Genomic DNA, 41,763 nt, shown 5'->3' with positions numbered 1-41,763 from the left:
CAGTACAGCAGCTCAGACTGGCGAAGCTTCTTGAAAGCTAACAACCTGGTAGCCAGCATGAGTCGTCGAGGTAACTGCCACGACAACGCTGTAGCGGAGAGCTTTTTCCAGCTGCTAAAGCGGGAGCGGATCAAGCGTAAAATCTACACTACACGCCAGGATGCTCGGGATGATGTGTTCGATTACATCGAGATGTTTTACAACCCAAAACGACGCCACAGTTTCAACAATCAGCTGTCACCGGTAGAGTTTGAAAAGCGTTACGCAGCGAGCCTGGAGAGTGTCTAGGAAACCTGGGGCGATTCAAGGTGTCGGTGAAGTGATATTCGCGCCCATAGAAGTAACGGAACTGCCCCAATGTAGGCAGTTCGAAGGTCGGCAGCTCCGTCAGAACAGCACGGAGCAGATTCAGCCCGGCGGCGTAGGCATCAGGAATGGACGGATGTTTTTCCTTGAGCAAACGTTCCTCGATGACCCGGCGAAAAATGCGCTCGATGTCCGGCGTGACATTGCTCCCTTTCCCCTCCATCACCACTCTGGGCCTGCCCAGCTTGGCCTGGTTCGGCTTTCTGCGCTTGCCACGGGCGCCCGAGTTGACATAGTCCGGCAAGAGGGCATTCCTGCACATGCCTCGCTGCCAGTAGCGCCTCAGTAACCTATACACCGTCTGATTGGTGACACCATGGCGCTCCATGATGCCTCTGACAATGAGCCCTCTGGGGCGCCGCACGAAAAGCTGGGGGTCGTGCACAAAATCCGCCAGCATTCCCCAAGCTTCATCACGCTTCTGCTGATCAAGGGAACCTTCCTCAACCTCCCGTAGGACTGTTTCCTCGAAGGGATCGGCAATGCTCTCCAGCTCCCGCTCCATGATCAGACGCTCCAGCTCTACAATCGATATCGGTTCGGGCAACGCCGTGTCCGAATCGATATCGATCCAGATTGCCTGCTCGGTACCGGACCAAAGCAGGCGCTTTCGCAGTTCCCCCATCCGGAACACCTGATTAACGGGCAACACTGCTCAGCTCCTGATGCATTTGATGAGAGTTGGCAACCAGGTCTTTCGGCTTCAGCTCCCGGTAAGGAGTGTCAAGATCGAAAAGGAAACAGTGCCGGGCCAGCAACTGGCGTAGCCAATAGAGCGCCTGACCGGCCTCCAGCTGGCCGGAGGTATCCAGTCCTTGGGCAATAGCGGTCAGCTTCCGGTCTGGGTGACGCTGAAACTCGAGCAGAAACAGCTGCTGGTAATGGGCGAGATCGTCCTGAGCGATGTCGCCTTCAGCATGGGCAGGATAGAGCCATTGGATATTGGCAAATGCCACCTTGGATACCTCGCGCTCAGTGACGATGACCCAGGGAATACCTTTTTCCTGCCAGTAGCGCCTTTCAAGTTCAAGCCTCTCGATAACTTCAGGCTTCTGCAGGTCGGTACTGTACTTGGCCTGAATCGCGATGCTCGGGCGCTGAGGATCTTCGAAATCCACCAGAAAGTCGCTGGTCAGTACCTGCGGGGTACCCTTGTAACAACCGTGGGGCAGGCCAAGCTCCTCGGCGATGCGCACCGTATCTTCGACCCGCATCGGAAACTGTTCACGGATATCGGTGACATGGGGAGACCGATCCAAGGTCAGGAAGATGGCCAGTTCAAGATCGGATAGAAGATGGTGTAAACGCCGGGTCTTGCTGCCAGGCAGGCGGTGGGAGCGACCCAGCGAGGACACGTCCCTGGTGTAGATGAACGGCTTGTAGTCTGATCCCTGGCCTTGGCCACGCCCGTCCTTGAGCCTTCTATCGATCTGGGCCTGGGTCAGCCCCTTGAATGTTCCAGACATGAGAAAGCCTGCCCCCGCTGTGTCGATGACCTCAACATAGCGGATGCAGGCTCAGAATGAAACTTTATTTATACGGATGATACTTTATTTATACGGATGAACCTTTATTTGCATCCCACAGCGGCACGCTGCAAACCTGCCACAAGCAGCCGGGACGAGCCTGTTCCCAGTGAGCGCAAGGGCACTCCGCTCTCATCATGCAAGGCGATTGCACCGTCTGCGATGGAGACCGAGTGCGCATCCAGCAGGGCTTGGGCCTGTGCTCCGACGGGAACCCCCAGCTCATTTGCCTTCTGGGTGACGATTTGCAGCGTTTCAGCCAGTTGGATGCCCGCCTGGTTGCCGAAGCTGACCCGAGCCTCGCGGGCAGCATGCGCCAGTTCAGCCCCTAGGTTGGGGCGCTCTTCGGAAAGCCGATTGAGTACAGACCCGCGCGTCCATGACAGGTTGGAGCTGGAGTATGTCCCCAGTCGTGCAGGCGCAAGGGAGAGCCGGTCCTTCCAGGCGATATTGCGCTCCAGGCCCAGCGCGTGGGCACGCTCGGAAACGAGCGACCAGGCCGGTTCCAGTTCGCTGTCCACAGTCAGGCGCAACGTGAGTACGGTTTCGATTCCTTGTCGAGGCTCTTCCTCGACCAAGCCGGTCTCCCTGTTGAATGCCTGCAGAAAATGCCCATAGGTATCCAGGTCCTTCAACGGGTCAGGCAATGCACCTACGGTTATCGTGATGCGGATAGGCTGGGTGACATCCAGACCGAAGAAGTCGGTATCCCCGAACGCGACATTGCGCCGAGCCCCTAGACAAAGGTCGATGGCATCGAGGATGGTAGTCTTGCCGCTGTCTCCTGGACCAATCAAGCAGTTCAGACCCGACGACGGCCGCCAGGAAAGGGATCGAATAGATCTGAAATTCTGGATCTCGATTTTGCAAATTCGCACCACACAACTGCTCCTCTGGTTTCATTTACTGCCAGCCAATGTGGCGCCGGTGATGTGATAGTCCGCCACAACATCGGACAACGGTACTACAGCGCGTCCTTCAAGTAGTCCGGCAGATTGACGTTAGCTTTAAGTGCATCACGGAATGCCGCATCATCGACCGCTGTGATGGGCGCCATGGGCAGCGGCCTGAGTATTGGTACGGCTTTTCGTACCTCGTCCTGCACGACCCTGAAGTCTTCGCCCTCATCGAGGTCAAAGTCGATGCTGAGCACCTGATCCTCAATCAAACTGAACGCCATTGTCATGGGGGCCGGTGCCTCGGCGGCCAACTTAGGCAAGTTGGCCAGGCCATAGGTGAGTTTGGCTATCGCGGTCCCGAGCGAGAGTCCGGCCAAAGGGTCGTCACCTTGTTCGGCCAGGTCAAGAGCGTAGTCCTTGCCGCCAATCACGAATCGCTCCTGCTGGCTGGTATCAAAATCGAGAAAGCCCATGCGTCCGTGGCGAGGCCGGCCGTCAATCACAACCGCAATGACATGATCTTCGCGCGCCGTGATCAGTTGCTCGTAGGGGTCTTGGTAGCTTCCCTCAAGTATCAGGATATCCGCCTTCTTGCCGCGTTCAATACTGCCGACCAGTCCTTGCCAACCAAGCATCCTGGCCGGCGTGGACGTCACCATGCGGACAAGCTCTTCGTCAGTGAACAGGCTGTTGTGATGCTGGCTGACCAGCCTGGCGATCTTGAGCTCACCCAGAAGGTTCTTGCTGCCGCTGGGTGACCAGTCCGAGCCGAGCGCGATTTTGACCCCTGCTGATTTTGCTGCGGCGACATTCGCCGTTTCTCCATAGAGAAGCAAATTCGACAGCGGTGACCACACCATGCCGGCGGCAGCCTCTAGTCGAGGAAAATGCTCCGCCTTCAGCGCTGTGCAGTGGATCGTGATGAGGTCGCGGTCGATGGCCCAAGTGTTGGGCGCGTACTCAAGGTCGAGGAAGCGCTGACGGGCATCGTCATCGGTGCCTTCACTGAGGTGATAAAAGAAAGGGCGATCCTTCTGCAGAGCAGGTGCCAGGTCCGTGGCGATTTCAGCGGGCAGATAGTCCAGCGTGTGGCCGCCCGCGGCCGGGAAAAGAGGGTCATATGGCGCTTCAACGTTCCGGGTCAGCCCTCGGTACCATTTCTTGCCGCCCGTACCGCCGGAGCTGAGGCCCTGTGTCGTGGTGGTGCCTCCCAACAACGAACGACATTCGACAAACCGGGCGATACTGCGCGCATAGTCCTGATCTACATTCGAGCCGAGGACCTTGGCTGGTAGAGCAATAGAGGTGTCGTAGTCCGGTTCTTGCGTGCGCCATTGGTTACGATTGGTGTAGCGTTTGGGCACCGACCACAAGGGCAGGAAGTTGTAGCTCAGGTGATTGTGCAGTTCGATGAGACCTGGATAGAGGGTGCCTTGCGTCTGGACCGCAGTCACATCGGCGAAGCTCGCCGGAATGTGAGCTGGATCTGATACTACAGCAGAGATCCGATCGCCCTCGATACATAGCGCACCGCGTTCATGCACAGTACCGCCATCATCCATGGTGACAATTCGGCCGAGCAAGACCTGCTTGTCGCCCTCCATTGATGCCCGAAAATGCGCCATCCCCCGCCTCCATTCTATTGGCTAAATGCAACACCGAAACGTCCAGGCAGCAATTTAATGGAGTTCAACGTTTTAGTGAGCACATCCAGTAAAGATAGCTCGAGGACCGAATTCGGCCACCCGAAATACGATAGAGCCCCTGTCATTTGCAACTTTGTTGAGTTTGCATAGGCACACTGCCAGACAGTTGTCGCAGTATGCCGCTGAGCATGATCTGGACTTGGGAACTGCTACTCGTATGAGGCAGCTGCCTGAATATCAAGCAGATGCTGACAATCAATGACGTGATAACGCCCGCCCAGGCCCGTCCGCCAGTCCCCCGAAAACCCACTGAAACATGTCTACGATCCCACTCAGGACCGAAAAGCCGTAGATCCGCCCTCACTCACTTACAAGTGAGGCTCTCTTGGCGACCTCGTCAGTTTCATGAGTCTTTGATGGCGCCTCATCTTGCCGAATCAAGGGGGAGATACGATTTGACAGAACCAGCTGTCGCGATTTCGGGTACGCATCCAGATATGAATCTCTGCGCTATCAGGAAATTGCGGCTCAGCGTCAACCGCAATGACGCAAGCACGGCATCGATAGCTTTAACCATCAGGTTCCTGCGCTTGATCAGCCCTATGCTCCCATCATCAGGAAGTTCATAGCACTCATCGACACGAACCTCAGCCGCTGGAACCATGTGATATCCATTGGCTCTACCGGAATCTGAGCGAATGCCCGGATCACCTCACCAGCAACAGAGAGCTCCGCGCTACCTATAGCCATCGCCCGAAGCTTGCCTCGCGGACTTTCGAGATCGGCAACCCCATTGACGAACGTCTTCGCTTCTTCAGGTTCCTGCACTGGTACGGGCTGCCCAGGAACACGAGACTCGAACACAACTACGCCTCTCAGATGACATAGCTACCGAGATCCAAGATATCCGTGGGAGTAAATGTGGGAGTAATTTTCCGAGCATGAAAAAGCCGAACTGGTAAGAGTTCGGCCAAGTCATTGAAAAATATGGTCGGGACGGAGTGATTCGAACACTCGACCCCTAGCACCCCATGCAAGCGGACACCTCTGGAGCCCGCTAACTACAAGGCTTCGCGCCTGGCGCTCGCTGCAACGATGCCCAACAGTGCGCAACCGTATTTTACAAAGTCACTCGTAAAGTCACTGAGCCTTTTCGGCCCCCTCCCCCGGCGTCCTGCCGACCGAATACTAACTCCTATAGTCGTAGTGAAATATCCGAAAGTCGCTGGTAATCTCCCAGCCACGTTCGTCAGCCATTAAGGGATGGAGGCGAAAATAGAAGCCCTGGAGTCGCGCACTCCGGGGCTTTGCTTTTCAGCGATTCATCCGTGCAATTGGCTTTCATCAAATCATTTGCTACCGTGCGCTCACGCTCACCGACATTGAGGGATGGTGGTGGGAATAGAAGCTCCGAAGGTGTGGCGAATCCGGGGCTTTGCTTTTCTACTTGGCCGCTACGTAAATGATAAGCGCGATGGCAACCATCCAGGCGACGACCAGCAGCACTCCCAGCCCTACAAAATCCTGACCCATAGCCTTTCCTTGTGCGCGATTCAATCCATTCGGTCTAGCTTAACGCAACACAGCCCTGACATAAGCCTGGCACGCCCGCAGCGCGATCAGTCCTTGGTCGCCGGCGTCGGTGATGGCGATAATTCGTTGAGCATGCGCTGGGTCAAGTTGGGCTCGCGCGGCTCCATGAACCACGCCGACGGCGCCGGGGGTGGAAGGCACGTTGCAGCCACTGGCTGAATCCGCGGCGTCGAGAAGGACTGACAGCCGCAGATCAGCAGTAGCCAGGCGATCACGCAGCCTTGAAATATTTTTCTGTGCATCACTAAATTCCTTGAAATGCGCTTCGTCTATAGATTGAAGACGGCCTTCTAGGCCCAGCCGCTTGTCCTGCTCTTCGCGGGCCTGGGCGGCGGCGGCATTGCCGATTGTCGTTAGATCTGCCTGGTGCAGGCCGGCCTGCTCGGCGAGCTTCTTGCCCATCCTCCAGTCCTGAACCTGCCAGGTGCCGGCGGCGCTGGTGACCACGGCCAGCAGGATCGTGACCAGGATCTGCACCGGCGTCATGCCAGCACCTTCAGCGCCTTGTCGTACAGCGCCTGGCGGTCGGCCTGACCATTGAGCCCACCGTTGATGCGCTGAGTGATCTTTCTCAGGTCGCCGGCATCGGCCAGGGTGTTCAAGCCATTCACCGACCAGAACCATGCGGCCGACAGGGCGGCGTATTGAGTCTGCTCCAGCAACTCCGGCCGATTGAGCAAGTCCAGGCCCAGGGCATCGCCACACGCTGCATAGTTCGTCTTGCCGGTCACCTGGAACAAACCACGACCGCGATATTTCCAGCCATCACCCGGCTCGGTGTTGCCCATGCGACCGGCATACACGATGTTGGCGATCTGCTCGGGCTTGCGGGCTGCTGCCGTTGCTCGAACCAGGTCGAACCGGCTTGGCCAAGTCTTCATCAGGCCTTCAGCGCTGTAGTTCAGGTTTTCCACCAGGCGCGTCAGCTGGCCAGACTCATGGCCGACCTGGGCAATGAAGGCGGCAATGCGCAAGCGAGTGACAATTCCGTATTTGCCCATGGCCGTGTTCAGCACAGGAACAAAAACGCCGGCTTGGCGGCCGGCGTTCGGGAGGATCTGCAGCAGCTGCTGCTCGGTGATGGGCATGGCTTTCTCCAGGCGAAAAAATACCCGCACTTGACGGGCTGGATGGCTGAATCTTGTAGTCGATAGAACTGAAGGACTAATCGTGACTATTATTTGTTAGCCTGCTATCTTGTTTTTACATTCCGCCATGTTGAGATGCTTGAAGGAATGAGAAGCCCTGGTGATTACAGCTCGCCGGGGCTTCGTCTTTTCAATCTCCAGACGAAGAAAACCCCGAACTTGTCGGGGTCTTGTATTGCTTGGCACCGCCTAAACGGACACCTGCATACATCAGCCAAGCTCGCCAACGCGCCACACCCTCAGCGCGCAGCGCACGGTACAGCACCGCGTCCGCCTCTTTGCGCGTCAGCGATCCATGCTCATAAAGCCAGTCATGCACGGTCGCCGCGTAGTTGCCGTATCCCGACACCAGCGCGAACAACACGAATAGGAGCGCGTTGTGCAGCACCTCGATGCTCGCGAAGTCGGTTGTGTAACCCGCGGGGACAGTGATCACGCGCTCGTCACCGTCGGCCAGCACCAGGTCAGCGAGCAGCTTGTAGGTACGCCGGTCGAGCTGCTCGGTTTTCAGGGTGGTGGTGAAGCGACTCATGCGCTTTCTCCGGGCGTAAAAAAACCTGCACTCGGCAGGCTCTTAAGATTAGGTAATCATATTTTGGCTACCAGACGGCATCCTTGGCTTCAGCAATCAACTTTGATATTGCCTTTTTCTCATCAGCAGTTAGCGGAAGGACCTGCCCACACCAATTCAATGTTATAGCCTCGCTGCTCGTTAGCCTCTTGAAATCTTTCTCACCAAAGTCGACAAGGTAAATAACAATTCCCGATAGCCGCGTCATTTTGCCGTGGGTAGGGATGGTCTTGTTTCCAGCTTTCCAGACCGGCCTTTCACACGAAGGCGCTGTGATTGTTGAGAATATGTCTTTGGAGGCATAGGAGGCTGACGCACCATAAATTACGCCACCTTTATACGGGTGGACGCTATAACTTACCGTCACCTTGTAGGCGTCACCCCACGGCCCATCTATCACCCTGTCTGCCCCAGAGAACACTGGTGCTTGCAGTCCCTGCCAATCAGCCGCCGCCGCGCAGGATGCCATGATGGCGAGAGCGAATACCGCTAGGCTCAATTTCCCTTTCAATTGCTTATCCTGCATTTCAGTCTGATCGTGGGATGGTACAGCAAACTCAAAAGTAGTAACTCAGCTGTCTGAAACTCATTCCGGCCAACCCTCCTCCAGCATCTCAGCAGTGATCGAGCCGTCAGCGACTGCGCCCAGCAGTTCAGCCTCTCGGTTGAAGCAGGCCTGCACAAAAGCCCGCACCTGTGAGGCAATGCCCATAACCTGCTCGCCCGTCAGATCGACAAAGCCCGTCTCCGCCTTCCATTTGATCCGGTAGTCAGGATCGATGGAGGCGGCAAAGGCTGCGCCCGTCAGCAGTGACTGGCTGTCGCGCTCGGTGTTGAGCTTTACGCCCGCCACGGTGACGCCCCCGGTCTCGACTTCGAAACGGCGCGCGGCGATTTGGGCGGTCCACTGCGCGGCGATCAACTCGTCTCGCGCCGCTTTCTCGGCCGCCGTCATGGCGACCTGCTTACGCTTCACCAGCACGACCTGGCGCTCTGCATCCAGTGTCAGCACCTCGACGCCCCACTTCTTGTTGACGCCCAGTTCACCGGACGTATCTTCCTCTGGCCACCAGGCAGCGTCCTGAACGCCCAGCGTTGGGTCGGTCCACGACAGGTCCAGCAGCGACGCCAAGGCTTCGGGGGTGTCTTTCTGATCGAGGAAGTCGGGAATTGGCTCGCGAGTTGCGATGTTGTTTTGGACTTTGATCATGTTCACCATAGTTCGATCCTCATCATGCCGCTCCCGCCATTGCCAGGTATGACGGAGCTGCTCCCGCCTCCGCCTCCGCCCCCGCCTTTACCTCCGTCTCCAGCCTTCCCCACTGAGCCATTTTGTCCGCTGGCCGCCGTAGTCCGGTACGAGACACCGGCATTATTGCCAACGCCCGCCTCAATCCCGCCATACTCTACTGTCGATGCTCCGCCCTCGTTCCCCGTAACGCCGCCGCTAGCTTTCAGCCCTCCACGGCCTCCACCGTAGCCAGCCCCTCCACCCCCTCGTCCATCCGAGTAATTCCCGCCGCTCCCTGGGCCGTTGAGGTTCGTCTTACCGGCGTCGCCACTTGATACCCCGGTAAGCCCAGCTATGTTGGTGTCGCCGCCAGAAGCGGTGGCTGCGATAAAGCTATTGTAAGGGGCGCCCCCTGCCACCAAACTAAAATCCCCGCCTGAAACCGTTGTATCTCCGCCCGCCACGCCTGGAATGCCACCGGCACCGATGAAATAGCTCAGCCGCAACGCTTTGCCGTCTAGCACGCCAGATTTGATGGACACTGCACCCGAACCACCGGAATATACCGGCCCCCCAGAAGCTCCGGCGCCAACTGCGACAACTCGGTATCCCGAGTAGCCCTTGGGTATGACAAAGGTTCCACTGCCTGAGTAGATGCTGGCGACAATGACATCCGCGAATTTCTCATTAGCTGCGCTCGCCGTTCGCTCCAATCCCAGCGGATTACCGAGCGGATTACCTAAAGGGTTGCCAATCATAGGTCGGCCTGCTCTGCGTAGAAGACGATCCCGGCAGCGAGTGCGACTTGTGAGCCGACGTAGAGCATGTCGCCCGCTTCAAGGCGCATTGGCGTATTCGGGCTGATATTGCCGAATGCCGTCTCGGGGATGGCGGTCGTCGCGGCCAGCGTGTAACCAGCCATCAGTTCGGAGTCGATCAAGTTGTAGACGGTCGGGGCGCTCGCCTTCACCAGAAACAGAACCAGTGATGCGGCCGTTACAGTGGCGCGCGGAATTGCGGTGATCTTCGTCACCAGCGCGCCATTGGTGCCAGCAGTCGCCAGCAGGATCGCGCCAGTTACGGTCGAAGTGCCGATCCCGGTCAGCGCCGCAGTAACGACGGCAGTACCGGTCTTGTAAGTCTGGGCAAACGGCGCAGTGAATGTCTTGGCCATGGTGATTCCTTAGAAAGAGAGTGCAACGGCGTGCAGCAGGGCGAGATTGCCGATAGATCCGGGGGCCGACTCGGCGGCAGTGGCAGACGCGGCGGCGTTATTGGCAGCAGTCTGCGCAGCCGCAACCTGCTCGCTGACGTTGGTGTCCACGGCTTCGGCGCGGTCGGCGGCTTGACCCGCGAACAACGCATCAGCAGCGACTTGCGATGCAGTGGAATTCATCCAGGCGCCCAAGGCGTTTTCCGCAGTCACCATCGGCTGGAGCGCACCCATCATGGCGTCAGCTTTCGGGGTGAAGTCTTCCGGGCCATCGCTTCGCGTTGGAGCAGGCGGCAGGTTGGGAATGACAGGTGGATTGGCCATTAGATAACCCCTTCAACAGTAATTGAACAATCTGAAACAGTCGGGCCCGAGAACACGATCTGAAAGTCTTTGTAGAAGCCGAAAAGAATGGTGGCCTCATACGATTCCTCGCCGATCCACACCACTGGCGTAGCACGCAACTCGGCCAAAAGCCGTCGCACCCGCGTAACCTCGGAAGTGTCGAGAATGACGTCGAATTCAGCTCGATTGGAGAAAGAGCGCTGGATGACAATCGTGTTTCCGAATTCATCCGTGGATTTTCTGCTGTAGTCATTGATGCCGACTGATGTTCCATAGAGCGCGGTGCCGATCCGCTTCACTGCACCGATGACTGTGTGCCCTATTGCAGCGACCTCTGCACCAGCATCGATTATCAGCACGATGTCAGCGGACCCGTATGGCGGCATATCCAGCACCACAACATCGGTGCGCTTGCCAATAGGCTCGAAAAACCAGTCGTACCAATTCGTCACGCCGGCATCTACCAGGCTGAGAGTCTTGCGGTAAACCTCGCCCTCGACCGGATCGATCATCGTGATGGTCACCGACTTGCCCTGAAGATTGAACAGGGCCATCGAGTTGATCACTGCGCCTGGCCTGATCCTTACTTCAATCGTGCCGGGGTTGGCGGTCAGGGACTCAACCTTGTCGTCGAACATGCGCCAGCGGTTATCCATTCCGCGATCTTGCCACTTGGCTGGATGGTCTTTGTCGACCACCTCAGCCCCAGGCTTGACCCCAGCCGCCACAATAGCCAGAGCTTCGTAGATGTGGTGATCGAGCAGCACCCGGTCACCAATGGCATACGTCGCACTCACCGACCACGCCGGATAATCCGTCTCCGGTACGTTGCTGCTGATCAGCTTGGCCGGTGTTATTTCAACCGGCTTGATGAGTCTCATAGGGCGTAGTCCCTTTCTTTTGGCGTGCCTTCGGCATCCCACTTCTGAAGCATCGAGGCGACTTGCTGATTGGTCTTGGCGATCTGGAAGCGTTGCGATTTGTTCTCTTCGCGCATCTGTTTGAGTTCAGACACAAGTGCACCCATATCGCTGCCGCCTTTAAGCATCGACGCCGTCTGGTTCGCGTTGAAGATGCGGCTCGGGCCTGTAACTTCCAGTTCCGGACCGTTCTCGCCAACCAGGCGCAAGCCGCCCAAGTGATCACCGCCAGAGGCATACGCCGGGACTTTGCCCATAGCCGCCATAGCCGCCTTGTCCGCCGCACTCGCGTACTGCGTCATGTTGGCCACAATCTCGGCATAAGGAAGATTCCCGGAGCCGAGACGATCCGCCCAGTACTTGTTCTCGCCAGCGTCAGCGGTGCGACCGAAGAGCTGCTGATAGAGCGTGTCGACCACCGTGGCGTTGTTCGCCGCGGTATTCGCCATCGCGCTACCGGCACCCGTTGCAGGCTTGGCAGCCAGAGAGGCGATCAGCGATCCGTTCAGCGCCTTGATGGCCGCCTCTACGCTCTTGACCGAGGTGTCGATGCCGTTGAAGGCGTCCATCTGGGCCTGAGCGAATTCAAGCTGCTGGTCGAACTGAGCCATCTGAGCGTCATACGCCGCTTTAGCCACGCCGATCTGATCCTCGATGCTCTTCTGCAGCTTCTCGGCGGCGGTGAGCTGTTTGCCGTTGATGGCATTCAGCTCAGCCACAACGTTGGCAGTACGACCCTGGTCGCGCGCGAAGTCCTCCATGGATCCGTACAGGTCGGTGTTGTTGTTGCTGACCGTGTCCAGCGCATCCTCAAGACCGGTGAAGCTGGCCAACGAACCGCCAGCCCGCGCCGTCGCCAGTGCCGATTGCAGCGTCGCCTGAGCCTGGGCACGCAAAGTCTTCACGGCATCGTCAGACGTGCCGCGCAAGGATTTGAGCGCAGACTCAAGCGAGTTACTGACCGAGGATAGGTCGGTAACGCTCTTCACCGCCGTTGCGGACATGTCGCTGAGCGAGGTGTTGGTCGCGTTGTAGGCAGCCGTTGCGGCCTTCTGTTGGGCAGAGATCGAGCGCTGGAACAGCGAGAAGCTGTCTGTGACGCCTTGGTTCAGGCGCCGCTCCAGCTCGTCGAACACCGTGCTTGCAGCACCTGCCGCATTCATCAAGGTGTCGTACATCGCTTTGCCGGTGTCGGTCGTCGACTTGGCGGCCTCTTCGACCATCTTCCGGTACTCGGATCGACTGGCCGGAAGGATGACACCCAGCGCCTTCAGCTCGGTCGTGGTGTTCTTGATGGCCAGGGCAGTGTTTTCCGCCTCGCTGAAGAAAGCCTTCCGGTAAGCGGATTCGCGCTGCTCCAGGATCGTGTACATAGCAGCGGCTTGTTCAGAGTTCGCCGTGAGCGAACCGAACAAGATTCGGCCGGCCTCTGTGGCGGTATCGAGCCCTTTCACCACGTCAGCGAAGCCTTGTCGCGTCTCTGGCAAAACTACCTGCATAGCGGCGAATTGCGCTCGCACACCATCAAGGGTGCTGGCAGATTTCTGTAGATCTGTCGTGAATCCGTCGTAAAAGGTAGTGATGTTTTTATTTAGGTTTTCGATACCTCCGGCAAGTGCAACGAGATGCTCAACGGCGCGCCCACCAATGATATTGAAATCCACCGTTTTAGCGCCGATCATTTCGAGGCTGCCAGCAACGCTGTAAAGATTGTTAACGAAAGTCGTCAGATATTCAAAGTTCAGCTCTTTGCCGAATCCGGTATCTGTAACCTTGTTGATCTCACTAGCTGCGGCGTCGGCCAGGCCGCCAAACCACTTGGCCAGTTCTGCCTGAATGGCCTCTGCCGTTTTACCTTTGGTGCTGATTTTAGTGGCTGAGACGCTCAGTCCGTCGAGAACGCCATCGCTTAACTCGACGTTCAGACTGTCAAATAATCCAATGACAGTGCCGAGCGTTGAAGCGTAGGTGTTATCTAGAGCTGCTTGCATGTCAGGATCTAGAGCAGATAGCCGAGTGCGCTTTTTATTCGAGGAGAACAGCCCGCCCTTCTTTTTTTGGTATTCGAAGTTGTAGGAATTTAGCTCGCCATTATTAACGCCAAGCTGAAAGCCTTGATCTTTCGTTACCCAATCGCCACCGAACAATGAGGAGCCGAACATGCCACCCAAAACTGCACCGATTGCAGCGCCGATTGCGGTACCGATGATTGGAACTGCTGAACCAATCGCAGCACCTGCGTAAGCGCCCGCTACGGCCCCACCTGCACCCGCCACAGCACCTTTAACGCCGGCCTTCAGGTAGCCCTGAATCGCACCGCCGATGCCGTACATTACGGCGCTCGTGGCCGAAAGCCCTGCGCTAGCCGCCGTGGTTGTTGCTGCACTGGCGCTGCCCGTCACGGCACCTGAACTGTTAGTAACGGTGTTTGAAATAAGATCTACCGTTGCAACGCCGCCGCTAGAACCCAACTGGTAAACACCGTTAACCATGGCGCCGCTCGAACCGGCAGCGCTGCCAAACAGGCTGCCGATGCTCGAACTCAAATAACCGGAACCGGCCTTGAATGCGCCCTGCACACCACCCAAGAAACCTTCGCCAGCGGTCCATCCCGCGCTAACCGCATCACCAAATGCTGAAGTCGCAACGCTGTACGCTTTGGAAGCGGTCTCGAACATGCCCTGCGCATTCATTCCGCCGCCTGAGCCGCCGCCTAGAATGCTGGACAACCCGCCAGAGGAAGCACCTCCAACTCCGAGCGATGAGGCAATCTGGACAATGATCGGCTTAGTAATAGCCATGTGCAGCATCTCGGCCAGAAACTGCCGAAAGCTGTTCTTGAGCGTATCCATGAAGTCGCCGGACTTGCTCAGCACCGACTTCCACATATCAGCAAAAGCGTCGTCGATACGATCAACGGCCGCCTCGGTCATCTGACCCCAGAGCGTGGCCTTGCTGCGGTTGACCTCGTACTCGTTGCCAAGCTTGGCCAGGGCGTCTTGGTAAAGTGCAACATTACCGGAGTCGCGGATCATCGCCGCATTGAGCGCATCACGCTCGGCGGTGTAATCCTTCAGTAGCTTGATCTGTGGGCTCAGGCGATCAACGATCCCTTCGACCTTGCTGGCCTGCTCCAGAGCCTTGTTGGCGTCAAGCTGTGCTTTGGTCTGGTCCAGCAGCAGTTGGTATTCCTTGCTGCCAACCTCAATGTTTCTCCCGGCCAGCGCAACCGTCATCGACTTCTGAATGTTGAACGCTTCGAGAGCATCCTTGCCCTGCAGTGTGGCAGTGGCCTGAGCCAGGGTCTGCGTGGTTTCCGTGCGCATGCTCGCGATGGACTGTGTAATGTCCAGGCGATCCTTGGCATCGGCCTCCTTGCGAACTGCGGCGGCTACTGCATCGTGAGCATCAGCACCCAATTTCAGCGTTTCTTGCTCGATTTTCTGCTGGATGCTCAACTCGCGGACGTTATCAGCCCCGGCGAGATATGCGTCCGACATGGCGGTCATTGAGGTGGTTGAGATGGCGGACGTTGCAAGAAAAGACGTCAGCGCCTTTTCTTGCTGGGCGGCGAGAGCGGCGGCCGCTTTTGCCGCCTTATCCACAGCTGAAGAAGATGACGCGCTAGAGCCGTCACCCTTTGTTTTGTACTGCGCTAGACGATCGGCGGTTAAGGCTTTGGCAGCCTTTTGCTGGAGGTCGTATTCGTGGCGAAGCCCCTTAGATGACTCGATCTTTTCGTTTACCGCATTAATCGTCGCGTCTTTTTCTTGTGAGATGTCGTCAATCATGTCCTGACGGACTTGGTTCGACACGCTCACCGTCGCGTCATACTTTTTGCGTGCATCATCCAGCGTGGTGTTATCGAAGATTGCGGCTATGGCGTCTTTCGCGTACACGCCCTGAGCAACTAGGCGATCAACAAAAGAAATGGCCTCTACAGCGGCTTCTTGGAAATAGGCGCGGATCTCTGCGGGGAACTCCTTGAATCCAAGGTACATACCCTTCGAGGCGTCTTTTGCGCCATCACCCCACTCGATCCAGGCATCATCAAGGAAATCACTGATCAGCCGAACAGATTCGGTGATGTCGGAGGCCCATCCAGACCATGCGATAGACGAGGCCTCTAGGTAGCCCTCCATCTCCCCGGATGCGAGCATGTTATTGAGCTCGCCAAGAGCTTCTGCAGCGTCATTGACGGACTCTCTCATGACATCGCCGAGTCCAGCGTCATTGACAAGTCGAAACGTGTTTTCCCATGTGTCGCCAAGGTTTGATATAGCGCCGTCTAGGGTCGCCATCCGCAGCGACATGGCGTCGCCGAACTTTGTCTCTCCCAGGTTAATGAGGAAGCTTTCGATCTCCTTGGCGTTATTACCGACCTTCGTCGTAACGCCTTGGAATATTAGCGACACCTGATCGCCATTCGCCTTTGCCTTGATGCCGAACTCTTTCAGTCGCTCAAATTCGCCAGTGGCAGCATCGGCGACCGCTTCAATCATTTGATTGAGGTCCTTGCCCATGGCTGATGCGGTGTTTCCGTATGACATCAAAGCCTTTTCGGACGGGGTTAGGCCAAGGTTCACCAGTTGCGTGAAGCCTTTTACCGCCTGATTCAGGTCATACGGTGTTTTTTGAGCAAACTCTTGCAGAGCCTTAAAGGCGCTGGCTGCCTTCTCGCTGCTCCCGGTGGCCGTGATAAGGCCGGCATTAAGCACGTCAAACTGTCGCTGAACGTCGGACGCCTTGTTCAGCGCGGCCATAGCAGTGGCGACTGAAACCAGCGGGGCAATCATCTTGCTAAGGCCGGAGGTGAGAGTCGACGCGCCGCGCTCAAGCGCCCCAAGGTCTTTGTTCGCGCCGCGAGCCTGGGAGCTGTCGACAGAAATCGTCAGTCGGGCGGTTTCACTCATGGCGCGCACTCTCTACAAAAATTGATTCGCTGACTTTCTCGATCTGGCGGCGCAATCGTGGGGCGCTGACGAGGAGTCGGGTTTTTTCTTGCTCCGAGCAGTCGCAATCAAATGACCAGTCAGCGATCAAGGACGCGACGAGCCGGGCCTTACGGTTGCGCCTTAGCGTCTTGGTCATCAGCACTATTGCCGCCTTGTCTCCGGCGCTTGCGATCTGCATCACCTCGCCCAGCGCGGCACGACTAATCTGCTTGAATGCTTCTTCGTAATGGCTTGAGAGAACAGACCTAACAACCATCCAGTGACCGCTAGGTGTACCGTCTGGATTCGATAGATCGACGCGCCGCCCCTCCTCCGCTCTCTGTATCACATAGAAATCCTGGGGCCGCATACTTTCCTCCGGTCGAAAAAAAGCCCCGCACTTGGCGAGGCTTGTTGGGTTTGTTCGGCGTTATCTGCTGCCGACTCGCAGTTCTGGCTTTCCGCTAACAGGGAAGACACATGTAGCCCGCTGCGGTATTAAATTGCCCAGTTCATTCTTCGACTCAAAGTCCATATAGACCGATGTTCCGCCCGTTGTTTTGTTTGTCTCGGCGACCGTGCCGAAGGCGCTAAAATTCACGGACGATGGAAATTTTGCAGCGGCCCTCACTGAGTCGCGACAAATTGAAATTGCCGATTCTTTATTCAAGGCGCGCTCAGCCTCTGACTTCAGCGGAGAGCCAAGATCATTTGGCCCGATATAGAACCGTTGGCCGTTTTCACAATCTACGAAAACCACAATGTTCGATGGCGGGCTGCTCCGCTGCTCGGACAGGCCAACTATTGAAACCGCGTCACACCTGCCAGACGTTGCTATCAGGTCTGCAGCAAGCTTCTGGTGGGCTTCAATTTTCTTTGCTCCTTCGGCACCCCATTTTGCATATATTTTGGGGTGCGTAGCTTTCGTGTAACTGTCGAGTGCGCCGCTTCTAATCGGCGCTGGGCCAGAACTCAGCTCTGGCATTGACTGACTTGCAGTCACGCCTTCCGCGACATCCATCGGAGTGCTTTTTTGTGCGGTGGTGTGCGCAGGCTCTCCGCTGAAGACACCTTTCAGGACCACAAAAACGATCAATGCAAGCGCTACCCAAGCCAACACCTTCGCTTTCCGTGACGGTTTTGCTCCGCAGACCGGGCAGGCGCCTGCCTTCGTCCAAACCTGAGCGCCGCACCCCTTGCATTTAACTGCCGCCATCCGGTATCCCTCCGATTAAAGCGGCAATCTACCACTATCCGAGGGAACGGCCAAAACCCCGCATGTGCGGGGCTGCCTCTAAAGGTCTAGGCGTAGCTGAATAATTAGGCTGCGGCAGATCGAGTCGCCTTCCCATTCCGCAGGCCAAGGCGATTTGCCGCAACATCCATGTCGGCCGAGCGCTTTTTTAGCCCACCTATAGCCATCATCGCATCGCTGAAGTGGTCGGTAATTTCTGCCGGGATTGGCGAACCCAACATTCTTAACGCGCTACCAACACCCCATCGCTCATAAATTCCTTTCACCGCCAAGAAGTGGTGAATGAGGAAGCCAACATCGTACAGTTCCTTGTCGGTCAATTCGTGGGTGTTCAAGCTGGCGCGGCCAATCCACTCGCCTTCCAAGGAGTAAGCCGCCACGAAGTTGCAGGCGTCGTTCAGGTACTCCGCCGGAATCAAGGCAGTGCGCGGAACGTTAAAGCGCGAGCGAAGCCGGCTCTTCATGGTGTGCTTGAAACTGCGCTGGAGCGAATGAGGTACTGGCGAAGCCTTCTGCTCGATCACTCGATCAAGGACGTGCTCGCCACTGGTGCCGATTACGGAGCCGACCAAATCGCCCATTGAGCCTTGATGGTCCGTGTAGCCACCAGTCTTGCGAATAGATGGAAGCACGTCCCCTGCCAGCCACATTTGAAACGGTAGGGCCTTGGGCTTATCGGAGCGGCCAAGCACGAAGTACAGCCCTTGCTCCGAAATCATCATGATCTGCTGTGTGCCGCCAAGGGTGTGCAACCGTTGCACACCCTTCCATTGAGATGGGACGTGCGATACAGCACGAGAAGGCTTGTATGTATCGGCATACTCAAGGGCGTCGAGTACATCTTGGGCGGCGAACCATGGCTGATCATCAATCATCAGCGTGCGCACCTGCTGCCTGCCGAAGCTGAAAGGAATGACATTCGATACCGCTGTGCTATTATTCATGTCGTGATTTCCGTCGAAAGTTTTCACATCCGAAGCCCTGGCCTGCAAGCCGGGGTTTCTTCGTTTTAGGCTACTGCCTGATTCTTCTGCGCTTCCCGCCACTTGAAACCCTCCTCAATTAACAGCTCAAGCTCCGCATTAAGGCTGCGCCGGTTCGCGTGCGCCTCATCCCTCGCCCTGGCCTTCAGCTGCTCAGAAATCCGCAGGCTGTATGGGGATACCTTGTGTGCATCTTTCATTTTCCGCTCCTTGCTGGGTGTGGAGTCATAGTAACTCAAACGCGGAATGAGTCAAGTTAACTCATTGAGTCTTTTTGATTCATTTCGCATACTGAGCACAACACAAAGCGCGAGCCCGCCATGAATGATCGACACGCCATCTCCCCGTACCCAATTCGAATGCCTGTCGAGCTAAGGCGGCGCCTCGAAGAAAGCGCCAAGGCGGGTTCAAGATCGTTGCACGCAGAGATAATTTCGCGCCTAGAGGAAAGCCTCGACCCACAAGAATCCGCAGTCGAACGCGAATACCGGCTGAGCCAGATTCGGGAGAAGGCCTCTCAGCCTATTTCAAATATCGTTGCCGACTTCGCCCTGCAAATGGAGCAAGAGATAGAGCGGCGCGCCAGGCAGCTAGCCGAGGCTCGGGGTGGAGCGGTGCATGAGGCGGCGGAAGCGCTTCGCAACAAGAAGAAGTAGCCCGTCACTATCTACCACTATTGAAGGGAGGGGCCAACCCCCCCCCCCAGCTGCCAAGGTAAGCGACCATTGCAGAGAGTACTACCCGAGCAGACTAGTCGCCACGGACGCAGCAGCAGCCTTGATAGTATCGAATGACAGATCCAGCCCCTTTTCCCGCAAGAGACCCACAGTCTTATTCCAAACCGTCTGAGATCTGATCTTGTCCAGGAACTCATGTCCTGCCCATGTCAGCTCATTGGCCCAGCAATCGCGAGGGCCGCTCAGCGACTTGCCGCACTTCCCATCAATCAGCCCTGCCTCAATCAGCATGTGGATATGGTAGGCAGAAAAATCAGAGTCATAGCCGTCGATAGCGCTGGAGCGAAGCATCTGCCTGCTTGATTCAAGCGCCTCGACCTCCAGTAGGACTTTGCGAACCAGTTCCCAGTCGCGTTTCATGCTATCTCCAAATTTATCAATGCTGAGATTCTATGCTGAATCACAGGGAACGACCAAAACCCCGCCGAGGCGAACTGGAACGGCTACCCCAGCGACACAGCACTTTTCCACCGCAGTACTATATTCTCAGTGACGACTCTTCCGTGGAGGTCGGTGTCGTCACCTGAAGCCCCGGCCGTAAGCTGGGGCTTCTTTGTGGTGCGTCACCTACGTTACTTGAGTCCGTAATTGATCGAAGTTTGGCTCACACCTGATCGGGAAGAGATTCGCGCATAACTACAACCCTCTTCTTCCCGCACCGAGAACTCAGAAGGCAACTTAAATGAAGCACACCTACCTTTTTATCCTTGGAGAAGACCAGCAGGTCGCCAGCATTGAGTCGGACGGCCCGCTGCCCCATCTAAATATCGGCGTGCATCTTGACCTCGATTCAGACGACTATCGAGGTACGCCAGGTACGCACCTAGAGATTGAAGATATCTCTGTCGTCCTTCACCAGATGAGCGGACAGGTAGTCAGGAATGACATTCTGGTTCACTGCGTTGAGATGCCAGGCCTGGCGCACTAACGCCAACCGATGCCAACAAACAAGGAACGTTGAATGCCCCTGCAGTCGAATATAGATAAGGCAAATCTTCTGAGGTCACTCTCAGTACCGGTCGGATCTAGAGAAGCCCAGACGCGTAATCTGAGGACCAAGTTAATGGTGCAGCTTAGCTCGACAAAGATTAATGGTCAGCACGCTGTAGACACGTGCGCCCCGACTGGTGAGCCCATTCTCCAGCGCCATATTGATCTGCTGGCCATACTGACTGAGTACATTGAGTTCTCGAGCCAGAAAGACCTTAGCGATGTAGCAGATGACTGGGGGATTCAGAGCTACGGGAAAATAAAATCTTGATCGGCATCTACATCGACAACAACGTTTGGGACTTCCTATTTGAGCGGGGTATGGACCTCGCTCACGAACTACCAGCCCCAGAATTCTGCCTCGCAATCACAAGGGAGGCAGAGTTTGAAATCCCGCCCATCCCAGAAGAGAAGGCGGATCTAAAGGCATTCATCCAGAGAACGGTGAAGGCAGTCGTCAAAACGGATTATTTATTCGGCTTCGGCAACCCGGCGCATCCTCCTAACGAGCAGCGCGTAGGCGGCTTTGACCTTGGTCGCTTTGCCGATGAATCCTTGCTCGACTTCATACGCCAGCAGAAAACCCCTCTTTCTGATCGGCTCAATGAAAAGACTCGCCTTCGTAAAAATGAAGCCGATCTTTCCATCGCGGCTAGGTCATTCACTAGCGTAGTCATAACTCTCGATGCCAAGACCAAGGGGCCGATCAACGCAGCCTACAAAGCAGGCGGAAAGATCGTATACCTCACTGACTTCGACAAAAGCGGAATGTCACTGCGGGAATTCATTGTCGCCGAGCTTGCTGCTCGGGATGCCAAGACCTAAATGCAGAAAACCCAGCGCGAGGGCTGGGTTTCAGGTCGGCTGATCGTCCGGTGAAGGCTTACGCCCTCTCTCAGCTCCAAGCTCTCGGAAGAAGGCAGCATGCTCCCTTGCCACTCTGTCCAAGACTTCTTGGCTGAGTAGCGGCGGGCGATTCCTTGAATACTTTCTCTCAAGCGCAGTCATCTGCGAATGGTCACGGGGCTTATCATCAGTGCTCATTAGTCAGTTCTCACTTCGAAACTCACGACCCAGGCGGCCGAGCCACGTCATAAGCTCGTTGTTGTTCGCCTGCTCATGCGCATCAGGCATCAAAATCCCGATAATGCAGAACCGATGATTTTCGAAGAGACCTCTCGCATAGACGAGCGCGACATCATTCTCCGGCTCGCCCTTCCGGCATTTGCGCTGCCCCTGCTTCTGGCGCTTGGGAAAATTCCGAGGCGGAATGCACAGGTGAATATGCTCGATGCAGCCCGCTATTGCGGGGGGCGAGCCATATTCCGCATCAAACCCGAAGTAGTCTGGCAAGTCATCGCGCATAGACTGCTGATAACGACAGAAATCCACTAGGAGCTGGTCTAGGAACCCGGGATTGGATGATTCGAGAGGTCTGAAAAACCTATCGTACGTGTCCGGGTGAAATGAAACCTCGACAGGATCCATCAATCAGGAGTTGTACGACGCAGCGGCTTCTCGGCTGAGCTTGGCAAGGGCTACCAAGCCTTTGCGATCAATAGAGCTGACGTAAGGTTTCGGCTCTACCAGCATCTGGCGGATCAGATTCGCGTTGCGATCAGCCTTGTGGCGAGACTCTGCCAAAAGGGTAATCAGCTTGTCTCCGTATGGCCCCAGATCCCCAGTGCCTTTCAAGTCCTTGACCTCAGCAAGGGCTCGACTAAATATCTCGCCAACCGTTGCGAAGGGATGCTTGACGAGGTGGCTTGCCGGCACTCGACCAGCAAGGATATCCGCATAGACGCGATCAAAGAACGCATTGACCTTGTTGCCCATATCAATCAGCCCAGGTATTAGGGCCAGAGCTTCGGCATCGCTGGTGTTCGCGGCAATGGACTGGCTACCCAGCTGGTAGGTGTCCTTTTGCTCTTTCGGCATATCATCACCAGCAAATACGCTCGCAGCCATAGCTAGCGCGCAGACTATCGCTAGTTTTTGGGACACGGGGCTCTGCTTTTTAGGTGTGACTGCCATGAGATTCTCGCAACGGTATTGCAGGGTGTGCAAAAACTATACAACATTCGCACGGTATAATGATATTAAACCGTGTATACGGCAGCAAAACCTACAGCCGAACCAGCCCCTGCGGTGACCTCACCCCTCATTCATCACCCGGCAGTGAATGCCGTCCATTTTCATCAACACCCGGGCCTCTTCCGGCTCGATCTGCCGATCCATCATCCGTGTCCAGGCGTCCATTTCTTGCCAGGTCAGCGGATCGCTGGTGCGCTTGAGCTCCCAGTACAAACCCGCCAGATAGCCCATACCCTCGGGCATGGCTGGAATATCCAGCTCCCGAGGCTTGTGGCCGGTCATATTCCAGACCCGCGTCAGGTGATCGCGGGTGGTGGCAGTCGATCCTTTGACCGGCTTATTGAGCTTAGCCTCGCCTTCCCAGTGGGTTAGGAGGCTTTCAACTCTGGCGCGAAAAAACGGGCGCGGTCGCTCGCCAGTCGCTCGACATCATTCGCCAGGCCGGGGTTGTTGAGCAGCAGCTCGGCTACGGCTTCTTTGCTGTATGGCACCGGCAGCGACCAGTCGAAGGCCAGCGCGGAACGGTACAGCAGGTTGGCACGCTGAGAGATGGCGGCCTCTTCTTCTACCGACATGCCTTCCTTTCCCTCATCGCGCAGGATTCGAGTTGCTTCCAGCAGGGCTTTACGGGCAGCAGGCGCATCGGCACCCAGCACCATCAGGTGATATTCGGTTTCAGTGCCATCAGGCAGGGTCAACGGCAGTTTCTTGCCTTTCTCCAGAGCGCCCAGGGTGAAGAAGTCGGACAGAGCGAATGGCTTGATAGCGGTGGTGGCTTTTTCAGATTTAGCAGACATGCGGTGAATCTCCAAAATGAAAAGGCCCGCTCAGTGGCGGGCCTGTAGAAAGGATTCGATTACGCGCCAGTGCGCGTGATCATCATGGTGGTGGCCAGCACGTCGTCGTAACCGGCGCTGACGGTGTATTGCGGGATGATTGCGCCCGGGCCGCTGGTTTGCTTCTGGCCCTGGGTGTAACGGACCTTCGGCAATTCCAGCGTGTAGCTGTCGGCGCCTTCGGTGAACTCGATCACATGAGAAGTGGCGGTCTCATTCAGCACCTTGTCCCACAGCACCGCATCGACCAGATAGGCCGACATCGATCCGGTGACCTTGGCGACACCGTTGGAGATGTCGAAGGCTTCACGGCTGCCCAGCGCAAACAGGGCTTCCATACCGTTGTCGAGGCTGACGCTCCATTCGGTCGCATAAGCCACGGACACCCCGCCCTCGGTCAACGCCAGGTTGGTGGTGATCATGATGTCGGTCGCGGTCGCCGGCAGGTACGTCGAGCCAACCGGCACGGTGTACTTCTCGGCCTTGGTGCCCATCATGCTGAAGGTGACGCCAACCGGGGCATTCAGCGGGGAGCTGATCGCCATCGTACTGACGCGACAGCCGTGATAGACGTAATCGACGCCGATGTCGGTGTGGCGCTCCAGGATGGCGAACGAGCGCTCGACCTTGCCGATCTTCAGGACGTTCGCGGTCCAGGTGCCCTGCATGGCAGCCTGGATCAGGTCGTCGAAGCTGGAGAAAGACAGCTCGACCGCGATATCGCCGGCCACGCTGTAGGTGCCGCCGCGGCTCGCCTGCTGTTGGCGGTATTGATTCATTTCCGCCGTATCGATCTGGTTGATGTTCGGCGTCAGGCCGGCGCTGACGAAGCGGATCGGCTTCCAGGCGGGAGTTGCAGGAATAGCGCCTGCCACCTCTTCGACGTAATACGTTTGTACGGCAGAGCCGTTAGCTAAGCCCATTTAGGGATCTCCTGAAACAAAGAAACCCGCTGATGGGCGGGTGTGGGTGGTTGCTCGGGGAATGAATCAGGCGGTCGGATAAACCCATGCCGTGTAAAAAACGAAGATGCTGACGCCGGTCCAGACAGCCTCCGGTGTGATCTTCGAGCGCTCAGCCTTGCGGATATGTACCCGCTGGCCTTGGTATTCGAGTCTCAGGCCTGGCTTGTAGAAGCTCAGCGCCTTGTCGGCATCGGCGAGAATCAGCGCCGCTCCTGTGTTGTTCGGGTGGTAAATGTCGATCTGTAGGTAACCGGTGCGCTCGACCGGGTTCACAGCACCGAATGCGGCTGGCTCGCGGCCGGTCGGCATATCGGTAAGTCGCGCCCAAGCCCGGCCGATTACTGGAACGAAAACCTTGCCTTCGACATGGGTTCGGCTTACCGGGTAGAGATTGCTTGCCAGATAGGCGGCAACCAGCGCTCCGTTGATCTTGGTTTCAGACATGGCTCAAACCCTGTTCTTTTCGATGGCAGCGGCGACGATCTTGGAGACTCGATCCATGTTGATGGTGACCATGCCTGCCGGGGCCTGCGTGGAACTGCCGTTCTCAAGCCGCTCGATGTAAGGCAGGTTGTTCGCCAGATACGTCTCCTGGCCTGCGCCTGGAGGTGTGATTGCAACCACCTCGGCAATGGATGCGGCCTCCCCAAGTCGATCAGGCGCATCATTTGTAGGCGAGCCCACAGATGTTGCCCACGCACCTTTGGCTCGGCCCGTATCAACTGGCGTCGACTTGATCACGCCGCTGAACAGTTCGATAGTCGCGGCCCGGACAATCTTGTTGTGTGCTGCCTCGGTCTTCACGCTGAAGCGCCGGATATCATCTGCAAAGCTCATCGTCACACCCGCAACTGAATGGTGAATGTCGCCATGGCCGGGTCTTCCGACACGTTCAGAACTCGCTTTCCACTGTTGATGTCGCCTATCGCAGGCGCGGCAATTTCTGCCGTCTGCGCGCCATCCAGCAGGACGAACAACTCGTTTTGCAGGACCAGCAGCTTTTCGTCAGTCGTCTGAATCAGGCTTCCGTCAATCTCGCGTGCCAAGTAGCTGCTAAAGACGCCGCGCCCGCTGTAATTCAGCGTCGAGCCTCCAGTATCCGAGCCAGTTATCGGGTCGTATTCGCCAGCAACGACGCGAGCGCCAGATACTGCACGCACTGCATCGGCCAGATCAGTGTCGAATGCCTCGGCCAGATCGGCCTGGATCTCTTCGCGAAGGCCCATGGTCAGCCCCTCACCATCGGAATCGAGTTGGTTCCGGTGACCCATGCATAGATCAAGGCAAGGGCGAGATTCTCGCCCTGCGACAAGTCAGTAGAGCCTTCGGCATAAGTCTTGCTGACGGATGTCCCGGAAGTGGCCGACACGGTCTTGCTCAGAACTTCCTTTTGCGTTGCCTTGTACAGGCCTCCCGTCGAGGCGACTTTTGCAACTTGGGCGCCGGCCTGTTTAATCTCGGCCGGTACTTCGGCGGGGACAGGACGCTTAATCTTGCTGGTCAGCCAGGCGTTGGCCTGCATCACAGACAGAGCCGGATCACCGGCACCCGCCCAGTCCGACCCCAGCAATGCGTCAACGTCTGCAACAGTGATGAAGTCGGTCATGGGTTATTCCTGAGCTGCCTTGTCGAGCAGTTCGGCGAGTGCAGGCCGTTCGGCCCCCGCATCGAACTGGATGCCTTTCTCGGTCAGCTTCGCCTTGATTTCGTCGACCTTCAGACCCTTGGACGGCTTGTCGCTGCGAACTTTGATAGGTTCGGGATGCTCGTAGCCTTCCGGCGCGAACTGGGCGTCGATGATCTTGTAGCCTTTCTGGCGCAGTTCGGCCTTGCGCTCAGCGGTGACTGGGTGTTTCTCGTAAACGATTTTCTCGTCCATGGTGGACTCCTGGCAGGTGGGTCAGGCGACCCGCAGGCCGCCGTCTCGATTACTTCGTAGCGTCACCGATGGTGATAACGCCAGCCGAGGCCTTGATGCTGTTCGCAACCAGATCCCAGTTCGTCCCGGTGGCCAGCTCAGCGCTGGTTGGCGACTTGCCGCCGTTGGCCGTATCCCAGGTGTAGCCCTTGAGGCCCATGCCGAAGGTGTAGTCGGCCTGCATAGTGGTCTCGATGCGCTCCTTGCCGTTGGAGGTCTGGATGTTGGTGATCAGGTCGGAACCATCCATCACCATCGCAGCGCCATCAGCCAAGCTCAGCACCTTTTGCTTGTTCGGGGTGCCGGCCTCGTACAGCGCGGCGGCGTCGGTGATGATCACGGCCTTGCCCAGGATGTCGACAACCTGAACACCGCTGAAGGTGAACAGTTTCTCGGCGTTGACCAGGTTCTTGCCGATCAGCTTGTGGTACATGGCGCCGGTCATTACCTGGGCAATGAGACGCTGCGAGGCGTCACCGAACAGCGCGTGAGCGTTGTTAATGGCGATGTAGTCCACGCCAGCAGTGGCGGACACGTCGTTGGTGGCGGTTGGCTGGTTGCCAATGGCGGCGACCAGAGCGGCGATGGCGGTGTTCAACTGGTCCGACATGATGGCTTCGGACAGGTTGCGACTGATCACTTCCAGGGCTTCTTCCGGGTTTTTCTGAACCCACGACAGCTGCGAAGGCTCCCACAGGATCGGGCCGAAGCCGCCGGCGATCTTCACCGAGTCGTACTGCTTCTGGGTCAGCGGGGTTGCAGCCTGCGCACCGTTGGCGGCATAGCGGTCAACGCGGCGCTGAGCGCTGTGCAGGCCCGCCCAGAACGACTCTTGCAGGAAGTCTCCGTCAATACCTTGAGTGGTCAGACGGATGGAGCCAGCGGAGGCGGCGTTGAACTTCTCAACGTCCTGCGCCAGGGTTTCGATGGTGGTTTTCTTGAGGTACTCGTTGAATACCTTCATGTTCGACAGGGACATAGTTGCTCCTTAGCTTGTTGCGGTCATGGCCTTAATGGCCGCTACGCGATCTGCTTTGCTGCCGCCAAAGTTGCCCTTGGCGCCGTTGGGGTTGCCACTATCCCGTGCGCCGCCGCCAGTGGCATCGGAGCTCTTAAGGATGTGGTCGCGGTGCGGGTACTGCGAAACAAGCGTCTCAATGGCTTCGTCGAAGTCGGCCAGTTCACCCGGGCGGGATCGGCTGAAAATCTTCTGGCCCTGGGCGTCATAAGCGACGACTTTGCCTTCCTCGACCTTCAGGTTCTGGCCGAAAGTGGCCTGAACCATGTCTACTGGCACAGCCAGCTTGTCGGCGATGTACTTGGAGCGGGAGAAACTGCCACCGATCTTCTCGGCATACAGCTGCTGCTCCAGGGTCTGCGACTTGCCGTTGGCCTCGTCAAGCTGAGCCTGATAGCCCTTGCTGATTTCGGCCTTCACGCGCTCGATCTCACCGGCATCCACCAGTTTTTTAGCATCGAGATTGGCGACAGTTTCCAGCGCCTTGCGGGCTGCAGCCGGGTCGTCGATACCAGAGAACGCGGCTACAGCCGTTTCTGCGGCCTCGGCGCGGGTGCGGTGCGATTTGGCTTCAGCGTTCAGCCGAGTGATGGTGTCGCGGGTGCCAACAGCATCGAAAGCGATGTCTTTTCCGTCGTCACCGATAAATACCGGCTTCCCATCCAGGACTTCCGCGTATTGCTTGCCATCCACTTCAACAGTCTTGAGTTTCATCTTGTCTCCTGCGAGCCATCCGACTCAGTGCGCCCCGTCCATCCGAACAGCAGGCATAAAAAAGCCCCAGCGGATGCCAAGGCTTGAATTTTGGGTAATAAAAAACCCGCACTTGGCGGGTTTCAGGTGTTTAGTTTGTTCAGCAGAGCACTACGCGCTCGCCGCCTCTATGGCAACTCGCGCACAGTATCTGCGGGGTGCCGCCAATGGCCTTGCCGTTCTTCAGCAGCATCCCGATCTTGGTCACCATGACCTCCCGGCTGCCGCAGCGATGACACTGAATCATCGAGGCCGGCTTAGGCATTGCGCGAACACGCTTGCGCGCCTGCTCGACCGGAGTCTCAGGGGCGGGCGTACCTTGTATAACGTGGAGCTTCGGCTTATCAGTCATATAGCCATCATAGCCCAGCCTTAGCGAAAGATGCAGCATCCCGCTCGCGCAACTGGTCGAGCGTCAGAGTGCGGCCTTGGTCGTTGTAAAACTTGTCAAGGGGCAGTCCGCCTTCACGCATCAGCTTTCCGCGAGCAGGCCCGAGAACATCGTCCTGGCGTTTTGCGCTCTGACCCTTGATCCATTCACCGTAAGTGGTTGAATCGGGCACCTGGCCGTCCATGCTCGCCCGTGTGCCTGGCGGAATGTCTTGTTTCGACAGTCCCAGCTCTTCCCATGCCTTAATGACAGGGGTCGAGCTGCTGCGACAGCGCCAGTGGATGCGGCCGGGGCCAGACAGCCATGGGACTTTATGCCCGACAGGCTCGTGCGTATCGGTGGTGTAATGCAGCCCGTCGCGCAACCGGCATGGAGCAGATGTGCGTCCGTCCAGCGTGCTAAGCCATACCACCTCTGATATCAGGTCGCCATTGGCTTGGTAGAACGCATCGCGTGCGCCCTGTGCGGTGTGGCTTATCGCCGTCCGCACCATCGCGTCGATGTCGTTACGACTGCGATTGAGCAGCCCATCGGCATAACCCTCGGACTTGATGCCCATGATGCCGCGAACGATCTGGTCAGTGGTTTGGCCGCTGACCATGCCGATGCGGATGGCGTCACGGATGCGAGCGGCGCGGCCCACCTCAAGATCAGCCATCCATTCGCCGAGCAACTTGCCCTGAAATGGGCGGCTTGATGCAATCTTCTGCACCTGAGCCAGGTCGATCCTCGCCAGCGGAACGGCGACAAGCACCTGAGCCGGTAGCGTGGCAGTGAACAGCGCCTGTTGATAGCCAATCTCGTAGGCGGCTAGTTCATCGACCGCCTCTTTCAGCGCCTCGCCGGCTTGCGTGTAAACCTGCTTGTTAAGCTCGCGAACCGACTCCAGCACCGTGTTCATGTAGGTGACAGTGAAGCGATTCGGCCCCATGCGCTCTACAGCAGCGAGCAGTCTGGCACGCAGATCCTCGTCAGCCCTATTAAGCAGCGCCATGATCTTGCGCACCTCGGCATTGCTGAGGTGTTGCAGGTCAACCGCGTGACCGATCGATGCCGACTGAAGCTGCTCGTTGACCGTTGCCATATCAGATCGCCCCTAGTGCTGGTCCCTGTTCCTCAATGCGCGCCTTTTCGTCTTCCCAATCCAGTTCGTCGCTGATGACGCCGCGGCGTTGCATTTCGGAGTAGAGCGTTTCGTCGCTGAGCTTGCCGGAGTTGGCCATGCTGATCAGGTTTGGCAAGCTGACTTCAGGTGCAAAATCCGAGTCAAAATTGCCGCGCATCTCGACGCGGCCACCGTCACCCAGGCTGCCGTAATCGGCCAGGATTTGGAGCAGCTGCGCGATGCAGTCGGCGAACTGACCAGCCAGGCGAGCCAGCGGGGACAACTCCTGCGCCGCTTCCTCGTTGGCCTGTGCCGCCGTCTTCACGGCCTGCTTGTCCTTCTGGAGCAGCTTGGCCCCGGCCATACGCATGTCATCGACCAGATCGTTCAGCGAGTCGCGCCCGGCGGTGATTGCCGCCCCGGTGTGCTCGACGTACTTGGCGTTTCCGTCCTTCGGCATGCGGGTTGCGCTGGCCGAGCTGATGGTCAGCTTGAATTCTTCGTTGTCGGTGAACACGAACAGCAGCGGGACGCGGGCAACGTGCAGCAAGTTGTCCTGGTCGCTCTGTGACTGCCAGTGCTTGACGTTCAGGTGGGCCAGTTCGAGCAGTGGCGGCTTAGCCGTCATCGGCCCTGTGCGGCCCGTGTAGAACGTCACCCATGGAATGTATGTGAGGTTGGTCGAGCCACTAGCCTCCTCTACCCACGCGCCGCCTTTCTCAGGCTTGCGATAGGTGCGCCAGCTGCCAGGCTCCAGCACGCGGACCTGATCCACGCACTTGACGCCGAAGTCACCGTCTGCGACCTCGACCGACTCCATGTAGCGAACCTGCATCAGCTTGCCGCCGTCGAAGCGCCAGCCGAGCACCTGGCCCGGCTTGATGATAACTGCGTAAGGGCGAACCCCTGCGGCCTCTTCCTCGGCGACGGTCTTGTACAGCTTGTTGCCCTCAGCATCGAGGGTCGGCTGATGCTCGATCATCGCGTGGCACAGGCCTTTAGCCAGCGCCTCGCGGAACCACTCGACCGACCACGAATTGAGGTCATTGCCGCCAAGGTCGATGTCATCACAGAACAGTTTTACCGGCTCGGGAATGTCTTCTCCCAACTGAAGAGGTTCGGCGAATACGCGAGAAGTGCTGCTGGCCACCGTCTCGGCGTAGGCCGGGAGCAGCGTGGACAGGGATAGGCGATCCTTGTAGGTGTCGTCGGCTTCGGCTGGGTATTGCGGTAGCAGTTTGGTGCCAGCCGCGCGCATTGCCTGGGTTCCACCCATCAGCGGGTCAACAATGGCCCAGTGCTCGCGCATGCGCTCAACCGCCGGCAGGGCGATGCTTGGGTCGTCGTTGCTCATAGTCAGATTCTCAGGGATGTGGTGGTGACTGGTGCTGGTTTGATGATCGGGTAGTCGTGATGGATGAAGTAGCCGCCAGCGTCGTTCGCGTGGTCGACGCCGGACTTCTTGTCAGGCTCGCCGTTGGCCGCCCACACCTGCTGCTCGATGCCGTCCGCATAGGTCGGGCAGCGCAGAGGGTTGATCAGGTATCGGCGTTCGCCGTTGGCGTTGCAGAACATCGCGTTCATGGCGTTAATGCGGTCCTTCACCGGCGGGTTGGCATTCGGCGCTATCACTTTGAATCCGGCCTGACGAAGGATCGCGATATCGGTCTCGCTGGCATTCACTGACTTGCGTGATCCGCCCGAGGCGTCCGGGTAGATCCGGATTTCGCAGGTTTTCTCGTAGTCCTTGCCGTTGTGCCGCCAGTAGCGCTCTTTGATACGCCGGATCATGTCCGGAGTATCAAAGCCATCGATCAGCTCATCCACCGCCCGGGGCCTGCCATCGGCGCGCTTGACGTGCGTGATTGCCGCCATCTTGCCGACGTTGAAGTCCATGCCGATATACAGCGGCTCGCCGGGCTCTATGGTGTCGAAACAAGCGTTCAGCTTTCTGTCGTAGGCGTGGTAGATCGAGCCGGCATTCAGGTTGACGAACTGACCGTTCAGATAGGCCAGGATCAGCTGCTCGGGGTAGGACTCCATCAGCGACGGAATGTAGTCGGCCGGCAGGTTCAGCTCGTTGTCGAACGTGCTGGCTTGGACAAGGCCATACATACCCTGAAGCGCCGGCTTCTCGCGCAACTGCTTCACGAACTGCTGATAGACGAACTTGAACCCCTCGGGGGTCGTCGTCACGTCTACGCCGTTTTTCAACCCCTGCTCGTTGTAGCGCATGCGGGCAATGATCTTGCGCCAGGCGTGCTCTGCCTTGAGTGCCGGCAGAACATCAAGCTCATCCACCAGCGCATGCCCGATCTTGAAACCCACAATCGTCTGCGGCTTCTCCATCGAGCGGCAGATGGTGGTGCTGCGATACTGTCCGCCGCTGTAGAACTCAACCTCTTTGTCGCTTTCCTTCGTCTTGACCTTCAGGCCCCAGTCGAAAGCGACCTCCTCGATCGTTGGGAAGAAGATGTCGCGGATCTGCGGGTAAGTCGGAGCGAAGTAGCCGGAGTTGATCCGGGGCCATTCCCACACGTGCTTGCACAGTGCCGCGCAGCCTACCCAAGTCTTGCCTGAACCGAAGCCAGCTACAAAGCCGCGGAACTTAGTATCCATGCGCAGGAAGCTGGCCTGAGGCACGTTAAGGCTCGGCATCAGTCTTCCTCGCGTCCACCACGTCGACCTGCACCCGGACAGGTGCCAGATTATCGTGGGGGTTTTCATTCTTGGTCTGGCGATTCACGTACACATCGCCGACCTCTTTGGCGGCCTGCTCAAGCAACTGGGCAGTCAGCGCCATGTTCTTCATGTTCTCGGCTTTCTCAGCCATACGGCCAAGAGCCCGGAGTCGATACGCTCGGTTGGCGATCGGGATCTCTGCCGTCTCTTCGCGGAAGCGCTTGCGAGTATCTTCGAACAGGGTGCGCCACTTGGCTGCCAGATTGGCGCCGGCGCGCTTTGTTGGATCGTGCTGCTCCACCTGCTGGCGGGTCACATCGATGTCGAATTCTTGCTTAACGTTTTGTGAGACGAGCGTGGGAGTGTCGAAACACGCCAAAGCCTGAACGATGAAGGCTTTCACATCGTTTTTCAGGGCTGCCATAGATTGGATTCCGTCTCATGCCTGTCTCACATTCAGGCCAGCTTAAGCAGACAGGTTCCGCAGGCCCTCGATATGTTCAATTTCCCCACCTCGGCAGGATTGTTTGCAGCGTCCACCAGCTCTTGCACTTGAGGGCTTGCCCCATACCGACGCACCACACCGACGAACTCTTCGACGTCGTGGCCCCGCATCTCAAGCTTGGGCAATCCTTCCTGGGTGAACTTGGGTGCGCCGTACTGATCCGTCGCCTGAGCAATGTGGTACAGCTCATGCTCAACCAGAGCGCAGAAGTCGGCGTCGGAACAGTCGGCGCAGTAATCGGCAGCCAGGGTGATGATGTAGGTCGGCACGCAGCCGAACCAATCGAACATCTGCTGTTCCATCCGAGCTTTCTGCCAGCCGCCGGCGCGGAACGCTACCTGCTCGGCTTGACCAACTACCGTGCGACCCTTCTTGCTGAAGGCAGCAGATGCCCACATCACGCGAATGTCCGCATCGATCAGATGGGCATGGTCTTCGTTGTGAATGCTGCCAGTGTCGGCAAGGATCTCACTCTGAAGCCAGCCCCAAACTTCCGGGGCTGGGGTCAGCCGTATATCGAAGCCGGAGAGTTCAGACAGTTCCAGTAGTGACGCTGGAGGTATTGGCCTGCTCACAGACAACCTCCGAACTTGTAATAAAGTATGGATGACTGCAAATATGACGCTCAACCGACTAAGGAGTAGTAGATGGTAATGTCCTGCAAGGATCCGCGAGCGCTCATCCAGCACCTTGGTAATAAGTACCCGGAGGCGACTCAATCAACCCCAAATGCTATTGGCGCTCTGCAGTTTGTATTCCCAGATGGGCTTGTAATGAATATCTACCCGAAGGGCACCATTCACTTCCAAGGCCCAGCCAGTAGCATCAGGGCTGAAGTGGAAGCTCTTGTTTTAATTATGAACAAGAGGTAGCGGACTATCCCTGCTGCGCCAACCCTACGGCGCACCTCAATCATCTGTATCCAGCAAGACATCGATCAGCTTCTGCTCACCCAGGCGCATCGAGCCCGAACACCGTGACCTCCCCCTTAGGGCCGATCAGAGTTAAGGCGCCAACAGTGCATTCCGGGTGCTCGCCGGCATCGAGGTCGTCGGCAATCTTGCGCAAGGTCTTAGCAGCGTCTCGCCAGTCCTCGCGTCTGAACTCCAATACCTTGACGGTCATTCAGTTCACCATGATTCCGGTTTGATGGTGCGCATGCCCATGGAGCAGCGACACAATGAGGCCTTGAGGCAGGCCGGCAGCCTTTGCGTCCTTGATGGCTTGCACCAGGGCGTCGTCCAGCTTACCTGTCGCGGCACCTACTTCAGCAGGTAGCGGCAGGGCGTGGCGGATGTTCGTGACATTTCTCATACAGGCATCACTCCACAGTGCAGGCCGGCCATATCGACCGGGCGAACGCCAATGCGTCGTCATGGCTCAGCGCTCGATCAAGGGTCAGCATTGGGAAGGGCTTGTAACCCTTCACCGATACCGACCAGTTGCGCTTGGTCATTGGCGGCTGGAGGTCAGCTCGGTGAACGACACGTCACCTACCTGCGGACATTCGATGCGGACCGGCTCACTCAATTGTTTGAGCTGCAATGCCAGCAACTTATCGAGGTGATCGCCGAACCGCTTGAGCGTGCCGCCAGTTAGCGTGGTCAGCAACAATCCGACCGCCCGATCCCGCTCATCGCGCATGACCCGAGCAGTTGATTCGATTGCCGACTCCAGATGATCGATGGCGTAGCCAGTGGTGAAGCCTTGCAGCTCCTCGACACTGCCACTGGCGATCCGACTGCGCCAGTAATCCTTGCCAAGCGCCTCGATCTTTTCCAGGGCCGAATCAATCGCGGAGGTGTCGACCTCGACCTTCAGGCTGCCTGAGGACTTATCACCTACGGAGGCCGTGCACCGCTCCCGCAGATTGAAGATAGTCTCGGACACACGGGGCTTTTCGCCCGGATTGCCGAGGCCGCGCTCCAACGAAAGATCATGAGAGGCGATTTGCACGTGGTGGCCGTACTCGGTGCGCAGCGCCTTGTCGATCAGCTCCAGTACATGCGACTTACCGGAACCGGTACCGCCGATAACAACGATCTCAATAACTTTGGTCATGCGGAAATACCTCGCGCCACGATTTGGCGCATTCGAAAACGTGGCGCGGATTAATCGACCTTGCGACCGGGCAGCTTGAAGTCAGTCACCCGGTCAGCAATGGACCGGATCTTCTCCACACCCAGAAAACCAACCCAGCCACCTGCGAAGGTGGCCATGCTCTGGGGCAGACCGAAGAAGTCCAGGCCGCTGATGATGGTCAACGTCAGGCCGCCACAGATCGCGCCCTCCACCAGCATCTGGCGCCGAGTGCCGCCGCCATAGGTGATACGTAGGACGGCCATGACGCAGGACAGCGCAGCCGCATAGAGGATTGGCAAATGCTGGCTCAACCACGCAAGCGCAATCGCCCAGGTGTCTGGTTTGTCTGGCATGTGCGGCATCTCGATGTCCTCCCCATAGGGAGCTGAGGAATAAAAAAGCCCGTTACGAGCGGGCAATGGATGTCGATCCGAAAAATAAAAGCCTTGGCTGGCTAAATGCCATATCACTGCTACCGCTCAAGCCCCTACAGCCGTAAACGGATACGCAACATGCCAACTAAAACCAGAACCCAGGAAACAGCACGCTTCCACGCAATCGCGGATGATGGAGAAGTATTCACCATCGTAGAGATTACCCAGCAAACAGGTATTGACGCCCTGGGCTCAAGGGAGACGCAGTGGCGCAACGGCGGGAGGGAATACCAAGCCGTCGGCGCTGGCCCTGTTGATCCCCGCAGTGAATCTGAGTTTGAAATTGTACGGCTTGGCAAGGCAGTCAAGCGGGCCTGACGATCCGGGCGGCAGGCTTACTGCTTGTCGCCTTCGACGGCTTCTGGGAAATAGCGAATGCCGTATTTCTCAACCTCGCCGTTTTCGGCCTTTCGATATGCAGTTGCAGGTACTTCCTGAATCCCCAGCACCAGCAGATGACCGCCATGATTCTCGCGGATGAATTGAAGCTGCTCGATTGTCTCGTCGATAGTTCTTGGCATGAAATTCACCAGGTCAGTCGCTAATAAGGCCCTCGCTGAACTTGCAGGCAGAGGTTCCGAGGGATTTGAATCAGCTCCGGCAGCACTCCCAGCTCGGAGCAATGGGTGTGGCGGAGCCGAAACTGTTGGGTCGTGTTGCAGTGACCCCAATTAGGTACATCCGGGAAAGCATCCACTTGGGTAGCGGCTTTCCTCGGAGGTACAAAAAAGCCCGGAGCGTATGTCCGGGCTTTTTCTGTTGCTTCCAGGCGTATTCAGCAGGGGGTCAGGCCGACGCCATCAGGGGCATGCTTGCCCGAGGCCATCACGAAGTGGTTGCTGGATACGCGCAGATTGGAGGCCAAACTTTCATCAGTGGTCTTGCTACCCGTTCGCCACATGGCGAGGGTCAGTTCCAGCCGCTTCACAACGACGCTTGGCAGATCGGCCAGCATCACGACGGAGCGGTAGGCATAAGCCACGGGCTCGGCGAATGCCGACATGGAGATACAGGACAGGCAGGCGGCAAGCGCCAGGCCCAGGTAAGCGGACATTCGCTTCATCATTCGGCATTCCTTTCGGTGGGTTTCTTTGGGCAATAAAAAACCCGGCGCAGTGGCCGGGTTTGTTTGTCGCTTGCATCACCTACATGCGCAAGTACGACAGGATGGGCATATAATCGGCGAACCGGCAGGCCCTGTCAAGGCCCTCTAAGCTGCATCCTGGTCATCGAAGAAGACTCCCTCCTTGGTCAGGATCTCGCCAGCTTCGAGAAGCGCCTCATTGACCAGCTTATCCAGGCCCTTGAAGATCTTCCTGCGCCAGTCACGACGCGTGCGCTCGGGCGTGCCGTCCAGATCCCAGGTGTTCATGTCGTAGTTATGGGCCGGCAAGATGATCACCCCTTCGCACGGAGCCTCCTGGCGCTGCTTCAGCCTGGCGTTGATCGCCTTCTGAGCCTTCGCCACCGCCGCCCTTCTCCAGGCGGGAGCATCATCATCAATCTCTAGCGACACCTTCCCGGCGGGCGCGCGCTCGGCGCCGCCCAACTGCGGATAGGCCCAAGCCGTGACTGCCTTGGTAAGGAACAGGTGCGGCGCCGGTGACGACACATGCGAAACGATCCGGCCAATGGCCCCCACCTTCGATGCCATGTGCGTCGAGTAGCAGGCGTTCAAGGCCATCCAGTGTTTCGGCGCGAGGCAAGAGTGAAGCCGACCAAACACCCAGCAATCAGTGAGGAAGGCCGCCTCCTTGCCCACGATCTCGCCCTTCAGCTTGTTGGCCTGGACCTTTGGCGTGTAGTCGCAACCGCCGGCGCTGTTGATCGTCTCGGACGCCAACGCACGGATCACTGCGGAAATAACGTCTCGATAGATCATGCTGCCTGCCCCTTTTTTAGTTCGCGGGTCTTGGCCCGGTATTCGGCCTTAATGGCCTTGATCTCATCCACGGTGTACTTGCGCACGCTCTGGTCGGATTCCAGGGCATCGACGGCCTCCTGGCCAATGCGAGCTATCAGGCCGATCCGGTAGTCCACGGCGTTGCCGGAGAGGAATCGGTTGTCCTGCTTGCTCTGGGCATGACAGTTACGCTCATCGAAGCGCAGGTGCGGCGCGGAGCCGACGCTGCGGTAATGCCCTGCATCTACTGCGTTTCCGCTCCAGTCCAAAGGCTTGCCGCTGGAAATGCAGGGATGCCCGGCCAGTTGATCCCGCCAGCGGATGAATTCGTTGAATGCCTGTTGGGCTTCGCGCATGTGATCGCTGCGGGTCTTCAACTTCTCCTTGCGGACCTTGATCTCCCGGCGCTCGACCTGGGCCAGCTCCACGCGCTTCTTCTCCTGCTTGGCTCGGGCGAGCACGACGCCGCAGTCCGGTGAGCACCAGGACTGGAAGGATTGGCGCGGGACGAAGGAGGCCCTGCAGGTCTTCACGCTGCATTTCTTCGGGCGGGGCTGTTTGGATGTAAGGCTCATGCGTAGCTCCCGATCTGGTCGGCAGCGCTCAGAGCCGCCTCTTCCGACTCAAAGTGGGCAGACAGGACCAAGCGCCAGCAGGCGTTGAACACGTCGCGGTAAAGTGGCTGGAAGGCCGTGTCATCCATGGAGGCCCAGCTAATTGACTTGGCCTCCTTGCGCACGCCGTCGGGAGTTCGCACCAGGTGGAAGTGACCGGCCTCGATCGTCACCCACTCGCGGAATGCTTCGCGGGACTTGTCCACAGCCGGGAATCGTTCAGCGCGGGAGATTTCGAGGCTTTCAATGTAAGCGGCGACAGCGGCCGACAATTGGCCCGGCTTGCCGCTCTGCGCTTCGAAGAACTTGGCCAGCCCTTCTATTCCGCGCATTTCCTGCCGCGGTACCAGACCGCCGCGTGGCTCCCAGTAATCCCACGACAGATCCAGCATGGCGAAGAATTTGCCGTGAAAGCGCGGGTTTCGCATCTTGGCGAACTTGCCGCGAATGACCGACCCAGCCTTGTACTTCTGGATCAACTCCTGATCGGCGGCAGTCGCGCCCATCAGGCCATTGGCGGTTTTGACGAGGGCGAGGTCAGCCATTGGAGGCCTCCTTGCTCGCGCGATTGGAGATGTAGTGCAGCAACAGCGGACCACAGGTGAGAACCACCAGAAGCAGCATCGGGCGCAAGCCGCCACCCACGAACAGGCCAGTCAGCGCGTAGATCGAGCAGACAGCGATGGCAATCTGAGTACGAGTCATTGGCCCGATTCCTTACTCACAGCGGCTTGGCGGACCTTCAGCACCGTCCCTGCGAGGTCGTGCTTCTGCTGGAAGTAGTCCGAGGCGTAAGAACCCCAAGACTCGACCTCGTCGGCGGCATGGGTAAGTGATTCGCGCAGCCCTTTGCACTCAGCCTTGAGCCGTGCAGCCTCGGCGCGCGCATCATTCAGGGCGAATGCCAGTTGCTTCTTGTCTGCCATGTAGAGGTCGCGGGCCTCAACCGCCAGATCAAGATGAGCGATCAGCCCCAGCACTACCGCTGGATTGGCGGCGGCGATGAACTGGGCATCTGGACATTCCCCGTCGTCTTCGAACGTCTCGCACACCGTCTCGCAGTCATGGCTTAGCACCTGCATGATTCCGCCATGCTGATACCAAGGGCCTGGGGTTGCAGCCTCGGCCACCCGCTTCAGTTCGCTGTAATCGCTCATCGCCCTACTCCCCGCTCAATATGGTTCGCACGCATAACGCTGCCGTCAGCCCGCACAAGTCGCTTGTCTGCGCCCTTGGTCATACGAACGATGTCCTTGGCCTGGAGGACGATCTGGAAGCCTTCGGCCTGTAGGTCGGTTACGGTTTTGCGTTGGATAGGGGTCATTGGGCAAGCTCCCTTGCTGAGCGGTACTGCCAGTCGAATGGAATGACCGGCTTGCCCTTCTCGTCCTTTTCAGCAGCGTCACGAAGCCTTCTACCGCCGACCATCAAGGTCTCTGCGCCGCTTCGAATGAGCTTTTCGCAGTAATCTTCGTCGCCGGATTCGATTACCTCTGTCGGCACCATGAACAGGCGAGCAGCCCAGAAGACGCTGAACAGCGCCAGATCGCGCTCATCGCGGAAGGACTCATCAATCGCAGTGGTGGCCGTCTCCAGCCTTGAAAACCAGTCCTCGAACTTCTTCAGGCGCTCGATTTCTGCAATCATCGCCAGCACATGGACCGGCTCGGCCTGCTCGCGGAATGCCATGTTGCAGAGCGTCAGCCAAGTCATGTGCTCGTCCGCACTGGCGCAGTCCGAAGCCTTCAGGGCAATCAGGCGCTCAGCTGCGTTTTTCAGATCGGTGTAGTCAGTCATCACGAAACCCTCCGCTTGCTGCGCTCAGACGCGCCTTCGAATACCAGGCCAATGCCGCGACCCTCGCGGAGCCGGTCAACCGAACGATCACCCAGCACCGCGCCAAGCTCCTTGGCGTCGATGTTGGAAATCACGATGGTGGGCAGTTGCGCCTCATACCTGCCGTTGATCACGGCGAACAGCGTTGCCAGTTCAAATTCGGTCGGCTTGGTGGCGCCCACCTCATCGATGATCAGCAGTGACGGCTCTACCAGACTTGCGAACGCCTCCGTCTCGGTGTACTCGGCACGGTCGCCGTAGCTGCCCTTGATGAACTGGAGCAGGCCGCCGACGGTGCGGTACACGGCTGTGGCGTTGTGATTGACGATCACGAATCCAGCGATGGCAGCAGCCAGATGCGTCTTGCCGGTACCGGGCGTGCCGGTCATCACGATGCAGCGACCTTCCTCGAGGTGCGTCGGGAATGTCTCGGCGTACTCGACGCACTTGGCCAGGTTCGCCTTTTGCGCCGATGTCTCTGCGCGGAAGTCGGCGAAGTTCTTGCCAATGAACCGCTTAGGGATCAAGGAGGCCCCCAGCTTGCGCTCTAAGCGCTGTTCGGCAATACGGGCATACATCGACCGCTGTTCTTCCTGATCGCGCAGTGCTTGAGCTTCTGAGGCGCAATCCGGGCATCCTGATGCAGTGTCGCTAGCCTTGCGGATCACTGAGACGTAAGAACCGTGTGTTGGGCATTCGGCCGGCTGTTTGCCGATCACGCCGAAACGACGCTCCAGATCGTGGATAGCAAGGTCGATGCTCTTCGGGCTAGAAGTCATAGGTGCCATCCCCGCGAGCAGTCAGCCCAGCCTTGTAATCACGCTGGTCGAAACCGGTGTGACGGGATGCGGGGAACTGGTGGACGTTGCTTGATGGCTTGACCTCATCCTCCCAGCGCTTGCCGTTGAGCCATGTGGTGGGCATTGGGATGTACTTGCCGCCGTCCTTGATCCAGTCGGCAGACACGACTTGCGCGGCGAGACCCTTGGCGATCAGGTTGAACAGATCGTCAGTGACCTTGAGTTTCGCCCACGCCTTCTGAGCCTTGGCCTTGTCCTGCTTCCGTGGGTACAGAGCCCAGAACTTTGGGAACAGGTCCTCCCCCTCTGGGGGTAAGGGGGTAGTTCTATTCTTATCTGTATCTGTATCTGTATCTATATGGTTGCCATTCCGTTGCAACGGATCGTCAACGGACGTTGAACGGTCGTTGAGTTCCTGTTGTTTTTTGAGTGCTTTTGCCTTCGCAGAGGCCTTTCCTGCGTTCGAAGCAGTCACAACCTTGCTGTTGACCGACTCAAGATCAGACTCAACGCGGAACTGAATCCAGTGCGTTTCGGTGATGTGAAAGAACTCACTCAACGTTTCGGCAACGGAAGGCCAACGGTCGTTGGGAATGCGTGCGACTGTAGCCAGCCGGTCAATACGCAATGGCTTGCCGGTCTGCCAGTAGCTGAACAGCAGGAGCATGTACGCGCCATGCTCCTCGGCAGTCAGGTGCGTGGTGTCGGCCAAGTAGTCGGCGACATAGAACTGCATGTACGGGAGAGCGGCCATCATTGGGCCTCCAGTTTGTACTGTGCCCACAACCCAGCCACCCAAGTGACGCCCTTGGGGGTGAATTTGGCTTGGTTGAATGCGTGGCCGTTGTCCGCTGTGTCGGTCTTGACCTCGAAGCGGCCTGCGCTGATGTGTGGCTGGTAGGCCTGCCACTCGCCGCCCATGCGGTACATGATCTTCTTGTCCAGCAGGAACTCACGAAAGCGGGCCTCATTAGCACCCAGCAACTTCGCGGTCTGGCGGAAGCCCTTAAGGCCGGTTGATTCGACGTACTTGTCTACGAATTCAACCTTGGGCGCGGCGATGGCTAGGGCCTGATTAGCAGCCTGCTGGAGTTCGAATTGCTCAGCCCATGCGCGAGCGGCTGCTGCGGGATTGGAGAAGTCTGGGAGCGTTGCGATGACGCGAGGCTTAATACTGTCTTCCAGCTCATGAAGGCGGTGCACAACCTTGCGGCGAAGAGGAATGCTGTAGCCGGTCAGCAGCGTCTCAGTAAGCTCTTTGTCCAGGTGGAAGTTGATGGTGTACCCACGGCCATCCTTGTCTTCGCGGACATGGCTCAAATCTGAGCCATCCCCTTGAAGCTCATCCAGCATGTCGCGGATGTCACGAATAACGTTTTTGTGCTGTTTCCCAGTCAGCTCTGCAATCTCGGTGCTGCTCATGGAAATAACGCGCGCCACGTTTTCGTGATTAGAAAAACGTGGCGCGGC

Annotated in this window: 54 protein-coding genes and 2 pseudogenes (1 of these 56 only partly in view); 5 read left to right on the top strand and 51 right to left on the bottom strand. The window is 57.7% G+C overall.

From position 1 onward, the window contains the following. A partial coding sequence (locus GHN92_RS05450; RefSeq protein WP_153379642.1) for an IS3 family transposase occupies positions 1-288 on the top strand: 288 nt, incomplete at its 5' end. Here GHN92_RS05450 and GHN92_RS05445 read toward each other — a convergent pair. From GHN92_RS05445 to GHN92_RS05365, 17 genes and pseudogenes are all read right to left on the bottom strand, one after another. Next, the gene (locus GHN92_RS05445; RefSeq protein ID WP_256666420.1) at positions 224-1,018 is read right to left on the bottom strand and encodes a helix-turn-helix domain-containing protein; all 795 of its coding nucleotides are present in this window, start codon (positions 1,016-1,018) and stop codon (positions 224-226) included. The two genes, GHN92_RS05450 and GHN92_RS05445, sit on opposite strands and share 65 nt — an antisense overlap. Further along, positions 1,005-1,832, bottom strand: a complete 828-nt coding sequence (locus GHN92_RS05440; protein ID WP_000017067.1) for a heteromeric transposase endonuclease subunit TnsA — start codon at positions 1,830-1,832, stop codon at positions 1,005-1,007. The genes GHN92_RS05445 and GHN92_RS05440 overlap by 14 nt, the downstream gene beginning before the upstream one ends. 119 nt (positions 1,833-1,951) lie before the next feature. Next, positions 1,952-2,773 (bottom strand): annotated as a pseudogene (locus tag GHN92_RS05435) (ATP-dependent endonuclease); the annotation flags it as partial. A gap of 83 nt (positions 2,774-2,856) precedes the next feature. Continuing rightward, positions 2,857-4,416 carry an amidohydrolase family protein gene (locus GHN92_RS05430; RefSeq protein ID WP_052229583.1) on the bottom strand — a complete coding sequence of 520 codons (1,560 nt, stop codon included), beginning with the start codon at positions 4,414-4,416 and terminating at the stop codon, positions 2,857-2,859. 1,593 nt (positions 4,417-6,009) lie between these two features. Continuing rightward, the gene (locus tag GHN92_RS05425; RefSeq protein ID WP_153379640.1) at positions 6,010-6,516 is read right to left on the bottom strand and encodes a lysis system i-spanin subunit Rz; all 507 of its coding nucleotides are present in this window, start codon (positions 6,514-6,516) and stop codon (positions 6,010-6,012) included. Further along, positions 6,513-7,118: a glycoside hydrolase family 19 protein gene (locus GHN92_RS05420; RefSeq protein WP_153379638.1), complete on the bottom strand. Its 606-nt coding sequence runs from the start codon at positions 7,116-7,118 to the stop codon at positions 6,513-6,515. The genes GHN92_RS05425 and GHN92_RS05420 overlap by 4 nt, the downstream gene beginning before the upstream one ends. Before the next feature lie 190 nt (positions 7,119-7,308). Further along, on the bottom strand, positions 7,309-7,710 hold the full coding sequence (locus GHN92_RS05415) for a DUF1353 domain-containing protein (protein WP_153379636.1): 402 nt from the start codon (positions 7,708-7,710) through the stop codon (positions 7,309-7,311). 67 nt (positions 7,711-7,777) lie between these two features. Beyond that, positions 7,778-8,275 (bottom strand): hypothetical protein, encoded by a 498-nt coding sequence (locus tag GHN92_RS05410; RefSeq protein WP_153379634.1) that lies wholly within the window; start codon positions 8,273-8,275, stop codon positions 7,778-7,780. A gap of 60 nt (positions 8,276-8,335) precedes the next feature. Continuing rightward, complete coding sequence (locus GHN92_RS05405; protein WP_153379632.1) at positions 8,336-8,968, bottom strand: DUF4376 domain-containing protein; 633 nt, start codon at positions 8,966-8,968, stop codon at positions 8,336-8,338. 766 nt (positions 8,969-9,734) lie between these two features. Further along, positions 9,735-10,154 carry a hypothetical protein gene (locus tag GHN92_RS05400; RefSeq protein ID WP_153379630.1) on the bottom strand — a complete coding sequence of 140 codons (420 nt, stop codon included), beginning with the start codon at positions 10,152-10,154 and terminating at the stop codon, positions 9,735-9,737. A gap of 9 nt (positions 10,155-10,163) precedes the next feature. Further along, the gene (locus GHN92_RS05395) at positions 10,164-10,517 is read right to left on the bottom strand and encodes a hypothetical protein (RefSeq protein ID WP_153379628.1); all 354 of its coding nucleotides are present in this window, start codon (positions 10,515-10,517) and stop codon (positions 10,164-10,166) included. Next, complete coding sequence (locus GHN92_RS05390; protein WP_153379626.1) at positions 10,517-11,419, bottom strand: carbohydrate-binding protein; 903 nt, start codon at positions 11,417-11,419, stop codon at positions 10,517-10,519. Before GHN92_RS05390 ends, GHN92_RS05395 begins: the two co-directional genes overlap by 1 nt. Continuing rightward, positions 11,416-16,371, bottom strand: a complete 4,956-nt coding sequence (locus tag GHN92_RS05385) for a DUF4214 domain-containing protein (RefSeq protein WP_153379624.1) — start codon at positions 16,369-16,371, stop codon at positions 11,416-11,418. The genes GHN92_RS05390 and GHN92_RS05385 overlap by 4 nt, the downstream gene beginning before the upstream one ends. Beyond that, on the bottom strand, positions 16,364-16,762 hold the full coding sequence (locus GHN92_RS05380; RefSeq protein WP_153379622.1) for a hypothetical protein: 399 nt from the start codon (positions 16,760-16,762) through the stop codon (positions 16,364-16,366). The genes GHN92_RS05385 and GHN92_RS05380 overlap by 8 nt, the downstream gene beginning before the upstream one ends. A 60-nt stretch (positions 16,763-16,822) precedes the next feature. Continuing rightward, positions 16,823-17,608, bottom strand: a complete 786-nt coding sequence (locus tag GHN92_RS05375) for a hypothetical protein (RefSeq protein ID WP_153379620.1) — start codon at positions 17,606-17,608, stop codon at positions 16,823-16,825. Positions 17,609-17,712: 104 nt separating this feature from the next. Next, the gene (locus tag GHN92_RS05370) at positions 17,713-18,591 is read right to left on the bottom strand and encodes a BRO family protein (RefSeq protein WP_153367911.1); all 879 of its coding nucleotides are present in this window, start codon (positions 18,589-18,591) and stop codon (positions 17,713-17,715) included. A 65-nt stretch (positions 18,592-18,656) separates the two neighbouring features. Next, complete coding sequence (locus GHN92_RS05365) at positions 18,657-18,830, bottom strand: Arc family DNA-binding protein (RefSeq protein WP_139145733.1); 174 nt, start codon at positions 18,828-18,830, stop codon at positions 18,657-18,659. Positions 18,831-18,950: 120 nt separating this feature from the next. Between GHN92_RS05365 and GHN92_RS05360 the strand changes: the two genes are divergently transcribed. After that, positions 18,951-19,286, top strand: coding sequence for an Arc family DNA-binding protein (locus GHN92_RS05360; protein ID WP_083285293.1), 336 nt, complete (start codon positions 18,951-18,953; stop codon positions 19,284-19,286). A gap of 81 nt (positions 19,287-19,367) precedes the next feature. On the opposite strand, the gene GHN92_RS05355 is transcribed toward GHN92_RS05360, so the two are convergent. Beyond that, the gene (locus tag GHN92_RS05355) at positions 19,368-19,727 is read right to left on the bottom strand and encodes a DUF2513 domain-containing protein (RefSeq protein WP_153379618.1); all 360 of its coding nucleotides are present in this window, start codon (positions 19,725-19,727) and stop codon (positions 19,368-19,370) included. A gap of 322 nt (positions 19,728-20,049) precedes the next feature. On the opposite strand from GHN92_RS05355, the gene GHN92_RS05350 reads away from it, so the two are divergent. Together GHN92_RS05350 and GHN92_RS05345 are read left to right on the top strand one after the other, a co-directional pair. Then, positions 20,050-20,295, top strand: coding sequence for a hypothetical protein (locus tag GHN92_RS05350; protein ID WP_153379616.1), 246 nt, complete (start codon positions 20,050-20,052; stop codon positions 20,293-20,295). A 329-nt stretch (positions 20,296-20,624) separates the two neighbouring features. Then, positions 20,625-21,182 (top strand): hypothetical protein, encoded by a 558-nt coding sequence (locus tag GHN92_RS05345; protein ID WP_083333937.1) that lies wholly within the window; start codon positions 20,625-20,627, stop codon positions 21,180-21,182. A gap of 222 nt (positions 21,183-21,404) precedes the next feature. Here GHN92_RS05345 and GHN92_RS05340 read toward each other — a convergent pair whose 3' ends face one another. The 21 genes and pseudogenes from GHN92_RS05340 to GHN92_RS05235 all read right to left on the bottom strand — a co-directional run bounded on the left by GHN92_RS05340 (position 21,405) and on the right by GHN92_RS05235 (position 35,068). Beyond that, the gene (locus GHN92_RS05340) at positions 21,405-21,722 is read right to left on the bottom strand and encodes a type II toxin-antitoxin system YafO family toxin (RefSeq protein ID WP_178102601.1); all 318 of its coding nucleotides are present in this window, start codon (positions 21,720-21,722) and stop codon (positions 21,405-21,407) included. Positions 21,723-21,848: 126 nt separating this feature from the next. Continuing rightward, on the bottom strand, positions 21,849-22,361 hold the full coding sequence (locus GHN92_RS05335) for a hypothetical protein (protein ID WP_153379614.1): 513 nt from the start codon (positions 22,359-22,361) through the stop codon (positions 21,849-21,851). A gap of 150 nt (positions 22,362-22,511) precedes the next feature. Next, positions 22,512-22,733 (bottom strand): hypothetical protein, encoded by a 222-nt coding sequence (locus GHN92_RS05330; protein WP_153379612.1) that lies wholly within the window; start codon positions 22,731-22,733, stop codon positions 22,512-22,514. Between the two features lie 86 nt (positions 22,734-22,819). After that, positions 22,820-23,248: a hypothetical protein gene (locus GHN92_RS05325; RefSeq protein WP_083333941.1), complete on the bottom strand. Its 429-nt coding sequence runs from the start codon at positions 23,246-23,248 to the stop codon at positions 22,820-22,822. Positions 23,249-23,307: 59 nt separating this feature from the next. Continuing rightward, positions 23,308-24,210: a phage tail tube protein gene (locus tag GHN92_RS05320; RefSeq protein WP_153379610.1), complete on the bottom strand. Its 903-nt coding sequence runs from the start codon at positions 24,208-24,210 to the stop codon at positions 23,308-23,310. Positions 24,211-24,276: 66 nt separating this feature from the next. Further along, positions 24,277-24,696, bottom strand: a complete 420-nt coding sequence (locus GHN92_RS05315) for a phage tail terminator-like protein (protein ID WP_083333943.1) — start codon at positions 24,694-24,696, stop codon at positions 24,277-24,279. 3 nt (positions 24,697-24,699) lie between these two features. Further along, positions 24,700-25,089, bottom strand: coding sequence for an HK97 gp10 family phage protein (locus GHN92_RS05310; RefSeq protein WP_153379609.1), 390 nt, complete (start codon positions 25,087-25,089; stop codon positions 24,700-24,702). Positions 25,090-25,091: 2 nt separating this feature from the next. Next, positions 25,092-25,478 (bottom strand): hypothetical protein, encoded by a 387-nt coding sequence (locus tag GHN92_RS05305; protein WP_153379607.1) that lies wholly within the window; start codon positions 25,476-25,478, stop codon positions 25,092-25,094. A gap of 2 nt (positions 25,479-25,480) precedes the next feature. Further along, positions 25,481-25,858 (bottom strand): hypothetical protein, encoded by a 378-nt coding sequence (locus tag GHN92_RS05300; protein WP_153379605.1) that lies wholly within the window; start codon positions 25,856-25,858, stop codon positions 25,481-25,483. A 3-nt stretch (positions 25,859-25,861) separates the two neighbouring features. Further along, positions 25,862-26,131, bottom strand: a complete 270-nt coding sequence (locus GHN92_RS05295) for a hypothetical protein (RefSeq protein ID WP_153379604.1) — start codon at positions 26,129-26,131, stop codon at positions 25,862-25,864. A 49-nt stretch (positions 26,132-26,180) separates the two neighbouring features. Further along, a complete protein-coding gene (locus GHN92_RS05290; RefSeq protein WP_153379602.1) occupies positions 26,181-27,149 on the bottom strand; it encodes a major capsid protein in 969 nt (322 codons plus the stop codon). 9 nt (positions 27,150-27,158) lie between these two features. Beyond that, complete coding sequence (locus GHN92_RS05285; protein ID WP_153379600.1) at positions 27,159-27,902, bottom strand: DUF6651 domain-containing protein; 744 nt, start codon at positions 27,900-27,902, stop codon at positions 27,159-27,161. A gap of 398 nt (positions 27,903-28,300) precedes the next feature. Continuing rightward, positions 28,301-29,416, bottom strand: a complete 1,116-nt coding sequence (locus GHN92_RS05275; protein WP_153379596.1) for a hypothetical protein — start codon at positions 29,414-29,416, stop codon at positions 28,301-28,303. A 1-nt stretch (position 29,417) separates the two neighbouring features. Beyond that, complete coding sequence (locus GHN92_RS05270; protein ID WP_153379595.1) at positions 29,418-30,791, bottom strand: DUF4055 domain-containing protein; 1,374 nt, start codon at positions 30,789-30,791, stop codon at positions 29,418-29,420. A 2-nt stretch (positions 30,792-30,793) separates the two neighbouring features. Then, positions 30,794-32,095 (bottom strand): terminase large subunit domain-containing protein, encoded by a 1,302-nt coding sequence (locus tag GHN92_RS05265; protein WP_153379593.1) that lies wholly within the window; start codon positions 32,093-32,095, stop codon positions 30,794-30,796. After that, positions 32,082-32,543: a DUF2280 domain-containing protein gene (locus tag GHN92_RS05260; protein WP_153379590.1), complete on the bottom strand. Its 462-nt coding sequence runs from the start codon at positions 32,541-32,543 to the stop codon at positions 32,082-32,084. Before GHN92_RS05260 ends, GHN92_RS05265 begins: the two co-directional genes overlap by 14 nt. Before the next feature lie 32 nt (positions 32,544-32,575). Next, positions 32,576-33,199: a putative metallopeptidase gene (locus GHN92_RS05255; protein WP_178102600.1), complete on the bottom strand. Its 624-nt coding sequence runs from the start codon at positions 33,197-33,199 to the stop codon at positions 32,576-32,578. A gap of 333 nt (positions 33,200-33,532) precedes the next feature. After that, positions 33,533-33,749, bottom strand: a pseudogene (locus GHN92_RS05250) (hypothetical protein). Beyond that, on the bottom strand, positions 33,750-33,938 hold the full coding sequence (locus tag GHN92_RS05245; protein WP_153379588.1) for a hypothetical protein: 189 nt from the start codon (positions 33,936-33,938) through the stop codon (positions 33,750-33,752). Positions 33,939-34,076: 138 nt separating this feature from the next. Next, on the bottom strand, positions 34,077-34,685 hold the full coding sequence (locus tag GHN92_RS05240) for a hypothetical protein (protein WP_153379586.1): 609 nt from the start codon (positions 34,683-34,685) through the stop codon (positions 34,077-34,079). A gap of 50 nt (positions 34,686-34,735) precedes the next feature. Further along, on the bottom strand, positions 34,736-35,068 hold the full coding sequence (locus tag GHN92_RS05235) for a phage holin, lambda family (RefSeq protein ID WP_083333731.1): 333 nt from the start codon (positions 35,066-35,068) through the stop codon (positions 34,736-34,738). A gap of 150 nt (positions 35,069-35,218) precedes the next feature. Between GHN92_RS05235 and GHN92_RS05230 the strand changes: the two genes are divergently transcribed. Then, positions 35,219-35,458 carry a hypothetical protein gene (locus GHN92_RS05230; RefSeq protein ID WP_153379584.1) on the top strand — a complete coding sequence of 80 codons (240 nt, stop codon included), beginning with the start codon at positions 35,219-35,221 and terminating at the stop codon, positions 35,456-35,458. 17 nt (positions 35,459-35,475) lie between these two features. Here the strand turns inward: GHN92_RS05230 and GHN92_RS05225 are convergent, their stop codons facing one another. From GHN92_RS05225 to GHN92_RS05170, 12 genes are all read right to left on the bottom strand, one after another. Further along, complete coding sequence (locus tag GHN92_RS05225; RefSeq protein ID WP_083333732.1) at positions 35,476-35,661, bottom strand: hypothetical protein; 186 nt, start codon at positions 35,659-35,661, stop codon at positions 35,476-35,478. 254 nt (positions 35,662-35,915) lie between these two features. Beyond that, entirely contained in the window at positions 35,916-36,206 is a 291-nt protein-coding gene (locus GHN92_RS05220) for a hypothetical protein (protein ID WP_153379582.1), read from the bottom strand. A 144-nt stretch (positions 36,207-36,350) separates the two neighbouring features. Next, a complete protein-coding gene (locus tag GHN92_RS05215; protein ID WP_153379580.1) occupies positions 36,351-37,022 on the bottom strand; it encodes a hypothetical protein in 672 nt (223 codons plus the stop codon). Then, positions 37,019-37,618: a recombination protein NinG gene (locus tag GHN92_RS05210; protein WP_153379578.1), complete on the bottom strand. Its 600-nt coding sequence runs from the start codon at positions 37,616-37,618 to the stop codon at positions 37,019-37,021. Before GHN92_RS05210 ends, GHN92_RS05215 begins: the two co-directional genes overlap by 4 nt. Beyond that, a complete protein-coding gene (locus GHN92_RS05205; RefSeq protein ID WP_153379576.1) occupies positions 37,615-38,202 on the bottom strand; it encodes a DUF1367 family protein in 588 nt (195 codons plus the stop codon). Before GHN92_RS05205 ends, GHN92_RS05210 begins: the two co-directional genes overlap by 4 nt. Then, positions 38,195-38,362, bottom strand: coding sequence for a hypothetical protein (locus GHN92_RS05200; protein ID WP_153379574.1), 168 nt, complete (start codon positions 38,360-38,362; stop codon positions 38,195-38,197). Before GHN92_RS05200 ends, GHN92_RS05205 begins: the two co-directional genes overlap by 8 nt. Then, a complete protein-coding gene (locus GHN92_RS05195) occupies positions 38,359-38,814 on the bottom strand; it encodes an ead/Ea22-like family protein (protein ID WP_153379572.1) in 456 nt (151 codons plus the stop codon). Before GHN92_RS05195 ends, GHN92_RS05200 begins: the two co-directional genes overlap by 4 nt. Further along, positions 38,811-38,981, bottom strand: coding sequence for a hypothetical protein (locus GHN92_RS05190; RefSeq protein WP_153379570.1), 171 nt, complete (start codon positions 38,979-38,981; stop codon positions 38,811-38,813). The genes GHN92_RS05195 and GHN92_RS05190 overlap by 4 nt, the downstream gene beginning before the upstream one ends. Beyond that, a complete protein-coding gene (locus tag GHN92_RS05185; RefSeq protein WP_153379568.1) occupies positions 38,978-39,454 on the bottom strand; it encodes a hypothetical protein in 477 nt (158 codons plus the stop codon). Before GHN92_RS05185 ends, GHN92_RS05190 begins: the two co-directional genes overlap by 4 nt. Further along, positions 39,454-40,272 (bottom strand): ATP-binding protein, encoded by an 819-nt coding sequence (locus GHN92_RS05180; protein ID WP_153379566.1) that lies wholly within the window; start codon positions 40,270-40,272, stop codon positions 39,454-39,456. Before GHN92_RS05180 ends, GHN92_RS05185 begins: the two co-directional genes overlap by 1 nt. Further along, positions 40,262-41,050 (bottom strand): DUF1376 domain-containing protein, encoded by a 789-nt coding sequence (locus tag GHN92_RS05175; RefSeq protein WP_153379564.1) that lies wholly within the window; start codon positions 41,048-41,050, stop codon positions 40,262-40,264. Before GHN92_RS05175 ends, GHN92_RS05180 begins: the two co-directional genes overlap by 11 nt. After that, on the bottom strand, positions 41,047-41,763 hold the 3' portion of the coding sequence (locus GHN92_RS05170; RefSeq protein WP_153379562.1) for a phage antirepressor KilAC domain-containing protein. 42 nt of this gene lie beyond the right edge of the window; 717 of the gene's 759 nt are visible here — the last part of the coding sequence; its start codon lies off the right edge, out of view; its stop codon occupies positions 41,047-41,049. Before GHN92_RS05170 ends, GHN92_RS05175 begins: the two co-directional genes overlap by 4 nt.

The sequence above is a fragment of the Pseudomonas sp. FSL R10-2964 genome, from assembly GCF_009600035.1.
GTDB classification, from domain to species: domain Bacteria; phylum Pseudomonadota; class Gammaproteobacteria; order Pseudomonadales; family Pseudomonadaceae; genus Aquipseudomonas; species Aquipseudomonas bubulae.
This window is presented reverse-complemented; position numbering and strand designations above follow the sequence as displayed.

Excerpts from the sequence above, each read along its gene's own strand:
- GHN92_RS05230 (WP_153379584.1), top strand. The coding sequence starts at position 35,219 with ATGCCAACTAAAACCAGAACCCAGGAAACAGCACGCTTCCACGCAATC.
- GHN92_RS05305 (WP_153379607.1), bottom strand. The coding sequence starts at position 25,478 with ATGGGCCTTCGCGAAGAGATCCAGGCCGATCTGGCCGAGGCATTCGAC.
- GHN92_RS05315 (WP_083333943.1), bottom strand. The coding sequence starts at position 24,696 with ATGTCTGAAACCAAGATCAACGGAGCGCTGGTTGCCGCCTATCTGGCA.
- GHN92_RS05425 (WP_153379640.1), bottom strand. The coding sequence starts at position 6,516 with ATGACGCCGGTGCAGATCCTGGTCACGATCCTGCTGGCCGTGGTCACC.
- GHN92_RS05235 (WP_083333731.1), bottom strand. The coding sequence starts at position 35,068 with ATGCCGCACATGCCAGACAAACCAGACACCTGGGCGATTGCGCTTGCG.
- GHN92_RS05260 (WP_153379590.1), bottom strand. The coding sequence starts at position 32,543 with ATGGCAGCCCTGAAAAACGATGTGAAAGCCTTCATCGTTCAGGCTTTG.
- GHN92_RS05300 (WP_153379605.1), bottom strand. The coding sequence starts at position 25,858 with ATGACCGACTTCATCACTGTTGCAGACGTTGACGCATTGCTGGGGTCG.
- GHN92_RS05420 (WP_153379638.1), bottom strand. The coding sequence starts at position 7,118 with ATGCCCATCACCGAGCAGCAGCTGCTGCAGATCCTCCCGAACGCCGGC.
- GHN92_RS05360 (WP_083285293.1), top strand. The coding sequence starts at position 18,951 with ATGAATGATCGACACGCCATCTCCCCGTACCCAATTCGAATGCCTGTC.
- GHN92_RS05270 (WP_153379595.1), bottom strand. The coding sequence starts at position 30,791 with ATGAGCAACGACGACCCAAGCATCGCCCTGCCGGCGGTTGAGCGCATG.
- GHN92_RS05365 (WP_139145733.1), bottom strand. The coding sequence starts at position 18,830 with ATGAAAGATGCACACAAGGTATCCCCATACAGCCTGCGGATTTCTGAG.
- GHN92_RS05390 (WP_153379626.1), bottom strand. The coding sequence starts at position 11,419 with ATGAGACTCATCAAGCCGGTTGAAATAACACCGGCCAAGCTGATCAGC.
- GHN92_RS05320 (WP_153379610.1), bottom strand. The coding sequence starts at position 24,210 with ATGGGCTTAGCTAACGGCTCTGCCGTACAAACGTATTACGTCGAAGAG.
- GHN92_RS05190 (WP_153379570.1), bottom strand. The coding sequence starts at position 38,981 with ATGACCCCTATCCAACGCAAAACCGTAACCGACCTACAGGCCGAAGGC.
- GHN92_RS05210 (WP_153379578.1), bottom strand. The coding sequence starts at position 37,618 with ATGAGCCTTACATCCAAACAGCCCCGCCCGAAGAAATGCAGCGTGAAG.
- GHN92_RS05350 (WP_153379616.1), top strand. The coding sequence starts at position 20,050 with ATGAAGCACACCTACCTTTTTATCCTTGGAGAAGACCAGCAGGTCGCC.
- GHN92_RS05415 (WP_153379636.1), bottom strand. The coding sequence starts at position 7,710 with ATGAGTCGCTTCACCACCACCCTGAAAACCGAGCAGCTCGACCGGCGT.
- GHN92_RS05290 (WP_153379602.1), bottom strand. The coding sequence starts at position 27,149 with ATGTCCCTGTCGAACATGAAGGTATTCAACGAGTACCTCAAGAAAACC.
- GHN92_RS05340 (WP_178102601.1), bottom strand. The coding sequence starts at position 21,722 with ATGCGCGATGACTTGCCAGACTACTTCGGGTTTGATGCGGAATATGGC.
- GHN92_RS05395 (WP_153379628.1), bottom strand. The coding sequence starts at position 10,517 with ATGGCCAATCCACCTGTCATTCCCAACCTGCCGCCTGCTCCAACGCGA.
- GHN92_RS05405 (WP_153379632.1), bottom strand. The coding sequence starts at position 8,968 with ATGGTGAACATGATCAAAGTCCAAAACAACATCGCAACTCGCGAGCCA.
- GHN92_RS05385 (WP_153379624.1), bottom strand. The coding sequence starts at position 16,371 with ATGAGTGAAACCGCCCGACTGACGATTTCTGTCGACAGCTCCCAGGCT.
- GHN92_RS05185 (WP_153379568.1), bottom strand. The coding sequence starts at position 39,454 with ATGACTGACTACACCGATCTGAAAAACGCAGCTGAGCGCCTGATTGCC.
- GHN92_RS05325 (WP_083333941.1), bottom strand. The coding sequence starts at position 23,248 with ATGTCTGCTAAATCTGAAAAAGCCACCACCGCTATCAAGCCATTCGCT.
- GHN92_RS05310 (WP_153379609.1), bottom strand. The coding sequence starts at position 25,089 with ATGAGCTTTGCAGATGATATCCGGCGCTTCAGCGTGAAGACCGAGGCA.
- GHN92_RS05240 (WP_153379586.1), bottom strand. The coding sequence starts at position 34,685 with ATGACCAAAGTTATTGAGATCGTTGTTATCGGCGGTACCGGTTCCGGT.
- GHN92_RS05355 (WP_153379618.1), bottom strand. The coding sequence starts at position 19,727 with ATGAAACGCGACTGGGAACTGGTTCGCAAAGTCCTACTGGAGGTCGAG.
- GHN92_RS05225 (WP_083333732.1), bottom strand. The coding sequence starts at position 35,661 with ATGCCAAGAACTATCGACGAGACAATCGAGCAGCTTCAATTCATCCGC.
- GHN92_RS05215 (WP_153379580.1), bottom strand. The coding sequence starts at position 37,022 with ATGATCTATCGAGACGTTATTTCCGCAGTGATCCGTGCGTTGGCGTCC.
- GHN92_RS05285 (WP_153379600.1), bottom strand. The coding sequence starts at position 27,902 with ATGAAACTCAAGACTGTTGAAGTGGATGGCAAGCAATACGCGGAAGTC.
- GHN92_RS05175 (WP_153379564.1), bottom strand. The coding sequence starts at position 41,050 with ATGATGGCCGCTCTCCCGTACATGCAGTTCTATGTCGCCGACTACTTG.
- GHN92_RS05200 (WP_153379574.1), bottom strand. The coding sequence starts at position 38,362 with ATGACTCGTACTCAGATTGCCATCGCTGTCTGCTCGATCTACGCGCTG.
- GHN92_RS05195 (WP_153379572.1), bottom strand. The coding sequence starts at position 38,814 with ATGAGCGATTACAGCGAACTGAAGCGGGTGGCCGAGGCTGCAACCCCA.
- GHN92_RS05330 (WP_153379612.1), bottom strand. The coding sequence starts at position 22,733 with ATGACCGGCCACAAGCCTCGGGAGCTGGATATTCCAGCCATGCCCGAG.
- GHN92_RS05430 (WP_052229583.1), bottom strand. The coding sequence starts at position 4,416 with ATGGCGCATTTTCGGGCATCAATGGAGGGCGACAAGCAGGTCTTGCTC.
- GHN92_RS05220 (WP_153379582.1), bottom strand. The coding sequence starts at position 36,206 with ATGATGAAGCGAATGTCCGCTTACCTGGGCCTGGCGCTTGCCGCCTGC.
- GHN92_RS05440 (WP_000017067.1), bottom strand. The coding sequence starts at position 1,832 with ATGTCTGGAACATTCAAGGGGCTGACCCAGGCCCAGATCGATAGAAGG.
- GHN92_RS05400 (WP_153379630.1), bottom strand. The coding sequence starts at position 10,154 with ATGGCCAAGACATTCACTGCGCCGTTTGCCCAGACTTACAAGACCGGT.
- GHN92_RS05370 (WP_153367911.1), bottom strand. The coding sequence starts at position 18,591 with ATGAATAATAGCACAGCGGTATCGAATGTCATTCCTTTCAGCTTCGGC.
- GHN92_RS05180 (WP_153379566.1), bottom strand. The coding sequence starts at position 40,272 with ATGACTTCTAGCCCGAAGAGCATCGACCTTGCTATCCACGATCTGGAG.
- GHN92_RS05265 (WP_153379593.1), bottom strand. The coding sequence starts at position 32,095 with ATGCCGAGCCTTAACGTGCCTCAGGCCAGCTTCCTGCGCATGGATACT.
- GHN92_RS05410 (WP_153379634.1), bottom strand. The coding sequence starts at position 8,275 with ATGCAGGATAAGCAATTGAAAGGGAAATTGAGCCTAGCGGTATTCGCT.
- GHN92_RS05205 (WP_153379576.1), bottom strand. The coding sequence starts at position 38,202 with ATGGCTGACCTCGCCCTCGTCAAAACCGCCAATGGCCTGATGGGCGCG.
- GHN92_RS05375 (WP_153379620.1), bottom strand. The coding sequence starts at position 17,608 with ATGGCGGCAGTTAAATGCAAGGGGTGCGGCGCTCAGGTTTGGACGAAG.
- GHN92_RS05295 (WP_153379604.1), bottom strand. The coding sequence starts at position 26,131 with ATGGACGAGAAAATCGTTTACGAGAAACACCCAGTCACCGCTGAGCGC.
- GHN92_RS05275 (WP_153379596.1), bottom strand. The coding sequence starts at position 29,416 with ATGGCAACGGTCAACGAGCAGCTTCAGTCGGCATCGATCGGTCACGCG.
- GHN92_RS05380 (WP_153379622.1), bottom strand. The coding sequence starts at position 16,762 with ATGCGGCCCCAGGATTTCTATGTGATACAGAGAGCGGAGGAGGGGCGG.
- GHN92_RS05245 (WP_153379588.1), bottom strand. The coding sequence starts at position 33,938 with ATGAGAAATGTCACGAACATCCGCCACGCCCTGCCGCTACCTGCTGAA.